The 42,802-nt window shown below is 48.6% G+C and carries 33 protein-coding genes and 5 tRNA genes; 14 read left to right on the forward strand and 24 right to left on the reverse strand.

Annotated elements, in window-relative coordinates; translation table 11 throughout:
• Positions 1-2: 2 nt before the first annotated feature.
• The 5 genes from QL223_RS24055 to QL223_RS24075 all read right to left on the reverse strand — a co-directional run bounded on the left by QL223_RS24055 (position 3) and on the right by QL223_RS24075 (position 3,017).
• Positions 3-78: transfer RNA gene (locus QL223_RS24055), tRNA-Gly, on the reverse strand.
• A gap of 4 nt (positions 79-82) precedes the next feature.
• Positions 83-156, reverse strand: a tRNA-Cys gene (locus QL223_RS24060).
• Between the two features lie 157 nt (positions 157-313).
• Complete coding sequence (locus QL223_RS24065) at positions 314-922, reverse strand: alpha-ketoglutarate-dependent dioxygenase AlkB (protein WP_281546196.1); 609 nt, start codon at positions 920-922, stop codon at positions 314-316.
• An 88-nt stretch (positions 923-1,010) separates the two neighbouring features.
• The gene (locus QL223_RS24070; protein WP_281546180.1) at positions 1,011-1,619 is read right to left on the reverse strand and encodes a 2OG-Fe(II) oxygenase; all 609 of its coding nucleotides are present in this window, start codon (positions 1,617-1,619) and stop codon (positions 1,011-1,013) included.
• Between the two features lie 114 nt (positions 1,620-1,733).
• A complete protein-coding gene (locus QL223_RS24075; RefSeq protein ID WP_281546181.1) occupies positions 1,734-3,017 on the reverse strand; it encodes an FAD-binding oxidoreductase in 1,284 nt (427 codons plus the stop codon).
• A gap of 402 nt (positions 3,018-3,419) precedes the next feature.
• On the opposite strand from QL223_RS24075, the gene QL223_RS24080 reads away from it, so the two are divergent.
• Positions 3,420-4,463, forward strand: coding sequence for a spermidine/putrescine ABC transporter substrate-binding protein (locus QL223_RS24080; RefSeq protein ID WP_281546182.1), 1,044 nt, complete (start codon positions 3,420-3,422; stop codon positions 4,461-4,463).
• Positions 4,464-4,526: 63 nt separating this feature from the next.
• On the opposite strand, the gene QL223_RS24085 is transcribed toward QL223_RS24080, so the two are convergent.
• Positions 4,527-5,258, reverse strand: a complete 732-nt coding sequence (locus QL223_RS24085) for a sulfite exporter TauE/SafE family protein (RefSeq protein ID WP_281546183.1) — start codon at positions 5,256-5,258, stop codon at positions 4,527-4,529.
• A 145-nt stretch (positions 5,259-5,403) separates the two neighbouring features.
• Between QL223_RS24085 and ltaE the strand changes: the two genes are divergently transcribed.
• The 4 genes from ltaE to QL223_RS24105 all read left to right on the forward strand — a co-directional run bounded on the left by ltaE (position 5,404) and on the right by QL223_RS24105 (position 10,824).
• A complete protein-coding gene (gene ltaE, locus QL223_RS24090; protein ID WP_281546184.1) occupies positions 5,404-6,414 on the forward strand; it encodes a low-specificity L-threonine aldolase in 1,011 nt (336 codons plus the stop codon).
• 69 nt (positions 6,415-6,483) lie between these two features.
• Positions 6,484-7,407: a DUF808 domain-containing protein gene (locus QL223_RS24095; protein WP_281546185.1), complete on the forward strand. Its 924-nt coding sequence runs from the start codon at positions 6,484-6,486 to the stop codon at positions 7,405-7,407.
• Between the two features lie 94 nt (positions 7,408-7,501).
• The gene (locus tag QL223_RS24100; protein WP_002539325.1) at positions 7,502-8,269 is read left to right on the forward strand and encodes a 3-hydroxybutyrate dehydrogenase; all 768 of its coding nucleotides are present in this window, start codon (positions 7,502-7,504) and stop codon (positions 8,267-8,269) included.
• Between the two features lie 179 nt (positions 8,270-8,448).
• Positions 8,449-10,824 (forward strand): ATP-binding protein, encoded by a 2,376-nt coding sequence (locus tag QL223_RS24105; RefSeq protein WP_002539324.1) that lies wholly within the window; start codon positions 8,449-8,451, stop codon positions 10,822-10,824.
• 88 nt (positions 10,825-10,912) lie between these two features.
• Here QL223_RS24105 and QL223_RS24110 read toward each other — a convergent pair whose 3' ends face one another.
• The 3 genes from QL223_RS24110 to QL223_RS24120 all read right to left on the reverse strand — a co-directional run bounded on the left by QL223_RS24110 (position 10,913) and on the right by QL223_RS24120 (position 13,953).
• Entirely contained in the window at positions 10,913-12,298 is a 1,386-nt protein-coding gene (locus QL223_RS24110) for a TRAP transporter large permease subunit (RefSeq protein ID WP_002539323.1), read from the reverse strand.
• A complete protein-coding gene (locus tag QL223_RS24115; protein ID WP_002539322.1) occupies positions 12,285-12,827 on the reverse strand; it encodes a TRAP transporter small permease subunit in 543 nt (180 codons plus the stop codon). The genes QL223_RS24110 and QL223_RS24115 overlap by 14 nt, the downstream gene beginning before the upstream one ends.
• Before the next feature lie 70 nt (positions 12,828-12,897).
• Positions 12,898-13,953, reverse strand: coding sequence for a TRAP transporter substrate-binding protein (locus QL223_RS24120; RefSeq protein ID WP_002539321.1), 1,056 nt, complete (start codon positions 13,951-13,953; stop codon positions 12,898-12,900).
• 232 nt (positions 13,954-14,185) lie between these two features.
• On the opposite strand from QL223_RS24120, the gene QL223_RS24125 reads away from it, so the two are divergent.
• From QL223_RS24125 to QL223_RS24140, 4 genes are all read left to right on the forward strand, one after another.
• Positions 14,186-15,556: a cache domain-containing protein gene (locus QL223_RS24125; protein WP_002539320.1), complete on the forward strand. Its 1,371-nt coding sequence runs from the start codon at positions 14,186-14,188 to the stop codon at positions 15,554-15,556.
• 301 nt (positions 15,557-15,857) lie between these two features.
• Entirely contained in the window at positions 15,858-16,508 is a 651-nt protein-coding gene (locus QL223_RS24130; protein ID WP_002539317.1) for a response regulator transcription factor, read from the forward strand.
• 182 nt (positions 16,509-16,690) lie between these two features.
• Positions 16,691-17,380, forward strand: coding sequence for a hypothetical protein (locus QL223_RS24135; RefSeq protein WP_281546186.1), 690 nt, complete (start codon positions 16,691-16,693; stop codon positions 17,378-17,380).
• Between the two features lie 32 nt (positions 17,381-17,412).
• Positions 17,413-18,153, forward strand: coding sequence for an SDR family oxidoreductase (locus tag QL223_RS24140; protein ID WP_002539314.1), 741 nt, complete (start codon positions 17,413-17,415; stop codon positions 18,151-18,153).
• 64 nt (positions 18,154-18,217) lie between these two features.
• On the opposite strand, the gene QL223_RS24145 is transcribed toward QL223_RS24140, so the two are convergent.
• On the reverse strand, positions 18,218-20,305 hold the full coding sequence (locus tag QL223_RS24145) for a VIT and VWA domain-containing protein (protein WP_281546187.1): 2,088 nt from the start codon (positions 20,303-20,305) through the stop codon (positions 18,218-18,220).
• Positions 20,306-20,425: 120 nt separating this feature from the next.
• On the reverse strand, positions 20,426-21,190 hold the full coding sequence (locus QL223_RS24150) for a helix-turn-helix transcriptional regulator (protein WP_281546188.1): 765 nt from the start codon (positions 21,188-21,190) through the stop codon (positions 20,426-20,428).
• A 235-nt stretch (positions 21,191-21,425) separates the two neighbouring features.
• Between QL223_RS24150 and QL223_RS24155 the strand changes: the two genes are divergently transcribed.
• Positions 21,426-23,654 carry a calcium-binding protein gene (locus QL223_RS24155; protein ID WP_281546197.1) on the forward strand — a complete coding sequence of 743 codons (2,229 nt, stop codon included), beginning with the start codon at positions 21,426-21,428 and terminating at the stop codon, positions 23,652-23,654.
• A gap of 43 nt (positions 23,655-23,697) precedes the next feature.
• Here the strand turns inward: QL223_RS24155 and QL223_RS24160 are convergent, their stop codons facing one another.
• On the reverse strand, positions 23,698-24,585 hold the full coding sequence (locus QL223_RS24160) for a LysR family transcriptional regulator (RefSeq protein ID WP_046305133.1): 888 nt from the start codon (positions 24,583-24,585) through the stop codon (positions 23,698-23,700).
• A 301-nt stretch (positions 24,586-24,886) separates the two neighbouring features.
• Here QL223_RS24160 and ppk2 point away from each other — a divergent pair, with 301 nt between their 5' ends.
• Positions 24,887-25,612: a polyphosphate kinase 2 gene (gene ppk2 / locus QL223_RS24165; protein WP_281546198.1), complete on the forward strand. Its 726-nt coding sequence runs from the start codon at positions 24,887-24,889 to the stop codon at positions 25,610-25,612.
• 14 nt (positions 25,613-25,626) lie between these two features.
• Complete coding sequence (locus tag QL223_RS24170) at positions 25,627-25,911, forward strand: hypothetical protein (RefSeq protein WP_046305135.1); 285 nt, start codon at positions 25,627-25,629, stop codon at positions 25,909-25,911.
• Between the two features lie 281 nt (positions 25,912-26,192).
• On the opposite strand, the gene QL223_RS24175 is transcribed toward QL223_RS24170, so the two are convergent.
• The 5 genes from QL223_RS24175 to QL223_RS24195 all read right to left on the reverse strand — a co-directional run bounded on the left by QL223_RS24175 (position 26,193) and on the right by QL223_RS24195 (position 33,830).
• Entirely contained in the window at positions 26,193-26,993 is an 801-nt protein-coding gene (locus tag QL223_RS24175; protein WP_274684975.1) for an HNH endonuclease, read from the reverse strand.
• A 164-nt stretch (positions 26,994-27,157) separates the two neighbouring features.
• Positions 27,158-27,745 (reverse strand): hypothetical protein, encoded by a 588-nt coding sequence (locus tag QL223_RS24180; protein ID WP_281546189.1) that lies wholly within the window; start codon positions 27,743-27,745, stop codon positions 27,158-27,160.
• 1,029 nt (positions 27,746-28,774) lie between these two features.
• A complete protein-coding gene (locus QL223_RS24185) occupies positions 28,775-29,818 on the reverse strand; it encodes a GMP reductase (protein ID WP_002539296.1) in 1,044 nt (347 codons plus the stop codon).
• Between the two features lie 345 nt (positions 29,819-30,163).
• Positions 30,164-31,624, reverse strand: coding sequence for a chitinase (locus tag QL223_RS24190; protein ID WP_002539294.1), 1,461 nt, complete (start codon positions 31,622-31,624; stop codon positions 30,164-30,166).
• A 430-nt stretch (positions 31,625-32,054) separates the two neighbouring features.
• A complete protein-coding gene (locus QL223_RS24195; RefSeq protein ID WP_281546190.1) occupies positions 32,055-33,830 on the reverse strand; it encodes a chitinase in 1,776 nt (591 codons plus the stop codon).
• A 387-nt stretch (positions 33,831-34,217) separates the two neighbouring features.
• Here QL223_RS24195 and QL223_RS24200 point away from each other — a divergent pair, with 387 nt between their 5' ends.
• On the forward strand, positions 34,218-34,922 hold the full coding sequence (locus tag QL223_RS24200) for a DNA alkylation repair protein (RefSeq protein WP_281546191.1): 705 nt from the start codon (positions 34,218-34,220) through the stop codon (positions 34,920-34,922).
• Here the strand turns inward: QL223_RS24200 and QL223_RS24205 are convergent, their stop codons facing one another.
• The 4 genes from QL223_RS24205 to QL223_RS24220 form a co-directional block, all read right to left on the reverse strand.
• Positions 34,923-35,156, reverse strand: coding sequence for a hypothetical protein (locus tag QL223_RS24205; RefSeq protein WP_062660923.1), 234 nt, complete (start codon positions 35,154-35,156; stop codon positions 34,923-34,925).
• Positions 35,157-35,347: 191 nt separating this feature from the next.
• Entirely contained in the window at positions 35,348-36,481 is a 1,134-nt protein-coding gene (nspC, locus tag QL223_RS24210) for a carboxynorspermidine decarboxylase (RefSeq protein WP_281546192.1), read from the reverse strand.
• A gap of 65 nt (positions 36,482-36,546) precedes the next feature.
• Positions 36,547-37,791 (reverse strand): carboxynorspermidine synthase, encoded by a 1,245-nt coding sequence (locus QL223_RS24215; protein ID WP_281546193.1) that lies wholly within the window; start codon positions 37,789-37,791, stop codon positions 36,547-36,549.
• 47 nt (positions 37,792-37,838) lie between these two features.
• Positions 37,839-40,739 carry a pyridoxal phosphate-dependent class III aminotransferase gene (locus QL223_RS24220; RefSeq protein ID WP_281546194.1) on the reverse strand — a complete coding sequence of 967 codons (2,901 nt, stop codon included), beginning with the start codon at positions 40,737-40,739 and terminating at the stop codon, positions 37,839-37,841.
• A 913-nt stretch (positions 40,740-41,652) separates the two neighbouring features.
• On the opposite strand from QL223_RS24220, the gene QL223_RS24225 reads away from it, so the two are divergent.
• Positions 41,653-42,282 carry a DUF2238 domain-containing protein gene (locus QL223_RS24225; protein ID WP_281546195.1) on the forward strand — a complete coding sequence of 210 codons (630 nt, stop codon included), beginning with the start codon at positions 41,653-41,655 and terminating at the stop codon, positions 42,280-42,282.
• 117 nt (positions 42,283-42,399) lie between these two features.
• On the opposite strand, the gene QL223_RS24230 is transcribed toward QL223_RS24225, so the two are convergent.
• The 3 genes from QL223_RS24230 to QL223_RS24240 all read right to left on the reverse strand — a co-directional run bounded on the left by QL223_RS24230 (position 42,400) and on the right by QL223_RS24240 (position 42,791).
• Positions 42,400-42,486, reverse strand: a tRNA-Leu gene (locus tag QL223_RS24230).
• A gap of 149 nt (positions 42,487-42,635) precedes the next feature.
• A tRNA-Gly gene (locus QL223_RS24235) sits at positions 42,636-42,711 on the reverse strand.
• Between the two features lie 3 nt (positions 42,712-42,714).
• Positions 42,715-42,791, reverse strand: a tRNA-Met gene (locus tag QL223_RS24240).
• Between the last annotated feature and the right edge of the window lie 11 nt (positions 42,792-42,802).

Below are 42,802 nucleotides of genomic sequence, written 5' to 3' on the forward strand. Positions count from 1 at the left end.
ATTGGAGCGACACACGAGGTTCGAACTCGTGACCTCAACCTTGGCAAGGTTGCGCTCTACCAGCTGAGCTAGTGTCGCATCATGGAGGCGCGTCCCGGAGTCGAACCGAGGTCCACGGATTTGCAATCCGCTGCATAGCCACTCTGCCAACGCGCCTTCGTTTGTTCCGCTTCAGTAAGTTGCCTTCCTCTGCGGTACGGTGCGCATTCTACGGATTCACGTGATCTAGTCAACACTAATTTTGAAAAAAAAGTTCGTTCGCTCAATTTCACGGCAAAGTCGATATAAATCGACCATATCGAGCCTTTTTTGGTCAGGATTTCGCTAAGAAGTTAATATTCCGAAAAGTGAGGTTGATTCTCGGCCCCCTCAGTTTTGCGGTTTTCGGCACTGCATGCTGCCAATAAGTTTGGGTTTTGCCCGCCATAATCAGCAGAGAACCAGAACCTAATTCAAATTCGCGTTTTTCTCCAGTTTGAAGATGCCGAAGAACAAAGCGTCGGGTTTCACCAAAACTAAGCGAAGCGATACTTGGCTCGGTACCTAGCTCCGTTTCATTGTCCTGATGCCACCCCATGTAATCTTGTCCATCACGATAAAGGTTCGCGAGCACAGAATTGTAAGCCACACCAGACGTTTGCTCACATTGCAACTTCAAGGAAAGTAATGATTCAGGCATACGTGCGGCCCTCAGGTGAAGCCCTGAATATGAGTAGGCGTCGCCAAACCACGCCTGCATTCGAGGTTGCAGCACTTCACGGCCAAACATTTTGATGGGAAGCTGCTCCCAAGGAAGAGATTGGGAGAGATGGTGAAAAATATCAGAAGCGATATTGGTGGGAATAAACTCAGGTTCCCAGAACAGTTTCCCGTCTGGAATGTCTATCCATCCTGTTTGCTGAAAAAGATCGCCCTGAAACATCTCACCGCCACTATTACCTGTGTGAGATGAAGATACCGTTTTACCTCCCAACAATCGAGAGAGATAAAACGGCATTACGAAACAATTTCTATCGAGATGGGTCGACGCGGTTGCCGCGCATGCCGTTCACTCGGAACCAGCCAGCAATGCTGTAACGCTCTCGGTTGGTCGGCAATACCTCATGAGGAAATTCTTCCGATAGGAACACCAGTAAACGTCCTGCTTTTGGCCAGAGGGTATTGAGATGATTATCGTTGATATCATAAATCACAATCTCGCCACCATCTTGATCCGCCCACTCATCATTGAGGTACATCACCGTGGTTAAACGGCGGTTGGAACGGCCTTCGAAAGTATCGAGGTGTTTTTGATAGAAATCGCCGATGTCGTAACGCGCGAAGTGCGCTTCATACTCGAACAAACCCAAAAAGAAGTGGCGGTTGACGTCGTTCTTTATCGCTTCCATTCGAGAGAGAAAATCGTCCGAGGCAGGATGCTTTCCGCGTTCCAGCCAGGAAATCTTGTCACTACGGATTTGTTTGTTGGTATGGTGCTGCAGGTGTCGTCCGATGCCAGCAGGTTTCATGCTTTCAGGAATGGCATCACGAAGTTGTTCTACTTCTTCAGCATTCAGGAAATCATCCCACACGTACCAACCTTGGGTATGAAGTGCGTCTAATAACTTATCTGTGTTCATTGTCAGCACCTCTAAATACAGGGGGTAGCGAATCTACCCCTTGTGCTAGTGCTGCTTCAAATCACAGATTTTATGGAAAGGATTTAAAAATCTAATCGTGAGATGGATGTGCCATTAGTTCGCCAGAGCGTCTTCCATTTGGGCTTTCCAGATCGCCATCGCGAGCGCAGGTTTACGCAGCACTTTCGGCGTTGGGATCCAGCCATGATCGATACGTGAGAAAACGTCAAAGCGCCCCGCCTGCCCTGCCATTGCTTCAGCAACAACGCGGCCTGCAATATTGGTCAAACCAACGCCATGACCAGTGTAGCCATGGGCTGTATAGATATCGTTACCCAAATGCGAGATTTCCGGCATGTAGCTGCGGGTCACCGCAAACAGACCACCCCAGTGATATTCCATCTTCACGTCACCCAGCTGTGGGAACACTTTCAGCATACGTTGACGCAGACGCTCCTGACTGTCTGAATACTCGCCATTGAACGGATGGTTCACACCGCCGAACAGAATGCGTCCGTCAGCAGTCGGGCGAAAATAATCCAGACAGTTATTCAGATCAGACATCGCCATCTTGTTAGTGATTGGCTGACGATCGCCAAGCTGCTCAGTCACAGCAATGTAAGAAGCCACAGGCAGCACTTTTGATTGCGCCTTGCGATGTAGGCCATCAAGGTATGCGTTACAAGCCAACAGAACCTGTTTTGCTTTCACGCTGCCCTTTGCAGTTTTTACCGTGTTAAACCCTGCGCCTTTTTCCAGTTTGACCACCGGGCTGTTTTCATAGATTTCCGCGCCAACTGAAATAGCCGCTTGCGCCAAACCCAGCGTGTAGTTCAGGGTGTGAACGTGACCACTGTTTGGGTCGAATAAGCCGCCCAAGTAACGACGGGTGTTCGCTACCTGCTCAATCTTGTCAGTGTCCCACCACTCGGCAACCGGATAGTTGTAACGACCATGCTTCAGCTCATGCCAGGACTTCAGTTCTTTCTCCTGACCTTTATTCAACGCCAGCTCGATGTAACCTTCCTGGAAGTCACAATCGATGTTGAACTCGCTGATGCGTTCACGAATGATATCGATAGATTCAACGGACAAATCCCAAAGCTGCTTACCCCATTCTGGGCCGTACTCTTCGTCAACTTCGCGAAGACCCAGACAGTAACCCACCAGCGCCTGACCACCATTACGACCTGAGCCACCAAACGCGATGCGTTGGCCTTCCAACACCACTACGCTCATGCCCTTCTTACGAAGTTCAATCGCTGCGTTCGTGCCCGTTAAACCCGCGCCGATAATACAAACGTCCGCTTGTATATCACTGGTTAACTCTGGCTGTTCAGGCAAAACATTTGCCGTTGCTTGATAGTAGCTATCGATATACCCGTGTTCTTTCGCCATTTCGCGACTAAATCCTGCTAAAAGGGTTAATTAAAAAGACGGCGAATATTCGCACTAAGCCACACGGCAAGCAAGGGATTCTTACCCCCCCAATGAGTCTCAAGAATAACTGCGTTCGTTGATGCTGTGCGTGGTGCACAAAATGTTACCTTTTCAGAGGGATTCTCATTGACAGAGGGGACAAATGTTTTGATGATGCGCGTTCATTTTTCAGCTTGGTATTTACCCAAACTACCTCAAGGCGCTTTTTCAGCAAAAAGACTGGTTTCACAAGGGGTTCTGTGGTTCCGGAGTAAATGGTTCTACTCCACACGGCACTATAAGTGAAGCACGTAGGCGAGAGGAAGGATGTCTGCCTGTGCCTTAAGGTAGTTTGGGTATGCCACTTAAGGATAAAACCAAATGAACCAATATCTTAAAGGGGTGAAAGCGGCAAGCATCGCACTTACCGCAACAGTTTCTTTCAACGTTTCTGCAAACAATGAAGTACTGAATATCTACAACTGGGCCGAGTACATGCCAATGGGTGTGATTAAGGCGTTTGAGAAGGAGTACGATGTTTCAGTTAACTATTCAACGTTTGAAAACAATGAATCCATGTATACCAAGCTGAAGTTGCTTGATGGAAAAGGCTATGACCTTGCGTTTGCATCGACATACTTTATCCAGCGCATGAGCGACGAAGGCATGTTGGCGAAAATCGATAAATCGAAAATCCCACATGTTAAGGACATTATTCCTGGTCTGATGGGTCAACCATTCGACAAAAACAATGACTACTCCCTGCCCTATATCTGGGGCGTGACGGCTATCAGTTACAACGGTGATATCGTTGATGGCAGCAATGTGACTAAATGGGCTGATCTGTGGAACGACGAGTTCGCAGGCCAAATCATGCTGCTCGACGACGTGCGCGATGTTTTCGGCATGGCACTGAAAGCCAAAGGCTACAGCATCAACACCACCAACGAAGACGAGATCAAAGAAGCGTATGAGATGCTGAAAGATCTGCGTCCAAATGTCGTGGTTTACAACTCAGATGCGCCGCACGTACCGTTTGTGACGGGTGAAGTCGGTATCGGTCAACAGTGGAACGGTAACGCCTACCTGGCACAAGCTGAGATGGAAAACATCGAGTTTGTTTACCCAGATGAAGGTTCAATCCTGTGGATGGATAACTTCATCATTCCAAAGGGCGCTGAGAAGGTCGACCTGGCACATAAGTTCATCGACTTCCTGTACCGCCCTGAAAACCAAGCAGCAATGGTCGAAGAGCTGGGTTACCCAGCACCAAGCAAGCGTGCGAAAGAAAAACTGTCTGCGGAATACACCGAGAACAACGTGATTTTCCCATCAGACGAAGATGTTGAAAAAGGCGAATTCACCAACGATGTGGGTGAAGCTGTCAGCATCTACAACCGTTACTGGCAACTGCTAAAAAGCTAATTCGCTTTTCGTGAAATAAGAAAGCCGCGGTCATTGCCGCGGCTTTCTGCTTTGTTACTGTGTTCAATTCGATTTGAAAAACAGCATATGTGCAGCACTTAGCGAAATCGCTCCCCGGACAATCATTTTCAGTTGTTCTGGCGAGATACGGGCAAAGAATTTATAGCCAAAGAACATACCAATGAACAGAGCAGGTAAGCCAACTGCGCTCCCCTGTAACGTCTCCGCATTGACTAAGCCCAAGTACACCAAGCCCACCAGCTTCATAATATTTAGTGTCATGAAGGCCCAAACACGGGTTGCCACATAAGCAGACTTCTCCATTTTCTGTTCAAGAAGAAACAATCCCATCAACGGCCCTGCCGCGTTGGCTAACACCCCAACAAAACCACATAGCATCCCAGCTACACTTGCTGCGTAACGGTTGGTAAAAATAGGAAGCGGACGATAGTCCAACCAAATCGAAAGCCCCAGCAGCGCGAAAATAAGCACCCCCAGTACTGTCATAAAGGTTCGCGCGTCAATGTTACCAAGCACAACGGTGCCTAATGCCACACCGACTGCACCAAAAGGGATTAGTCTTGCTAAAACAGACCAATTAATGTTCTTACGATAAGTCAGGACGGCGATGAAGTCGGTAAGTAGGTATAGCGGGACAATGACACCTAACGCCTCTGGACCCGGGAAAGCGAGCATCATCAACGGGAGAATAACCAGCCCTAATCCACCAACGGAGAATTTGGAAAAACCCGTGACCAGACAAGCTAAAGAGATGAACAGCCAAGACCATTCCATGGGCATAATTTCCTTGTTTTACCGTCGCCCATTCCGTGGCTCAAGATATAGACGAGTGGGATGATTCCAATGTTTTGTAATTACTTTTTCTTCAATCAGGAGTAATCTGCTTACTCGATCATAGTTGTAATCAGGACAGATAAGAATGATTGATTTTCGCTCAGACACAGTGACACAGCCGGATCAAAAAATGCGCGAAGCCATGGCTAATGCGCCCGTGGGTGATGACGTATATGGTGACGACCCAACGGTCAATGAACTGGAGCAGTGGGCTGCTGAGCGCCACGGTTTTGAGGCAGCGGTATTTACCTCATCAGGCACCCAAGCAAACTTGCTGGGTATTCTGGCACATTGTGACCGTGGTGACGAATATTTGTGCGGTCAACAAGCGCACAATTACAAGTATGAGGCAGGCGGCGCAGCAGTGCTTGGCTCAGTACAACCTCAACCCATCGAAAACAACAAAGACGGAACCCTGTGCTTTGAAAAGCTTGCGGCAGCGGTTAAACCGGATGACTCTCATTTTGCGCGCACCAAGCTCCTCAGCTTAGAAAATACTATCGGCGGGAAAGTTCTGCCTTTGGAATACCTGGCGAGAGCCCGGGATTTCGTGAATCAACATAATCTGAAACTTCACCTGGACGGCGCGCGCGTATACAACGCATCGGTAGCGCTCGGCGTAGACATCAAAGAAATCAGCCAGCACTTCGACTCCATGACCATTTGTTTGTCAAAAGGTCTGGGTGCACCAATTGGCTCGCTGTTATTGGGCGATGCTGACTACATTCAGCGTGCACGTCGACTGCGTAAAATGGTCGGTGGTGGCATGCGTCAGGCTGGTATTTTGGCAGCCGCGGGTAAGATTGCCCTGACTGAAAATGTCGAACGTCTCAAAGATGATCACGACAACGCCCGTTATCTGTCTGAAAATCTCGGTGCGATTCCGGGATTCAATACCTTCATCTACCCGGTTCAAACCAACATTGTTTACGCTGACGTTGCAACGCATATCGACATTCACGCGATTGCTTCGGCGTTGAAAGAACAGGGGATTCTGTTCTCGCCTTCTCACAAGGCGATGCGATTTGTGACTCACAAAGACGTGACAAAATCTGACATAGATACGCTGCTCGCAGCCATAGAAAAACAGCTCTAAGCGTTTTTGAATTAACGAAGAAAGAGGCGGTTTTCCGCCTCTTTTTGTATAGATAAAAGAGGAATGACCATGGCAGGAGCCAGCCTTCTTACACTGCTTGATGACATTGCCACGATTCTGGATGACGTCTCCGTCATGAGTAAAATCGCCGCGAAGAAAACTGCCGGTGTATTGGGAGATGATCTTGCCCTGAATGCCGAACAAGTTTCCGGTGTGAAAGCCGACAGGGAGTTACCCGTCGTCTGGGCCGTTGCCAAAGGGTCTTTCCTCAACAAACTCATACTCGTTCCGGCGGCCCTCGCTATCAGTGCTATTGCACCTTGGCTGATCACCCCCCTTCTTATGCTCGGCGGTCTTTTCCTTTGTTACGAAGGTGCTGAGAAAGTACTGCATACCTTCTTTCACAAAAAAGAAAACCACCCTGCCGGTGAAGCGCAGGACTTCAATACCGCTACGCTGGACGCCGCAGAATACGAAGCGCAAAAGATAAAAGGCGCGATCCGAACTGACTTTATCCTCTCTGCTGAAATCATTGTCATCACGCTAGGTGTCGTGTCAGAAGCCACCTTCCTCACTCAGGTTGTCACCTTGTTTGGCATCGCGTTTTTGATGACGATAGGCGTTTATGGTTTGGTCGCGGTGATTGTCAAAATCGATGATGCCGGACTTTATCTCAGCCAGAAAGCAGGCAGTATCAAACAAGCCGTAGGCCGCGGTCTTCTCTCTTTTGCGCCCTACCTGATGAAAGGGCTGTCAATCGTCGGCACCGTCGCCATGTTTTTGGTGGGCGGCGGTATTCTCACCCACGGCGTACATGTGCTTTCGGAACTCATTACTGACGCCGCACAAGAGACTGCGCTGATACCGACCGTCGGCACTGTAGTATCCGCGCTGGTGCCAACACTACTCAATGGTTTGATTGGATTGGTTGCAGGGCTGATTATCGTTGGACTTTTCAGTGTTGCCAGCAAATTAAAACCATCTAAATCCTGAGATTAAACACCGCAATTGCGTACTACTACGGATTGCCTGAATTTTTAACTACCCTTAACGTTGGATAAACCAGCCAACGTTAGGGAGAACGGAAATGACGGCAAAACATGTATTTATTACCGGTGGTGCAAGTGGAATTGGCTTTGGCATGGCGCAGGGTTTTGCGCAGGCGGGTCACAAGATCACCCTTTCAGATATCAATGCAGAAGCGCTGGATAACGCCGTCAGTAAATTGAAAAGCCAATTCGATGTGGATGTTCGGGGCGTAGAACTGGATGTCACTAACTCCGAACAATTGACCTCTGCGCCTTCTCGTGTTGATGCCCCTGTCGATGTTCTCGTTAACAATGCAGGCATACAATTTGTCTCTGCCCTCGAGCAATTCCCCGAGGACAAATGGCGTCTTATCATCGACATTTTGCTATGCGGCCCAGCCATGCTGACCAAAGCCTTTCTCCCTTCCATGTACGAACGCAACTTTGGGCGAATCATCAATGTTGGCTCCATTCACAGCCTTGTCGCCTCGCCGTATAAGTCCGCCTACGTGTCAGCGAAACATGGCTTGCTGGGCTTTTCCAAGACCATCGCGCTGGAAAGTGCAGAGCATGATGTCACCATCAACACACTTTGCCCTTCCTACGTAAAAACACCGCTGGTGGAAAATCAAATCACGGCACAGGCGCAGAATCACGGCATCACGGAAGAAGAAGTGATCAACACGATTATGCTTAAACCGATGCCCAAAAAAGCTTTCATTGATCTGAGTGAACTGGCCGAAACCGCCCTTTTTCTCTGCTCTCCTGCTGCGAAGAACATCACGGCACAGGCCATTACCATCGACGGCGGTTGGACAGCACACTGATTCCTCGCTCCCAAAAGCTGAACCATATCGACTACTTTTTGCGCACTTGTTCACCATAAACCAGTGAATAAAGTGCGCCAGTCCACATTGCCAACACGTCTGCGATTCTTTAGCTCAAAATCAGTAAGTTAACGGCGCTACACTGAGTTTTATGAGAAACACAGTGAAAGGAGAGCGCTATGCCACATCAGCCATTAACCAGTGACATGCTCTATCGCACTTCACAACTGACCAAACTCGACGTTTCATCTACCAAGCATCTTGAACCACTCGAAGAGATCGTGGGGCAGGATCGCGCTCGTCAGGCCGTTGAGTTTGCGATGTCAATCAAGGAAAAAGGCTACAACATTTACGCAGTCGGCCAGAACGGTCTTGGCAAGCGCACCATGGTGATGCGCTATCTCAGCCGCCATTGGCAATATACCCATCCGGTTTATGACTGGTGTTATGTCGCCAACTTCCAGGACTCCCGCGTACCGAAAGTGCTGCAAATGCCAGCTGGCCGCGGTCTCAAGCTGAAAAAAGATCTTGAGAAAATGATGGGACGTCTGGGGAAATCCCTGCAGCTCGCCTTTGACAACGAAATGTATTACTCCCGCGCTGATGCACTCAAAAACCGCCTGACAGAGATGCAGGAAGGTGCCTTGGGAGAGCTCAGTCAGGAAGCCAAACTGCAGAGTGTGAGTCTTTCCATCACCACCTCTGGCGACTATCAGTTCATTGCCCTGAATGGCGAAGAGCCGCACACCGAAGAAACCTTCGACGCTCTTTCTCAGAAAGAACAGGAGCATTTCGATCAGGCCATTCGCGATTTGGAAATCCAGCTCCGCGGATTGGTGCGTAAGCTGACCGAATGGGAAGAAACCTACGCTGAGAAACAGCAAAAGCTGGATGAAGAAATTGCTACCGAAGCCATTTCCCATCACATGGTGAAGCTGATCGAGTCCTATTCTGACCTGCCTCAGGTGAAGAAATACCTGAAAGAAATGCAGGGCGATGTGCTGGAAAACCTCGATATCTTCCTGCAGGAAAGCGAAGAGCAAGCCGCCCTCGCCTATGCCGCGCTGGATAAGAAATTGCCGCGTCGCTATCAGGTTAATGTGTTGGTCGCGCAGGAAGAAGAAGTGCCACCGGTGATCGTGGAAGATAGCCCGACGTACCACAATATTTTCGGCTACGTAGAAAACGCCACCTACAAAGGCACGGTGTTCACTGACTTCTCGCTGATCCGCCCGGGCAGCATCCATCGCGCAAACGGTGGTGTGCTGCTGATTGATGCGGTGAAAGTTCTTGAGCGCCCTTACGTTTGGGACGGATTGAAGCGCGCACTGAGCTCGCGTAAAGCTTCGCTGAGTTCACTCGAACGCGAAGTCACTCTCAGCGGCACTATCTCGCTTGAGCCAGAGCCAGTTCCATTGGATGTGAAAATCATCCTGTTTGGTGACTATCACACCTACAAACTGCTGCAACACTATGATGCAGAGTTCAGCGAGCTGTTCAGGGTAACCGCCGATTTCGAAGATGACATGCCGCGCAATGAAGATAGCGAAATGAAGTACGCCATGTTCATTTCCAGTATTTGTCATGACAACAATCTGCTGCATTGCGACCCAGGTGCCATTGGCCGGATCATTGAGCACAGCAGCCGTCAGTCCGGCGATCAGGATAAGCTTTCCCTGCACTCTGCTGACATTGCCAACCTGCTGCGTGAATCCAACTATCAGGCCAAAGTCAGCAATGCCAACATCATCCGTGCATCCCACGTCGAAAAGGCACTGGCGAGCCGCGATATGCGCGTTAGCCGATTGCGTGACCACGTGATGGAAGGCTTCACCACAGGCACCACGTTGATTGACACCAAAGGCAAAGCCGTCGGTCAGGTGAATGCATTGTCTGTGCTGGCAACCAACGACTTCAGCTTTGGAGCACCTAACAGAATCACTGCAACAACTTCGTTTGGTGATGGTGCGGTGCTGGATATCGAGCGCAGCGTTGAGCTGGGTGGCAGTATTCACTCAAAAGGTGTGATGATTCTGACTGCCTACCTGTCATCTTTGCTTGGTAAGCAAGCAAAAATCCCACTGACCACACGCATTACGTTCGAGCAGTCTTACGGTGGAGTAGATGGCGATAGCGCTTCTATGGCGGAGTTCTGTGCCATTGTGTCTGCAATTTCAGGTGTACCGCTGCGTCAGGATTTGTCTATCACGGGTTCGATGAACCAGTTTGGCCAGGCTCAGCCGATTGGTGGTGTTAACGAGAAAATCGAAGGCTTCTTCGATGTTTGTACCATCAAGGGACCGAAATCGACGCAAGGGGTGATTATCCCGCGCTCTAACGTGCATAACCTGATGCTGCGTAAAGACATCATCCATGCTGTAGAAAAAGGGAAATTCCACATCTACGCGATTGATCATGTGAGCGAAGCCATCGAACTGTTCACCGGCATATCCGCAGGTAAGCCAGACAGCAAAGGCAAGTTCAAGCCGGATACTGTAATGCATAAAGCCGCGGAAAAGCTGGATGCACTCAGAAAGAAAAGTTCAAAAGCCTAATCGCATGAGATAATGAGTAAAAAGCCGACTGAAAAGTCGGCTTTTTCTTTGTGGCAAGGATTTGTTGAACTGTGTTGGTTAGCCCAGATTAACCATAAGCAATCGACGGTAGCCAGAGCACCAGGTTCGGCCAAAACACCAGCATCACCAAAGCCAGCAGCTGAAGGATAATGAAAGGAATCACACCCTTATAGATATCCATCAGTTTCACTTCCGGTGGACATACGCCTTTCAGGTAGAACAAAGCAAATCCGACGGGTGGCGTTAAGAAGCTCGTCTGCAACGCCATCGCTACCAGCATTACAAACCAAACCAACTCTGGATTATCCAGCCCCGGATAGTCACCAATGCTCAAATCCAATCCCAACACCACAGGTGCTAACAGCGGTAGCACAATCAGGGTAATTTCAATCCAGTCGAGGAAGAAACCCAGCAGGAAAATCACCAACAGAATGAAAGCCACAATGCCGTAAGGACCAAATGGCAAGGCTTCAAAGGCACTTTCGATAAACTCGTCGCCGCCAAGTTCACGCAACACTAATGCAAAACAGGTCGCACCAATAAATATCGCGAAGATATAAGCGGTGGTTTTGTAGCTGTCGAGCAGCACTTCTTTCAGCACCGCGAACGAGAAACGTTTGTAGTAAACCGCCAGCAAAATCGCACCGAATGCACCCACACCTGAAGCTTCCGTTGGTGTCGCTATCCCCGCAAAGATAGAGCCTAACACCACAATGATCAGCATGAAGGTTGGCACAATCGCTTTGGCTACATCTTTGATGACTGCCCAATCAACGCCTTTGGCATCTTCCGGTAACGGCAAGGAATCTGACTTCGCCACGCCCATGATCAACAGGTACACAATATAAATCGCGCCCAGCATCAAGCCCGGGAACATGGCACCCATAAAGAGATCGCCCACTGAAAGCCCCAGCTGATCCGCCATTATCACCAGCATGATAGAAGGCGGCAGTAAGATCCCGAGTGTGCCTGCAGAGGCGACGGTACCCAGTGCTAATGGAAGATTATAACCCTGCTTCATCATGGCAGGCAGAGACATGGTCGCCAGCAACACCACCGATGCACCGATAATCCCTGTCGACGCAGCGAGGATGATACCAATTGCCATCACGGTAATTGCCAAACCGCCATGTACGCGGCCAAACAGCGCCTGCATCGCATGCATCAAGCGATCCGCCACACCGGATTTATCCAGCATGTTCCCCATGAAAATGAACATCGGCAAGGCCACCAATATCCAGTTGTCCATGATTTTGTAGAGGCGGTTAACCACAAGCCCAAGGGTGGTGAAATCCAACCCTGTCCAAGTGTCGAGGTAGATATCGCTGTAATAGCCAATGAAGGCAAACGCCACGCCCACACCGCCCAATACCCATGCTACTGGAATACCGATAAACAGCAGCACAATAAAACTGCCGAACATCGCCAGAATAAGAATCTCATTCGCTTCCATGCGAACCTCCTTTTCTCAGGTAAGCCACAGCACGGAGCAATCGGGCAAGGCTGGCAAAAGCCAACAAAGCCGCACTAAATGGAATCGCAGATTTGATCAACCATCGCCAAGGCAAACCGGACGGCGCATTGGAACGCTCATTCACCCGCCAAGCTTCGTACACGAAATCGAGAGAGTGAATGAAGATGACGTACATAAACGGCCAGACGAAGAACAGCACAGTGATAATTTCTATCCAGGATTTTGTCTTCTGCGAAAAGCGGTGATAGAAAATATCGACCCGGACGTGCGTTCCGGTGATCTCGGCATAAGACAAACCAAACAACACGCCGATGGCATAGAGGTGCCACTGCAACTCTTCCAGCGCAATTTGGCCATTGTTGAAAACTTTTCGAAGCACTACCTGCGTGATGATTACCAGAACCAGAACCAAATAGCTCCAAGCCAGTGTGCGTCCGACAACCCGGACGACATGCTCAATGCTGTCTGCAAGTGGTGAAGCAGGGAGTGAGTGAGAAGGCTGGGTCATAACGAACTCCTACACCCATAGAAAAAGGAAAAGTGGGCAGCATCCTGCTGCCCAAAAACCACACAGCCTATTATTGACCGCGCGGCAGGAACCCTTTCGATTCCCAGATCTGGTAGTTCTTACGGAAGTCAGACATGTCAGCCCATACTTTTGCGAAGTAAGGATCTTTCTTCTGCTCTTCCACCACTTCCAGCCAGGTAGATTCAAACAAGTTCAGCATTTCTTCATTCCAGTAGCGGAGTTCAACACCCTGCTCCTGCGCTTTTTGCATGGCTTCAAACTGCATCGCTTCACCTTCGGCAATCGAGTTCGTCATTGAAGCCAGGCACAGTGTTTCAACAGCAGATTGCTGATCTTCGTCCATCTTGTTCCAGGTGTCTTTGTTGATCAGGAGTTCAAACATGGTGGCCTGCTGGTGCCAGCCTGGGAAGTAGTTGTATTTAACGATCTTGTGGAAGCCCAAACGCTGGTCGATAGCTGGCTGGGAGAACTCACTCGCGTCAATGGCACCTTTTTCCAGCGCACCGAAGATCTCGCCACCAGGAAGTTGAACCGTGCCGACACCAAGTTTCTCCATGACCTGACCACCGAGGCCAAAGAAGCGCATCGTCAGACCTTTCAAGTCTTCAGGCTTCTCGATAGGTTTTTTGAACCAACCTGATGTTTCAGGTGAAATGATCGCACAAGGCAAGACTTTCACGTTGTAGCCCGCCTCGTCATACATGCCTTGATACAGTTTCAGGCCGTTGCCGTAGAACATCCATGCCATGTATTCCGGTGCTTCAGGGCCAAAAGGCACAGCAGAGAACAAGGCCGCTGCCGGCATTTTCCCTTGCCAGTAGCCTGCGGTCGCGTACCCAGAATTTACTTTACCGCTGGATACCGCATCAAGAATTTCCAGTGGCGCCACCAGCTTACCCGGCTCGTAGACTTTCATTTTGATGGTGTTGCCTGACACAGGCTGAATGCGTTCGGAGACCCACTTAATTGGGGTGCCAAGCGCTGGTAAGTGAGTGCCGAAAGCAATAGGCGTTTTTAGCAATACTTTGTCAGCCAGCGCTGAGCCTGAAAAACAAAGTGTTGCTAAAGCGATTGCCTTAATAGGGGTCGAGATTGACGTTTTCATTGTCCACTCCTTGGTGCGCAGCTTCACTATTTAGGATGTATAAAAATGCTGCATGTAGGGTTGAGGTTTAGAGCACATTGACGCTGTTAAAAAGTTGTTACCATCTAGACTATGCCTGCAACAAATAAAAAAATATCAGGTAGAAAACGGACTTAGCGTCCATAGCATTGCGTAATCGCTGTACGTAGTTCTACGTAGCAAAGCGATTTTTTACGAAGCTAACGGAGTGATAGTGACAAAATTATCAGGCATGACGATGCCGATCAGGATGAAATTGCTGGTGCTGGCAATGCTTCCTTTGCTCTTGATGTTTGGTCTGATTATCGGGCTGGTAGTCATTCAGTCAGATAGTCTGTCTAAGAATCAGGCTAATCTCATTCGCTCGGAAACGCTGGCGTCCAAGAAACAAGAATTGCTGAAATACGTAGAACTCGCTCGCGCATCTATTTCTCCGGTTTATGATGCCGCTGGCGAAAATGATGAAGATGCTAAACAGCAAGTCATCGATATTTTGAATAACCTCACATACGGCGAGGATGGCTATTTCTTCGCATACACCTACGATGGCACTAACCTTGTGCTTCCCTATCAACCCGAACTCGTCGGCCAAAACATATGGGAAGTAGAAGACGCTCGAGGCTTTAAACTCCTTCAGGCACTGATCCACACTGCCCAACAAGGTGGTGGCTTTGTGGATTACTACTGGCACAAACCTTCCCGTAAAGAGCAAGTTAAAAAGCTCAGCTACGCCATTGGGCTCGATAAGTGGGGCTGGATGGTGGGAACCGGTGTGTATATCGATGACATCGAGATTCAGGTCGAATCTGTTCACAGCAAAATTGACGAAACCATCAGCAAAACCTTTATCGGTCTGGGGATTGCGTTGGTGATCACCATTGGCATCATGGCAAGCCTTGCCACCAGCATCCACATCAATGCCCGAGAACTGGCCGACCAAAAGCTGCAAGCTCTTAACCGTCAGTTGATTGAATCACAGGAAGAAGAACGCACCCGTGTCGCCAGGGAACTGCATGATGGTATTAACCAGATTCTGGTGTCAGTGAAATACCGCCTCGATAACATCAAAGAAGCCAGAACCGACAAAGAACGGGAAGAGAACATCGCATTAGGCCAATCGACTCTCAACGAAGCCGTTCGCGAGCTTCGTCGAATATCCAAAGACCTGCGCCCTGCATTGCTTGATGACTTGGGGCTATTGGTGGCATTGGAAGATCTCGCCAAAGAAGTCTCGCAGCGCTCTGGTATGACAGTGTTGTTTGAGCATCATCTGGACATGAGAAACGTGTCGAAATCGGCTGAAATCACCTTGTTCCGTGTTGCTCAGGAAGCGCTTCACAACGCAGAAAAACACGCCAAAGCGAAAGCGGTAGACATGATTTTACAGGAAGAAGAAGGTGAAATCGTGCTCACCGTCGCTGATGACGGCATCGGATTCGAAGAACATAGAGTGTCGAACACCAGCCAGTCGATGGGCTTAAAGAATATGAGAGAACGCATCGAGAACCTTGATGGCACCTTCTCTATCAGCAGCTTGCAAGACCAAGGAACGGAAGTGCGGGCCATTGTTCCGATTGCAGTCTAAAGCGGAATATTTCTAGGGGCTGTTGACCTTTGGTGATGATTTTTGCAGCAGTTTGTGGGGGTTTTGTGCAAGGCAGAGGCTTCGATGTGTAGCTAGCCTACATGAGAAGCCGATAACGCAGCAAAAATTCCCCACAAACGCTGCCCGAAGGGTTCTGCCTTAAGCGTTTTATGCTTTGTTGAGGTGTATTTGCTTAGAATAACTAGGCGGCACACACCTCGCCGCGCCTAAAACGCTTATGGCTAGAACAAAATTTAACCACCAAAGGCCAACAGCCCCTAAGAGTGACAAGGAGAAACTCATGACCACGTTATTACTTGCCGACGATCATGTCCTGCTGCAGGACGGATTGATGGAGCGCTTATCCAAGCAGCCCCAGTTCACCATTATTGGTGCCGCAAGTGATGGTGAATCCGCTATCGAGCAATCTTTGGCATTAAGACCGGACATCCTGCTCACCGATATCTCCATGCCAAAGAAAACAGGTCTTGAAGTCCTAAGTGAATTGCGGGAGAAAGCACCGGAAATCAAGGTTGTGATCCTCAGCATGCACAATAACAAAGAGTACATTGTCTCTGCCATGCGTGGCGGCGCTAAAGGTTATGTCCTGAAAGACGTCTCATCACAAGAGCTGGTACAGGCGCTCGACATCATTGCTGGCGGCGGTTCGTATTTCAGTGCAGGCGTTTCTGAAACGCTCATGGAAAGCATGAGCCAAATGGAAAACAGAGAACACGAAGACAACGTCCCTACCCCACGGGAAAAAGATGTGTTGGTGCTCATCGCCAATGGCGCTTGCAATAAAACCATCGCCCGAGAATTAAACATCAGTGTCCGCACTGTAGAAACCCACCGACTGCGGGTGAAGAAGAAGCTGGGCGTAACCTCAACGGCAGGCCTAGTGAAATACGCTATCGAGCAAGGCTGGGTCAAAGGAGAAACCGAGCATTAATCATTCAGGAAGCCAATCCAAGCAACCCTTGGAATAGGCACTCAAAATATCCGAGCCAGTTGCTAATAACGCGCGGATTCTTTGATGGTTTTTCCTCTCACTTTTTGACTAAAGCTAACGAATTTCCTGCCGAAAAAAGTAATCTATAGAAACTTATTGAACTGAATGATGGAGGGTTGTTAATGGACCAAGAACAATTCCCTATCCCTGAATATCCCAAACTCGGTTTCGAAGGGGTGTCGTTTCAGTCTCTTAATCAACAAGCGCCAAGTTATGTCACCACCGCAAAATGGTACGCGAGACTTATGATCTCTACGGCTTTTATGTTGTTTGCGGTGATCACGACCCTTTCCTGTTACTACTTCGGTCTCACCACCGACGTATTCTTCATCGCAACCCTGATTGGCACCCTGTTTATCTATATGGTTTCAATGCCAGTACTGACGAAGGCGTATGTCACGTCGGAACGGGTCATGAAGAAAATGAAGAGGAAGAAACGTCAGTTTTACCTGCGGTCGCTAGCGAATACCCCTATCAATGACCGCCTTGAGGTCGCCAATGGCATTTGGGATGCATTACGCAGTGAAGAGTGGTCATTGTGCGTCAGTTACGCGCACACGGCAGACCGCACAAGAACCGTTTATTGTTGCCAACAGATCGGAAAAATCGCCTCGGATTTGACCCATACAGCGCCAGATGTTTTTAGCGATGCTATGCTTAAAACAATGAATAATCAAAGAGGTAGCGTACGGTATTTCTTTGACATTCTCATCATGCTTGGCGAACAGCAGTTCCATGAAGAACATGAAGCGGAAAAACATGTTCGCACCACACAGCGGATAATGGTGGACGATATTTTCACGCACCGCTAGCCAGGCAACACCCACGCAGAACCGGAGCGCGCATGAAAATAGTCCTCGTCACTGGCGGCAGCAGCGGTATTGGTCTTCAAACAGTTCTTTCCTACCATCAGTCGGGCTACAAGGTTATTACCTGTTCCAGAAACGAAGAAAAATGGAATCAGGCACTGGCAAAGTATCCGGAACTCTCTGCGGTCGATTACCTGCCTTTAGATTTAAAAGACGTTCACCAAGTTGACCGGTTTTTCAGCTACATTCGCGAGAACTATGGCCATATTGATATCGCTGTTAACAACGCCTCTCCAGTGATTGAATCGCGTGGAGACTATGCCAGTCTGCCGATTGATTCACTCTACAGCACTATGATCAGCGATTATTGGGTGCCTGCGCTTTGCTTGCGTTACGAACTTCCTCTGATGCGGGAAGGTGCCTGCATCATCAATGTCAGTTCAGTGAACGGCATTCGCCCCACGCCAAATGCCGCCATGTATTCCGGCACCAAGCATGGCCTTGAAGGGATGACACGTTCTGTTGCGGTGGAGGCAATCCGCAAAGGGATTCGCGTCAACAGTGTCGCGCCGGGCGTCACCTGGACGCCTCGCTGGGAGCAAAAGCAGCAAGAAATGGGAACCTCTCTAAAAGAGACTGTCGAGAGTCAGGTGCCATGCCAGCGCTTTGCCGAACCTCAAGAAATTGCCGATGCGATCATCTGGCTAAGTTCAGACAAAGCGAAATACATTGTGGGACACACTCTGGTTATCGACGGCGGATTGAGCCTGACTTAAACGTCGAAGAACGAAATAAAGAGGCTGCACAATGCAGCCTCTTTTCGTTTCATTAGCTCTGCTTTTATTGGCTCGTTTTTCTTACCATCACCAAACGGCCGACACCTAACAGGACCATGCTCAACAAGACCAAGATGTTCATACTACCGCCACTGCTGCCACCGCCGGAATGGGTCGGTGCCGGTTGGGTAAACATGGGCTGATTATTATCCGCTCGGGTTGGTTCGACGGGTTTATTCTTTTTCACCTCACGGGCACTTTGCTCTTTGAGGACTCGCGTCTGGTTCTTACGTTCTATGCCCAGTTGTTGGAAGACCTCTTCTTCCACAACCAGCAGCGAGGTGTAATCAGTCAGCAAACCATATTCCAATGCGATATCTTCAATGGCCTGCTCTTTGTCACCGTCTTTTTGCTCCAGATAATCCATTTGTTCCTGCAAGTCTCGAATCGCTGAAAATGCCCACATTCTCTCAAGCTCAGGATGCACAGTTGCAGAATCAGGTAACTTCACTTTGGTGCGGTATTCGCGGGACTCACCGGCAATATCCATGGTGAGCTTGATATCAGCTTCACCGCCTTTGAAGTAATGACCAAACACTGTCAGTTGTTCCCCGCGATACAGGCTGCTGATTTGCTCCGGCGTCAGGTCTTTAATTTTTACCCCATCAATATCGAGTTGGATGTTTCGATACGCCTGATGCTTTAACTTACTGGTGATGTTCATCAAGTGGCCGATAATGTCATCCGCGTTAGATACTGACGTTGCCACGCCGTTCGACAACTTGGTCATCGGCACCAGCAACGGTGTGTTAGCGCTATTTCCCATGATGAAGGTAAACAGTCGCACATCGTGTTTCTCCATCAAATCGAAGAAACTGCGCTTTTCGGTCACACCTACGTTTGCCACCCCGTCGGTGACCAATACGATCCCGGTCGGACGATCGTCGTCCAGTTTACGGATTGCAGCCGACATGCCTTCATAGAGATTGGTGCCATTGCTTGGTTCAACCTGCTCAACGGACTGTAGTGCTTTGTTCACATTCGCAGGGTTAGCCGCCACAAAGCCACCAGTGAGATCATAGGTATTACTGTCAAACATCACGACGCGGAACCTGTCTTCAGACGGCAACTTCCCTAATCCCTGGCGGACACCTTCCACCAGTGTGGAATACTTGCCGGACATGGAGCCTGACTTATCCAGAACGAACACCCAATCACGTCCTTGCGTTACACGGGTCAGGTCGTCACCTGGCGTGAATGTCAGCTTCACAGTACCGCGTTTCGAGTTTTCTGGGTCGCGGTAGGCCACCATATCAACATGGCCGGGTAAACCATCCTGCAAGCGCCAGTAGAAAACCATATCCTGATCCAGTCGCATTGAAGTATTTACCGCTTGCTGTGTCTCCCCTTCTTGCACCGAATTGGCAATATGATTGCTGATATTTGCCTTCCACGTAGTGTGTTCACCATCCGCTTCTTGCGTGATCACCGCTGACGGATGCGCTGGCAACCGGACACCATCAACAGGATATGACGAACGCAGTGTCACATTGAACGAAAAGTCCTGCTCCACTTTGTCATTGCGCGTCCAAAAGCTGCTTTTGGCTTCATCCACACCCCCTTCTTCCAACGGATAAACATAGCGCCCGATACCGTGATCCAACAATGCGTCCTGCATATATACCAGCTTCACTTTTACACTCTGCTGAGGCTGCACCGGGTAGACCCTCATATCGAAGGTTCTGTATTCGTCTTTTTCCGTCAGCGCAGTGGCATTGCCTTGCGCTTTTTGGTCATCGTAAATCTTGCGGGCTTTCTCTTTAGAGACCGCTTCTGCAATCACCAGCGAACCGTTAATCCAATAGATAAACTCCCCAACTACCGCCTTTTGCGGCACAGGAAAGGAATACAGGGCTTCCAGCTCAACATTGTTTGGGTTGTAGAACGTCTGTTCTATCGAGGTGGTGGCGTAGCCATCCTGAATGGCAACATCAACATGGTGGGATTCAATTTGGAGATCTTGATATTGACTGTTGACGGGTTTAAGCAGCCCTGCAGCCAACACTTTTGATGAAAACGCTGCGACGAGCGCGGTGACAACAAACATGCCCCAGACGGCAATGCGTGAAATTAGTTTCGGTCGGTTCAGCATGATAGCCTCCTTTACCTTCTGTCATCGGAGAGTCGTTCTCCCGTTGCTCAGTAGGTTGCATGAAGGTATCGGTGCCACCAAGCATGGCAGGCAAAGTGGCAGATTGTGGTACGTGGGGTATTACCCCGCGCTACTTTTTCCTGAACCGTCTTCGTTTTCATATTCATCGAAAAGCGGAAATGTCCATCGGCGCATCGCAATCACCATGGAAGTACCATGGCGTTCCTGCATAGATAAATCACTGTCGCTGTTGCACGACTCATAGAACTCTTTCACCAAACGCTGAATGCGCTGCTGGAATTTGTAATTGGTCGGCAGAGACATCAATCCAGTAGACATCACCAGCTTTTCATCGTCTTTGGAAAAGTGAGTGCGGAAAAAGGTTTTAATCACCTGTTGCTGGAAGAACTGCTGAATCGGACCACCCGCAATCCAGGAGAAGGAGGGAGATATCTTAAGCTTGATGCGATTTCCCGGCATCAGCTCAATCACCTTGATGCGATCAAGGTGCGCCAGCTTTTGGATCAACTGAGGTTCGTTCAGGTTGTATTGGCTCAAGATCTGCTCGAAACGGTAACCATTGGTAATACAAACAGCCACCAGTAACAGGGCTTTGTCCGCCACTAGCTGCTCTTCCTGTTCCCAAGTCAGCGAAGAAAGGTTCTGGCTTTCCTCTTCCGCAAGTTTAAATAACGCGGTCATTTCTAAATCAATCAAATTGCACACCGCGGACAAACGTTCAAGGCTCATGCTGCCGCCGTTGGAAAAAAGACGTTTTACTGACCCTTCACTCAGGCCGAGCGCTTTGGCGACATCCTGATAGTTCACACCCCGTGATTTTAATTGTTTTTTAAGCGCTTGAATGACCTGATCACACTCTGACATTGTTTCCTCCTTGATGACTCAACAACGTTAAGCGGATTCAAGGTAAAAGCCAAGCGCATGTCCACTTGGGGGGGCAAAGAAATTCCCATAAAAGAGAAGATTTTCTGTATATAAGCATATGCAACTTTAAGATTTTCTAATTTTCATACTAATTTCATCCTTACTGTTTTTGCCTGAGCCGCTTCTATTGCCGAACAAAGAAGAAACTGCGTAACCTTGAAAAGCGCCAACCCAGATCCCCTTCTTTCTCTACGGTGAAGAAGGGAATGACCGTTTAGAAGGCAACGAAGGTGATGATGTGCTGTATGGCGGTAACGGGAACGATTTCCTTTATAGTCAGGAAGGCAGCGATATCTTGCACGGTGAAAACGGTGATGACCGCCTGTTCGGTGGTGATAGCAATGATGTGCTTTATGGCGGTGCAGACAACGACATTCTGTTCGGTGACGCGGGTGACGATGAACTCAACGGCGGCACAGGGAACGACGTCCTTTGGGGGGGTGACGGCCACGACCTTCAACGCGGCGGAGAAGGTGATGACCAACTCTGGGGCGACAGCGGCAACGACACCCAATGGGCAGGCGCAGGCAACGACTTACTGGCTGGTGGTGATGGTGACGATGCTATGTATGGTGGTGATGGCGATGACATGTTGTTTGGTCAGGCTGGTAATGACTACATGCACGGCGGAGAAGGCAACGACAAGCTGGAAGGCTTTACAGGCGATGACACCCTCATCGGCGGTAATGGCGACGATGATCTTTGGGCAGGTGATGACAACGACACCATCGAAGGTGGCAACGGCAACGATGTGATTTCCGGTGGTTGCGACGACGATACCATTAATGGCGGCGCAGGCCATGATGTGATTTATGGCGACACCATTAACCTGTTGGTGAACGGTGACTTCGAAGCTTGGGGAGATAACGTCGGCAACGAGTTTGAACGAGTCAGCAACAGCGAACTCGTTGGCTGGCAAGCTGTAGGCGCTAATGCGGTTGAAATGCAACAAGGCCAACTTACAGGAGCATCTGTTAATGCCCAGACTAATACGGTCATGGAACTCGACCTCGCGGAAGGAAAAACTGTCGAGCAAACGGTTAACGTAAGTTATCTCACGGGCTCAAACGGTATTGAAGTGGCCTTCTCATTTGATTATGCCAACCGCATCAAGGGCGACGACTACCAAACCAGTGGCTTCACCGTCAACATCACCGATCAAGAAGGTGTGGTTGTATATACCAAAACTATCGCAAACGAAATCCAGAACGGCATCTACCAATCTCTCGATACCACTTTCACCGTGCCACAGGGCACCAGCGAACTCACAGTAAGCTTTGGTGGCTTGGGAGAAGCCGATGGGTACGGCGCGCTGATTGACAACGTGGTGCTTAACCATGTCAGCGACTGCGACGGTGATGATGTGATCAATGGCGGTTATGGTGCCGACGAAATCTATGGCAATGGCGGCAACGACACCATTAACGGCGAAGTGGGCGCTGACTACATTGATGGCGGTCTGGGTAATGACACCATCAGCGGTGGCGACCATAACGACTACATCCACGGTAATGCAGGCGATGACACCATCAATGGTGATAACGGCAATGACGTTATCTTCGGCGACAGCGGAAACGACATGCTGCTCGGCGGTGAGGGTAATGACGTTATTCACGGCGGCGCAGACAACGACATCATCAAAGGTGATGGCGGTGACGACCAAATCCAGGGTGGCTCAGGTGACGATGGCATCTGGGGTGGTGACGGCAACGACTACATCCAAGGTGGTTATGGTAACGATTACGGCGACGGTGGTTGGGGTGATGACTACTTCCACGGTGGTGCTGGCGATGACAACTTTGGCGGCGCGCGCGGTAACGACTGGATTATCGGCGGTGAAGGTAACGACACCTTGCGCGGAAGCCTGGGCGATGACCGCATCTTTGGTGGCACTGGCGACGACATCATTGATGGTGGCGCAGATAATGACGAAATTGATGGTGGTGAAGGTGCTGATAACATTAAAGGCGGCACTGGCGACGACATCATTCGCGGTCAGAACGGCAATGACTATTTAGGTGGTAATGACGGAAACGACACCATCTGGGCGGGTGCTGGGCATGACATCCTAATGGGCGGTCTTGGTCACGATAAACTCGCTGGTCAGGACGGTAACGACCGCATCATGGGTCACAATGGTGATGACTACCTGATTGGTGGCTTGGGCAAGGATGTCTTCGTCTTCCGCAATAATGACGGTCACGACACCATTCAAGACTTTAACCGTTTCCAAGACACCATTGAGATCGACAGTTCTCTGGTCACACGCTTCAGTCAAATCAATACGGAACAGGTCGGTGCATCCACAGTGATCACCTTCGATGGCGATAACACCGTCATCACACTGAAGCAGTTTGATGCGAATCATGTCACCGTAGACATGTTCGATTTCACCACCATCTAACTGTGTCAAAAACGCCTAAGAAAGCCGCATCATGCGGCTTTCTTTATCCTCTCGAAAAGGCCAAAAGCCGTTCAACAAACAGGTTAACAGGCGCGCTTCCCTTTCTTCCCGCTAACCGGATCACAGAGATCGGACGCCTTGTGTCTTCCACATTCAACTTGATGCGTTTCAACGTGCCTCTTTCCACTTCTTCACCCACAGTTGCTGACGGCACAATCGCCACGCCGACTTCTGCTTCCACGGCTTTTTTCAGCGTGTAGATATTATTGTGTGTCATGCGAATATCCACATTGACCTTGTTATTCCCTAACAACGCATCTATCGCCACCCGGGTCGGGATCCCTTCCCCAAAGGCAATAAAAGGCTCTTGCTCAAGTTGGGATAAAGAAATGGACTTTTTATGGGAGAGCCGGTGTTTATTTCCGGTAATTAAAACCAATTGATCTTCAGAAAAAGGAATTGCCTCGATGGTGGGTCTATTTTGCGGATAGGCAACAATGCCAACATCGATTTTTTCTTTTTGAATATCTTCATATATTTCTTCACTGTGTCGATATTCAAGGTGTACCCGAATATTGGGAAACGCCTTCATAAATGAAGCGAGGAAATCCCCCAATTCGTACATACCTACACTGTGTATTGCCGCCACACGAACATGTCCTTCCATCACGCCTTGATGATAATTAGACCGAACCTTGATGTTCTCGCACAGCCGCAGGATCTCTTTCACGTCTTCCAGAATCAGCAAGCCTTCCGGCGTCAACTGCGTGGTTTGCGAGGTACGTGAAAGCAACTGCTGGCCAAGCGCATGCTCCAGTTTCTTGATATGCACACTGACAGCAGGCTGACTGATGTGATTGAGCTTCGCCACTTTCACAAAGCTCAACTCCCGCGCTAATTCATTGAAAAGCTTCAGTTGGGTTAAGTTCATGGCAATAATTTTTCGTTATTAAAGTCATAGATTAATAACATTTAATTTACACCAAGCCGTCATGCATAATTAACCTAACTGACATATTTATCAATATATAGACAAAAGGAGTTGCTGGCGATTTCAGCAACAAACCCAAGAAGGAGTGGAAAATATGACGCAGCATCAAAACGTGCCTCAAACCCATCATGCCAGCCCCGGTATCGAAGTGAATAACAGCCACTCTTTCCAATACGACTTGAATAAAAAAATGAAAAACCTTGCATGGAATGCCGACGGCAAATACCCCTACAGCAAAAAAATGAACGTGGTGGAGTATGAGAAAAATAAGCATGAACTTCAGATAGAACTGCTGAAAATGCAGGGCTGGGTAAAAGACACCAACCAGCGCATTGTCATCGTGTTTGAAGGCCGCGACGCAGCGGGCAAAGGCGGCACCATCAAACGTTTTATGGAGCACCTCAACCCCCGCGGGGCGCATGTGATTGCATTGGAAAAACCCAATGCACGAGAACGCAACCAATGGTACTTCCAACGCTACATCAAACACCTCCCAACCAAGGGCGAAATCATCTTGTTTGACCGCTCTTGGTATAACCGCGCCGGCGTTGAAAAGGTGATGGGTTTTTGTGACGACAACGAGTACCTCGAATTTCTACGACAGGCTCCAGAGCTAGAGCGCATGCTCACCAACAGTGGTATCAAGCTATTCAAGTATTGGTTCTCCGTGAGTCAGGAAGAACAGTTCCGCCGATTCAAATCACGCAAAAACGATCCACTCAAACAGTGGAAATTAAGTCCAGTGGACTTGGCCTCACTCTCCAAGTGGAATGACTACAGCAAAGCCAAAGACACCATGATGTTCCATACCCACACCAAAGACGCTCCGTGGACAGTGGTTCTTTCCGATGACAAGAAACGTGGACGCCTCAACTGTATGCGTCATTTCCTCAGCCAGCTCGATTACCCCGGCAAAGATATGGATGTCGTGAATCGTTTGGATTCGCAAATTGTTAAAGCGCCTTAAGAAAGGGAATAAAGATGAGTAAAAAAGTCAGTGTCGCCAAATTAAAGCTCAAGGTTCAGCAACGCTCAGAAGAAGCCAAACAGGCATCTGAAGCGACATCCGCCGCACAAGCTGCAGTGAAACACGCGGTAGAAAATCTTCATGCAGCGGAAAAAAGCGAAAGCAGAACAGGGAAAAAACTGAAAGAGGCCAAAAAGGCGTTAAAAGCCGCCCAATCGCTGGAAGTTGCCCAAAAGCAGGCTTCTAAAAAATCCGCGATTAAAAAAGCTAAGAAGATCAGCAAAAAGAAAAAAGGCTAACGCCAACTTCAAAGTAAAACGCCACTTCATCATAAGTGGCGTTTTTGGTTTTGGGCTCTTCGACAAATTTTTGGCTTTGAACTTTCGGGGTTTGGCTTTTAGCTCTGGTGCTTTTTTGGACAGAAACGTGTTAGGTCTAATGCTCTAAAGTGTCTACCTCGGATAACATCAGCTTGGTGAAAATGAAGTAGATGACTATGTTGTTCGAGAGCATTGGCTGCTGGCGCAGCCAAAAGAATGCTATTGCCTATTGACCGGAGAAGGGCTCATATGTGTTATGTTTATTCTCCCCACTCGTGTAAACGGTTATGGACAGCTATAAATTCACTTGAAGGTCTATTTTTAATCTTATGTGGAAGGTTGATAGTTTTTCCATGCAGCTTAGTTGACATTAAGCGATCAAGTTTAGAATAATCGCCGTCGCTGCCATTTGGATCGTGATAGCGAATTTTATATTCGCTGGATAGTGTTATAAGGCCAGCATCAAATAGACGATGATGAAAGCTATTTAACAAAATGCCATTTCTCACATCCATTCTTTGTGCGTCTGTTGCATGCTTCCAAGGTATTATATGGGCGGCTTCGAGCCCTTGCACAAATGAAAGTCCTGTAAACGCACATTGATGAGAATACGCTTTGAGTAGAGCTTGTCTAAATAACATTTGCTTGATACCACGGGATTTTACTTTACTGTAAATTTCCTCTGACGAGTCAGGGTTATCAACCAATGACTTAATAATATTTGGATAAGAGAGCCCTTCTAGTGAAAAACCAAATGGGTTGCCATGTTTTTCCCACTTAAAGTCATATACCTCTTCTAGACCATCTCCAAAGTTTCTTAAGTCATATGCAATAAAGCCATCTCCAGGCTTTCCTGTAGAGTTAATTATCAGAATAGTTAAAGGCGGGATTTTTTCTGCCAAGCAATAGTCTTGTATTACACCTAAGACGAACCTTATGGCTCGATGATGGACGCCTATAGCATCGCCTAACTCTTTGTATGTAATCGTTTTACGAGCTTTAGCTCTTTGAGCCAATATAGGCCAAGCTTTATAGGCTCGCTCTACTTGGTTAATTGTCATATTGATACATCCTCATAAACATAACGTTCGAATAACGGGCGTTTACTAGCCCAAACTGATTGAAGCACCTGAATCACAGCGTTTCTATGAAAAAATGCGCCACGAGTAAACGTCCCATGTTCTTTCGCTTGTTATATGCTTGTCACTGTATCTACTGTCAACATTCATACTCTATGGATATCAACTAGGCAGTTTGCTTTTTCATGTAAGTGACTTGTAACTTCAGTTTTATAATAACCAAGCATGACATTTAATCCGACCAAAGGAGAGAATAACTTATCAAAGCTCCCTCGATAGCACCTTGGTTTGTAAAAATCCTGATTCACCTTCCAATTTAACTCTCTGAAGATTAACACTTCACCACCAACATTCAGGTAATGAACACGCCAAAGCTGGCCGGGTTTATCTTTTTCAAATATATTACCTTCCCATATTTCATCAACATAGTGATATCCTTGAACCCATCCGGAAACATGTATAACGCTTTCATAATTACCCAAATTCTTATAGTTTACATATTCGTATTTTCGGCTTTGAAATTCATTAGGAATTGGAATGAACATAGCAACAGCAAAAACAAAAATGGTTGGCAACTGAAAGTGTCTCTTATTTACCTTCCCTTCTAAATATCTACCGTGAAAAAAATTCAAGAACACATAGAAAGCAAGAATAATCAGGACTCTCACGCTAATTATGTCATATAGCTCTTGCAAAAAGTTGAAGGTATGAGCTGGTGAGTAAATCACTTCCATCCTTGAAGCCTCTCTTGAATCCATCTTGCCATATAACGTCGGCTTAAGGGGCTGAAAACACACGATTCACGCGAAACAGCTACCTTAAGCGCCGAAATTTTAAAAGACTAAAATTGACCGAGTGTTTTTAGTCCCCTTTAAGCCCTTGTTATAACGTCAACTTAGAGCCGAAATGACACCCGCATCATTAATGGGGTCATTCATAAAGCTTGCCTCATAACCTTAAGAAAAGAGCCAAGCACCTATCAGCACTAGAACAAAACAAATGCCCGCAGTACTTATTGACACTCTCAATACTGAAAATAACCAACGCCTATTTTTCGGATACATGTCGGGAACGTGAGAGTTAAACACATAGCTTATAAATAGTGCTGGAGAAACTGTTATATAAAGTATGTATAGATTCTCATAGCCGCTCGAATCATAACGTTTCATCAACATTCCCATGTACAAAGAAAGAACCAAAGAAGTAAATAAGCAGAATGCACTTATAAGAAAAATCAAGAAAAAAACCAGTTTTTCCAATTCGATCATACCTTTTGTTCATGGTTGACGCTTTATTGAATCCTATACACCGACTTGCTCAACGCTCGACAACCTGAAACGTTATAACAGTGTATTAGATGACAAAATGTCGCAATCAAACACGACATTTTGTCCAACAATAACAAGCCACCTTACTTTAAAAGTGACTATCCAATTGTTTCTATAGCCTTTTCTCAAAGTGCAAAAATTGGCCTTGTGAAAATACCCCAAAACGGAGTTACGTCGATATTATGCGACACCTTCTCTAGTTCTGTATGCAACAACAGTAGAAAAGTGAGGTTCGGATTATAAAAAGTATCGTAAATACAGATTTAGTAATGACGCGCTGGAAAGGAGCCAGCCTCGAAAAGGGGTCATTCCAAACCAGCATAAACTCCAAAATACAAAAACGCCTCTTTTGGCTTGCCTTTCATTCGAAGGCGTGGCTCAAAAAGAGGCGTTTTCAAATTATGCTTGTTTTAGCGGTTTCGCTATGCGAACAACTTACTCTTTACCGAATACGTTGTTTTCTTGTTCCTGTACGCGGATGAAAGTCGTGCGCTTAGTCAGTTCTTTCAGTTGCGCCGCACCTACGTAAGTACAGGTTGAACGCACGCCACCCAGGATATCTGCAATGGTGTTGTGAACTGAACCACGGAAAGGAAGCATAACAGTCTTACCCTCTGCTGCACGGTACTTAGCCACGCCGCCAGAGTGCTTGTCCATCGCTGATTGTGAAGACATGCCGTAGAACTTCATGAACGACTTGCCGTCTTGTTCAATCACTTCGCCGCCGCTTTCTTCGTGGCCTGCCAGCATACCGCCCAGCATCACGAAATCTGCACCGCCACCGAACGCTTTTGCAACGTCACCAGCACAGGCACAACCGCCGTCACCGACGATACGGCCGCCAAGACCGTGCGCAGCATCTGCACACTCAATGATGGCTGACAGTTGCGGGTAGCCTACACCGGTTTTCACTCGGGTTGTACACACAGAACCTGGGCCGATACCTACTTTCACGATATCTGCGCCAGCAAGGATAAGCTCTTCAACCATGTCACCGGTCACTACGTTACCTGCGCTGATCACTTTGTCTGGGAACTCAGCACGCACTTTCTCAACGTACTCAACCAGGTGCTCAGAGTATCCGTTAGCGATGTCGATACAGATGAAAATCAGCTCATCTGACAGCGCCATGATTTCCTGGGTTTTTACGAAGTCGGCTTCAGACGTACCGGTAGATACCATCACATTGTTCAGCACTTTCGCATCTGCACCAGCGACAAACGCCGCCCAGTCTTCAACCGTGTAGTGTTTGTGAACCGCTGTCATACAGCCATGTTCAGCCAGTGCTTTCGCCATATCAAATGAACCTACAGAGTCCATGTTTGCAGCGATAACAGGAACACCAGACCATTGACGGCCACTGTGCTTGAAGGTAAACTCGCGGGTTAATTCAACTTGAGAACGGCTTTTTAGGGTAGAACGTTTCGGGCGAAACAGCACATCTTTGAAACCCAACTTCAAGTCTTGTTCGATACGCATTTGTCTTTCCTTACATCATTTAGACAATGTGCCCTTTCGGACAGATTGCTTTCCCACGTATGAATCAATTGGCAGATTGTTCATTACGTGACCAGAAAGCAGGCACAAAAAAACCGGAGCGTTGGCAGACGCTCCGGTTTTCAGCATTATAGGCACAGAAATTTTTCAGGCAAGTCTGATATTTATAATTTTTTTGTGATACCTTTTGACAGATTACAACCTCAAAAAACCGCTTTTCTCCTCTTTCGCATCAAGCCAGATTTTTAATCTATCTTACTGATATAAAAAGAAAAACCGCGCATTCCTTATCGAAACACGCGGCTGATTTTTAAGACTTATTCGCCCTTAAAGTACCTTTTTCCAAGGTCCCCACGCTTCACTCAGCAGTGGATCATCACCTTGTGTCCAGTATACCGCTTCATAAGTCACACCACCAACGACCACGCGATCGCCTGTGTTGTAAACCTTACCTGCATCCCATGCATTCGGGTCTACTGGCTCACCGCCGCCACCTGGAGTACCGGTAGAAGGCTTGTCTGCATCAGCGACAACACGTACGGTTGGCCAGTTAGCGTGTGAACCATAGAAGTTAGTTACACACTTCTCGTAGTCACCCGGTACCAACGCAGAGTACGCGGTTTGGAAGCCCACCAGCTCACACTCGAACGAGAAGCCGCCTGGACGATCCGGGTAGTATTTCCAGTTACCATCCCAGTTGGTGTAAAGCACATCGGTAGCGCCTTGCAGGTTCAGGCTGCCGAATGGCGTTTGCTGCCAACAGGTGTTTTTCTCGTCAGCTTCAATAGGGATTTGGTAGTGCGCTGCCAAGCCTTCCCAGTAACGGATACGGTTAACTGGCTGGCCTTTGGTTTTATTTTGCTCGCCACACTCGATACCACCATTGATGATGTTGATTGTGGTACCAAAGCCGTAACCGATACCTGCATCAATTTCACGTTGTGAAGGTTTCCAGGTACGGTCGATAACGTGCAGCATCGCTGGTTTCGGTGCCTGCGGCGTGAGGAAGAACCAAATTGCCGAAGCCAGGTTTAACCAAGAGTCTGCCACCAGTGCTGGGTCATTCAGCAGGCGCGTGGCATCTCCGTCAAACATCACTTCAGAGAACATGCCGTAGTTAAAGTGGTAGGAAAGCTGTTTTGCACCACGACCAAAGTATCCCTGACCTGTTGCACAAGGCCAACGACGGTTTTGCCAGTCATCCTGACCACAACCTGTGGTGTAACCTTCCTGCCCTTCTGCCCAGCCCATTTCGCGAACATGCACGAGAGCCTGTTGCCATTCTTCAAGCGCCAGCGGGTTGTCAGACACGTTGTCTTTTGCAATATGGCCGCCAGTTTCCTGCGCGAAGTGCGCAAATGCGGTGATGATAGATTTCTTACAGATGGCATCTGCATCACGACCGTCGGTGTAGTCACCACAGAAAGCCGGGAACTTACCTATCGCTTTTAGGAAGCGGGTGTAAGTGTATTCCGGTGCGGCCATTTGGGTCAGGAAGTTCCAGTCCGTTTCTGGGAAAACGCGCTCTACACGCTTCACGTTTTCTGGGTTGGTTGCTGCTCCAGGTAAAATCGCATCAACCACAGAGTTTGGCTGAGTACGCAGTGCCTGTGACCAGGTGTCGTACATTGGGTCCAACGTTAACGCATCTTCCGCTGCCTTAATTTCAGACTGGGAAACAACAAACCCGTTCACGTTATTTGGGTCTTGTACAGGGTCCATGGTCACTGCGCTGTGAGCGAAGAAGCTCGCGCCGAACATGGCAGTAAATAAAGCCGTTCGTTTCATCTTAAATTCCTTATCAAAACTTTTTCTGCAACCGTCTTTACGACGTGCCTGCTTCGCGCTTTTTTACTCTTTGTGCGTTACCGTTCAGCGCTGATTTTCTCAGCGATTCGCTGTAACCCGTGGCGATTTAGAGATCTTTTATTGATAGCGCGGACAATACGACTATATGCATGCATGAATACACAAGACGACAACTATTGAGGGCAGGAATGTCAGAATGAATGGTGCGCCGACGAAAAGTGAGACGCGTACATTTGTTGTGCATTGATTTTTTGACCACGAACCTTGTATCAACAAGAAAACACAACACAATGCACTAAATTTTTGGCAATTAAGATTAGGTTTGTTCTGCGAGGCAGGTCATTTAAAACAGGATAATTCTTCTCGACAAGCCGCGTCCTGCTGGACGCGGCTTGGTTACAGAGTACGTTTAAATCTTTTTCCAAGGTCCCCATTGCGCACCGGAAGCTGGGTCATCACCCTGTGTCCAGTAACGCGCTTGGTAGGTGACGCCGTTAACCAGCACCTGATCCCCACCAAAGTAAACTGTGCTCGCACTCCAAGTGGTTTCACCCTGATCTGGCGTGGTGCCCGTATCAGGATTTGAACCGCCGGTATCGCCGCCAGTGCCTGCATCACCACCCGTTCCGGTGTCACCACCTGTGTCTGTACCAGAGCCACTCCCTGCATCTGGGTTGGTACCCGTGTCTGGGTTAGTTGATGTGCCACCACCAGTCGTATCACCTGCAACTACCTTCCAAGCGCCCCACTGACCTGCTGTTTCTGGGTTCACACCCTGATTCCAGTATTTGGCTTCGTATGTCACACCGTTAATCGTTACGCGGTCACCAGTTAGGTAAACGGCTTTTTCATCCCAAGTGTTATCCGATGGAGTACCGCCATCCCCTGGGTTTGAACCATCACCCGGATTGGTATCAATGGTTTCAACAACACGAACCACAGGCCAACCCGCATGGGATTCATAGAAGTTGCTGACACATTTCTCGTAGTCGCCTTCTACCAACGCTGAGTATGCGGTTTGGTAACCTACCAGTTCACACTCGAACGAATAACCGCCCGGACGGTTAGCATAGTATTTCCAGTTACCATCCCAGTTGGTGTAAAGCACATCGGTTGCGCCTTGCAGGTTCAGGCTTCCGTAAGGCAGTTGTTGCCAACAGGTGTTGGTATCATCTGCTTCAATCGGAATATTGAAATGTTTCGCTAGCCCTTCCCAGTAACGGATACGGTTAACCGGCTGGCCTTTATCTTTATTCTGTTCACCACACTCAATACCACCGTTGATGATGTTAATCGTGGTACCAAAGCCGTAGCCAATACCTGCATCCAACTCTCGCTGTGAAGGTACCCAGGTTCGGTCAATCACATGCAGCATCGCTGGTTTCGGCGCTTGTGGCGTGAGGAAGAACCAAATTGCCGAAGCCAGGTTCAGCCAGGAATCCGCCACCAGACCGGGCTCGTTAAGCAGCTTGGTTGCGTCGCCACCGTACATGACTTCAGAAAATGCACCGTAGTTAAAATGGTAAGAAAGCTGCTTCGCACCACGGCCGAAATAGCCTTGCCCTGCCGCACATGGCCAGCGCTTATTTTGCCAGTCATTCTGTCCGCAACCCGTGGTGTAGCCTGCCTGCCCTTCTGACCAACCCATTTCGCGGACATGCACCAGCGCCTGCTGCCACTCTTCGAGACCAAGTGGGTTGTCCCAGTAATTGTCTTTGGCTATATGGCCACCAGTTTCCTGAGCAAAGTGCGCAAAGGCAGTCACAATGGATTTTTTACAAATCGCATCAGAATCACGCCTATCCGTGTACTCACCACAAAATGCGGGGAACTTACCAATCGCTCGGAGAAAACGGGTGTAGGTGTATTCTGGTGCTGCCATTTGGGTCAGGAAATCCCAATCAGATTCTGGGAAAACACGCTCGACACGTTTGACGTTTTCAGGGTTACTGGCTGCGCCCGGCAATATCGCTTCCACCACATCATTGGTGCGTGTGCGCAATGCCTGCGCCCAAATGGTGTACATCGGGTCTTGGGTTTGTGCGGCCTCTGCGGCTTGCACTTCTGCCCGGGTGACAACATAACCTTCTGGGTTTTGCGGATCAGGCTGCGGATTCATTGCCATCGCACTTGGCGCAGCAACGGTTGCAGCGATCATCGCGCTTAGAAAAGCGGTCTGTTTCATCTTCTAAAGTCCTTATCAAAATAAATGGTTGGCAGGTTATTTCGCTTCTACTTCTTTGGGGCTGTTGACCTTTGGTATTTAGCGATTTCCTCGCTCCGCAACATGTTTGCGGAAAGCGAAATTCTTCTGCCACATCAACTATATGCATCAAGCATGATAAGACTCGACAAGTATCCAGCAGAGAAATGTCAGACTGGATGCAACCTGACTAAATCTTGATAATTCATGGTGCGTTGTAGGGTTATTTTTTGAAGTAAAGCAAGTTAATCACTGTACGGTGAGGGCTATCACAAACTGAATCCATGTCATCTTTTTCAGACGAAATTATCCAATTTATCAGTAGGCTAGCGTATTGGGCATTATAATGTCCCTGCTGGAGGGAAGGACATGACTGACGCACATCAAATCATTAAAGAAGCCAAACAACTCGGTGACGAAAAGATCGCTGAACACTCAGGTCGATTTTTCAAATCCGGGCCGGGAGAATATGCAGAAGGTGATAAGTTCATCGGGATCCGTGTGCCGGTTGTCAGGGCATTAGCCAAACGCCATATGGCTGCCTCGCTCAAAACCATCTCTGTACTGCTTGAAAGTGAATGGCATGAAATCAGACTGCTGGCGCTGGTGATGCTTTCCGAGCAATTCAAAAAAGCGGATCCTGACTTCCAAAAAGTCATTTTTGATTTCTACCTGTCCCGCACCCACCTAATCAATAACTGGGATTTGGTAGACAGCTCTGCACACCATATTGTCGGGGGCTATCTGGTCGATAAAAAGCGCGACATTCTCTATTCACTGGCAGAATCAAACAGCCTTTGGGAAAGGCGCATCGCCATGATGGCGACCTTCCCTTTTATTCGGCTGAATCAGTTTGATGACACCATCAAGCTGGCGGAAACGCTGCTGCACGATAAAGAGGATTTAATACACAAAATGTGCGGATGGATGTTGCGGGAACTAGGGAAAAGAGACTTGCCTTTGCTTCGCACGTTTCTGGATAAGCATGCTTCTGTTATGCCCAGAACCATGCTGCGCTATGCCATTGAAAAAATGACCGCGGAAGAAAGGCAACACTACATGGCAATGAAGTAATTAAAGTGCGCGGATCTTTTTGTCCAGCTCGTACCCTTGATCAGTCACCAGCTTTTCAAGTACTTCAATGCGGTTTTTAAGCGCATCAATTTCAGCGACTAACTCCCCTGATCCCTCTGCGACTTTGTTCGCTTCAAATTCGCGCACCTGTGCCCGGTAGGCAAAGTAGCTTTTCAGTGTCCGTGTTCCAACAACCAGCGCAACAATGATGATGACAAATAGCAGTGCGTCCATTTTTGCTCCTCCTGAGCCAACACGCCAATAACTCAGCGTGTTCCGATAAATCCCCGTGATGGTCGGATCATTAGTCAGTTTCAGTGCAATTTCCAAGTAATAAAAGCTGACACTCTGACACGATTCATAAAATCAGAAGAAACGAGTATTAAAAAAGGAGCCGAAGCTCCCTGACATGTGTGATTGCAAAATCACTTCACTGACCATTGCGACAGCGTGCGTTTGAAATCCTGATAGTCAAACTCGTTTAAAAGCTGGATGTCGCCGCTACTGCGCTGACAATAAACTGATGGCATACGAAGGCCGTTAAACCAATTCAGTTTCACCATGGTGTAGCCTGCACTGTCTAGGATGTGCAGACGTTGACCGACTTTCAGTGGTTCATCAAAGTTCGCCACGCAGAACTGATCACCCGCCAAGCAAGAACAGCTGCCAATCACGTAGGTATGCTCGCCGTTCTCACTTGCTTCACCAATGGAAGCAGGTTCGTTGTAGATCAGCGTGTCCAGTCGGTGCGCTTCGGTCGCGCTATCAACAATCGCGGTTTTCTTCTCGTTTTCGACGATATCCACCACGGTAACAACCAGGTCAGTCGTTTTGGTAATAATGGCTTCGCCCGGCTCCAGATATAGCTGCACACCATGGCGTTCACCGAACGCTTTCAGTGCAGCTGCCAGTTTTTCGATATCGTAACCCGGCCAGGTAAAGAAGACACCACCACCTAGGCTTACCCACTCAAGCTTATCGAGGTAGCTGCCGAATTTCTCTGAAATGGCATCAAGCAGGCCGACAAACGCATCCACATCCTTGTTTTCACAGTTCATATGGAACATCACGCCATTGAGTGACGCAAAAATCTCAGGATCGATCTGATCGAAGTGGACACCCAGGCGAGAGAACTTACGGGCTGGGTTCGCCAGATCCTGACCTGCGTAGCTGACACCCGGGTTCAAGCGAAGGCCAATCGAGGCTTTGCCTTCCACCAAATGGCGATACGCCGTCAGTTGAGATTGGCTGTTGAAGATCATTTTGTCGCAGATATCCGCGACTTCACGCACGTCATCTTCGCTGTAACCAACACTGTAGGCATGGGTTTCGCCACCAAAGGTTTCGTAGCCCAATTTCACCTCAAAAGGACCACTGCTGGTGGTGCCATCAAGGTAAGGCTTGATGATGTCGAACACGCCCCAAGTAGAGAAGCATTTCAATGCAAGTACCAGCTTAACGCCAGAGAGTTCTTTCAGGCGTTTCGCTTTCTCGAGGTTTGCAATCAGCTTATCTTCTTCAATCAGAAAATAAGGGGTTTTCAATTCTGTCGGATTCATGGTCTTTCTCTACAGAAAAGCCTGCACAACAGATTCTGTTGTGCAGGCATTCGTTAACGCTGGGCTTATTTCAGGATGTTGATAACTGGCTCGCTTGGTGACAGTTCTTCAACGCCCCAGTCCAGACCAATTGATGGCATCAGCTCCAGGAATGGGTCCGGGTCCAACTGTTCCATGTTGAATACGCCTTTGCCATTCCACTCGCCTTTGAAGTAAAGCAGCGCTGCAGTAATCGCCGGAACACCCGTAGTGTATGCAATTGCCTGATGCTCAACATCTTTGTAGGCCACTTCGTGGTCCGCATTGTTATAGACGAACACACTGCGCTGCTTGCCATCTTTTTTGCCCTGAACCCAAGTACCGATACAGGTTTTACCTGTGTAACCCGGCGCCAGAGATGTAGGATCAGGCAGTAATGCTTTCAGGACTTTCAATGGCTCAACTACAGTGCCATCACCCAGAGTGACTGGGTTTGGGCTCAGCAGGCCAATGTCGCGCATGCAGTTGAAGTAGTTCAGGTAACGGTCACCAAAGCCCATCCAGAATTCGATACGCTTAGCAGGAATGAACTCTTGCAGTGAACGTACTTCGTCATGCGCCATAGAGTACACTTTGTGGCTGCCGACCAGAGGGAAATCAAATTCCATCATACGGGTATGACAACCGACTTGTTTCCATTCGCCGTCTTCCCAGTAGAAAGAATCACCCTGGATTTCCAGCATGTTGGTTTCTGGGTCAAAGTTGGTCGCGAATTTCTTACCGTGGTCACCGGCATTCACGTCCATCACGTCGATAGTGTCGATTTCATCGAACAGGTGCTTGTTAGCGTATGCAGCAAAAACGCTAACAACGCCCGGATCGAAGCCTGCACCCAGAATGCCTGTGATGCCTGCTTGTTCGAATTTCTCGCGATACCCCCACTGCCAATCATAAGCTTGTGGCACCTGCTGGCCTTCAGAGCACAGGTCAACCGCGACAGAGGTGTCGAGATAAGACGTTTTGGTTTGGTAGCATGCTTCCATAATAGTCATGTTGACCCATGGAGGACCGGCGTTAATCACCAGATCCGGTTTCACGTCGTTGATTAACGCAACCAACGCTTCCACATCATCGGCGTCAACCGCACGGGCTTCCAGCTTGTGGCTGGTATCTTTCTGATTGTTGCGGCCTTTGATTGACTCAATGATCGCTTCACACTTCCCTACTGTGCGGGATGCAATGGTGTAGTCACCGAACACATCGTTGTTTTGCGCTGCTTTATGCGCAACAACCCAACCAACACCACCTGCACCAATTTGTAGAACTGCCATGTTAAATTCCTTTCAAAAAACAGCTGGGCAAATCCCCCAGCAAAAAATTAGAGAGATTGCTTGGCGATTTCGCCGCCCAGCGTTTCAAGTTCGTTGAGTAGTTGCTCAAAGTCGTTCAAAGACAGACAAGGGTTGAGCAGCGTGAATTTCAGCGCAATGTCACCATCGACTACGGTTTCGCCCACAACGGCGCGTCCTTGAACCAAAGCATCCAAACGGATTTGCTTGTTGAGAGAATCCAAATCCATCCCTTTGTTCGATCCGGTGTAGCGGAACAGAACGGTAGACAGACAAGGCACAGCCAAGAGTTCAAAGTCTGGGCGCTGATTCACCAAATCGGCAACCTGTTGCGTCTGGTTGAGCAGGTGATCGACCATGGAGCCCAACGCTTGCGGGCCGACGTTTTGCAGCGTCATCCATACTTTCAGCGCATCAAAACGGCGGGTTGTCGCGATAGACTTGTCCACCAGGTTCGGCAGCACGTCTTCTTCGCGGTTCAGGTAATCTGCGTGGTGACGGATATAGCCAAAGTGCGCTTTGTCTTTAAGCAGCACAGCGCCACAGCTGATTGGTTGGAAGAACATTTTGTGGAAGTCGACAGTCACGGAATCTGCACGTTCGATACCTTCGAGACGTGCATGGTGGCGACTCAGGATCAACGCACCGCCGTATGCCGCATCGACGTGCATCCACAGACCGTGTTTTTCAGCCAGATCCGCCACATCATCCAGATCATCGATAGAACCGTTATCCGTGGTGCCCGCGGTGCCAGTGATCACAAACGGGATCAGGCCTTCAGCTTTCAGAGATGTCACCGCTTCTTCTGCTGATTCGATGCTGATGGTGCCATCGGTGTAGGTATCGACGCAGACCACCGCATTTTCACCCAGACCCAGCAATGACGCTGATTTCTGCATGGTGAAGTGGGAGTTCTTCGAGCAAATCACGCGAAGCTTGTCTGCGTATTCCGGCAAACCATCTTTCTGCACATCATGACCGCTGGTTTGCTTAATGATGTGGTCGCGCGCCATCAGGAGACCCATCAGGTTGCTTTGGGTGCCACCGCTGGTGAAAACACCGTCTGATTGCTCATCAAAGCCGAAACGCTTGCAAAGCCAGTCAGTGACTTCTTGCTCTACGAAGGTCGCTGCACTTGCCTGATCCCAGGAGTCCATAGACTGGTTAAGCGCAGTGATAAAGGCTTCTGCAGCCACAGCAGGCAGCATTGGTGGCGTATGTAGGTGCGCGATGCAATGAGGATGCTGAACAATGATGGAGTTCTTACCGATCAAGTCCGTCGTCTCATCAATCACATCCGTCAGCGACTGAGGGTTTTCGCCCAATTGCGCGCGGCGGATTTGAGATTGCAGCACCATAGGGTCGAGGCCACTGTATGGCGAGTCTGTGGTTTCAAACAGTTTCTTCAGTGCCAAGGTGCTTTGATTCATTGCCGACTCAAAGCCGTCAGCGCCGTTTTTACCAACATGAATGAAGTGCTCGCGCCAGCTTTGCTGGATGCTGTCCATTGGCTGCGAAACAGGTTTTGGTTCAACCAGCGAGTCAATCGCCTCTTCCAGCGCTTTCAGCGCGAAGTCGATTTGCTCGAAAGTGATGATGATTGGCGGCAGGAAGCGCAGCACTGAGCCGTCGCGTCCACCTTTTTCGATGATTAACCCACGCTCAAGTGCTGCACGTTGAATCGCAACAGTAAGTTCTGGCGCTGACTGAGGTTCACCAAAGTTGTTCTTAGTACCTTCTGGGTCACAGATTTCTACACCCAGCATCAAGCCTTTGCCACGAACTTCCGCGATACACGTCGTTTTCTCAGCAATCTTTTCCAGACCACGGCGCAGATATTCACCCGTCACTGCCGCTTGGTTTGCGAGGTTGTCGCGACGGATGATTTCCATCGCTTTCGCACCAGAGACCATGGCCAGCTGGTTGCCGCGGAAAGTACCTGTGTGTTCACCTGGACGCCAGGTGTCGATTTCTTTATCGAACACCAGCAGCGACATAGGCAAACCGCCACCGACAGCTTTTGAAAGACAAAGAATGTCTGGTGTGATGCCTGAATCTTCAAACGCGAAGTGAGAGCCAGTTTTACCGATACCACATTGGATTTCATCGAAAATCAGCAGAATGCCATGCTCTTGGGTAATACGGCGCAGTTCTTTCAACCAGAACGCTGGCGCTGGAATCACCCCGCCCTCGCCTTGTACCGGCTCGACGATAATGGCAGCAGGTTTTTGCACACCACTTTCGTCATCAGCCAGCATACGTTCAATGTAACGCAAGCCCTGACGCGCACCTTGTTCGCCATGCAAGCCATAAGGACAGCGCAGGTCGTATGGGAATGGCAGGAAGTGAACATCTGCCATCAAACCTTGACGGCGCGCTTTGGTGCCGAGGTTGCCCATCAGCGCCATGGTGCCGTTAGTCATGCCATGGTAAGCACCATGGAACGCGGCAATCGTGTTACGGCCAGTGGTTTGTTTAGCGAGTTTGATTGCCGCTTCAACGGCATCAGCACCGGAAGGGCCACAGAATTGAACTTTGGCGTTTTCTGCAAAGTCCTGTGGAAGGAAAGCCATCAGTTCACGAATGAATGCATCTTTCGCTGGTGTTGTAATATCCAACGTTTGATAGGGAATACCCGCGTGAAGCTGTTCAATCAAAGCTTGATTGATTTCAGGATGGTTGTAGCCAAGCACCAAGGTGCCAGCACCCGCCAAGCAATCCAGGTAAACCTGACCACGGCTGTCTTCCACCAACACACCATTTGCCTTAGCAATGGCGACCGGTAGACGGCGAGGATAAGAACGAACCTCAGATTCGTAGTGTTCCTGACTCAGTAGCAACTCATCTGGAGTCAGGTCGTGAAGGCCTTGCAAAACAGGAACCGGGCTAGCTGCCAACTTATCCTGAGTTTCAGTGGGAAAGTTAATCATTATTCTTGATCTTCCATGTTCACCACTACGTCACTGCCGAAATTGCGTGTAGCAACCCTTAACACCAAATTGGCGTTATGGAGAAATCAGCAGATAAGTCGTGGAGCACACCCCCGAGTCATCGGGAAATACCCGTCGAATCACCTCGTGTGATATCGGCGGAAACCATAGTGTGTTCGAGTGCGCTAAAACAAGTACGGCAAAGCATCACGATCAAGTCGTGGGGGAACAGCTTTAAAACGTATGAAAAGCGTCTCTGATGATCGGATTGATCAAGGCTCAGTAATAATACTGCAGTTTGGTAAAACGAAGCTGAAGTGGAGGTAATACATAATCACTGTTGGGTTCCTCAATATGCCCCGACTTCGTTGAAGCCAGACAGCTCTATTAATGCCCTTCTACTAGGAAACCATTTCCTAGTACCTACGGTGCGACGACAACTTCTTCAACATTGCGCCGCGTATGTCTCGAAAAGCTCTATGTTCGAGATTGTCGCGAAAGGTAACATAGCCACTTTTTTGAACTCAAGCGTTTTTTTCCATTCAGTTAAAATTCGATTAATTCGGTTACATCTGTTACCAATTATGGCTATTAAGCCTTACCGAGGTAGTCTAGAAAGCTATTCAACTCCACTGTAATGGCAACTGGCAAAACATTGGGGGAAAGCAATCTCGATTCTGACGTTAATTAGAAGCTTTTTGGGGATGCCATTCTTTTGGGAGAGATAAACCAGGTATTGGCTTTTGTGTCATTCAGCCCAACGCCAAGAGTCCTCTTGTGACATATCAGGTGGTTACATCAATCTCAGGTCAAAGTCATCAGACTTACCAATACTTTGCGCACACTACGCGAATAGCCTAAGCTAGCTGACACGTGTAGGTAAGTGACTGTTATTAAAACATTAGGTATCTAAATGAACAAAGCAAACTCAACAATCTGGCTTGCTATCTTCTTTGCCGTTTTTATTTGGTCGGCAATCAACCCAAAAGATCAGTTCACCTGGTTCCTTGAAGTGGCGCCAGCGCTTATTGCACTTGTCGCTCTAGCGATGACCCGAAAGTCTTTTCCGCTCACGCAAGTCACTTACTTCTTTATTCTGGTTCATTGCGCGATTTTGATGGTTGGTGGGCATTACACATATGCAGAAGTCCCGCTATTTGATTACATCAAAGAGATAACCAATACCGCACGCAATAACTACGACAAAGTGGGTCACTTTGCGCAGGGGTTCATTCCGGCCTTGGTGGCACGCGAGATACTGATTCGAAACTCAGTGATACCCTCACCACGCTGGCGCAATTTCTTTATCGTATCGTTCTGTTTGGCTTTCAGTGCGTTCTATGAGCTTATCGAGTGGTGGGTTGCGGTTATGTCTGGAGAGTCTGCTGAAGCTTTCCTTGGCACGCAGGGCTACGTTTGGGACACGCAATCCGATATGTTCCTGGCGATGATTGGTGCGATCTCATCGCTAGTTCTATTGGGTAAGACACATGACAAGCAACTCGCGAAGCTTAACACGCGTGAGCCCATCAGCCGTCAGTGACCGGGAAGTAGGTGGCAACTGCGAGTGAAAATCGGAGCTAGCCCCCTTCACTTTCACGCCGAGAAATGACCAAAAGAAAAAGGCCTACAAGCTTGTGCTTGTAGGCCTTAATTTAAATGGTGCCCCGGGCCGGACTTGAACCGGCACAACGCGAACGTCGAGGGATTTTAAATCCCTTGTGTCTACCAATTCCACCACCAGGGCACGCAATTCTGTGATTGCGATGATAGGCACCATCTGCAAATAATTTGTAGCGACACACGAGGTTCCCGATCTTCAAGGCTTAGGCGTGACCTCAAGCTTGGCAAGGTTCCTTGCATATCAAACTTCCGATAAATCGAAAGCTTCGAATTTGGAGCGACACACGAGGTTCGAACTCGTGACCTCAACCTTGGCAAGGTTGCGCTCTACCAGCTGAGCTAGTGTCGCAATTGGTTGCGGGAGCCGGATTTGAACCGACGACCTTCGGGTTATGAGCCCGACGAGCTACCAGGCTGCTCCATCCCGCGTCCGTATTTCA

It is taken from the genome of Grimontia sp. SpTr1 (genome assembly GCF_947387585.1).
Classification (GTDB): Bacteria; Pseudomonadota; Gammaproteobacteria; order Enterobacterales; family Vibrionaceae; genus Enterovibrio; species Enterovibrio indicus.

What these genes read in the sequence shown, in the direction of transcription:
- QL223_RS24205 (WP_062660923.1), bottom strand. Translation starts at nt 35,156, where the DNA reads ATGGACGCACTGCTATTTGTCATCATCATTGTTGCGCTGGTTGTTGGA.
- QL223_RS24220 (WP_281546194.1), bottom strand. Translation starts at nt 40,739, where the DNA reads ATGATTAACTTTCCCACTGAAACTCAGGATAAGTTGGCAGCTAGCCCG.
- QL223_RS24195 (WP_281546190.1), bottom strand. Translation starts at nt 33,830, where the DNA reads ATGAAACAGACCGCTTTTCTAAGCGCGATGATCGCTGCAACCGTTGCT.
- QL223_RS24095 (WP_281546185.1), top strand. Translation starts at nt 6,484, where the DNA reads ATGGCAGGAGCCAGCCTTCTTACACTGCTTGATGACATTGCCACGATT.
- QL223_RS24100 (WP_002539325.1), top strand. Translation starts at nt 7,502, where the DNA reads ATGACGGCAAAACATGTATTTATTACCGGTGGTGCAAGTGGAATTGGC.
- QL223_RS24150 (WP_281546188.1), bottom strand. Translation starts at nt 21,190, where the DNA reads ATGTCAGAGTGTGATCAGGTCATTCAAGCGCTTAAAAAACAATTAAAA.
- QL223_RS24080 (WP_281546182.1), top strand. Translation starts at nt 3,420, where the DNA reads ATGAACCAATATCTTAAAGGGGTGAAAGCGGCAAGCATCGCACTTACC.
- QL223_RS24135 (WP_281546186.1), top strand. Translation starts at nt 16,691, where the DNA reads ATGGACCAAGAACAATTCCCTATCCCTGAATATCCCAAACTCGGTTTC.
- QL223_RS24105 (WP_002539324.1), top strand. Translation starts at nt 8,449, where the DNA reads ATGCCACATCAGCCATTAACCAGTGACATGCTCTATCGCACTTCACAA.
- ltaE (WP_281546184.1), top strand. Translation starts at nt 5,404, where the DNA reads ATGATTGATTTTCGCTCAGACACAGTGACACAGCCGGATCAAAAAATG.
- QL223_RS24185 (WP_002539296.1), bottom strand. Translation starts at nt 29,818, where the DNA reads ATGCGTATCGAACAAGACTTGAAGTTGGGTTTCAAAGATGTGCTGTTT.
- QL223_RS24160 (WP_046305133.1), bottom strand. Translation starts at nt 24,585, where the DNA reads ATGAACTTAACCCAACTGAAGCTTTTCAATGAATTAGCGCGGGAGTTG.
- QL223_RS24215 (WP_281546193.1), bottom strand. Translation starts at nt 37,791, where the DNA reads ATGGCAGTTCTACAAATTGGTGCAGGTGGTGTTGGTTGGGTTGTTGCG.
- QL223_RS24075 (WP_281546181.1), bottom strand. Translation starts at nt 3,017, where the DNA reads ATGGCGAAAGAACACGGGTATATCGATAGCTACTATCAAGCAACGGCA.
- QL223_RS24070 (WP_281546180.1), bottom strand. Translation starts at nt 1,619, where the DNA reads ATGAACACAGATAAGTTATTAGACGCACTTCATACCCAAGGTTGGTAC.
- QL223_RS24180 (WP_281546189.1), bottom strand. Translation starts at nt 27,745, where the DNA reads ATGGAAGTGATTTACTCACCAGCTCATACCTTCAACTTTTTGCAAGAG.
- QL223_RS24175 (WP_274684975.1), bottom strand. Translation starts at nt 26,993, where the DNA reads ATGACAATTAACCAAGTAGAGCGAGCCTATAAAGCTTGGCCTATATTG.
- QL223_RS24130 (WP_002539317.1), top strand. Translation starts at nt 15,858, where the DNA reads ATGACCACGTTATTACTTGCCGACGATCATGTCCTGCTGCAGGACGGA.
- QL223_RS24110 (WP_002539323.1), bottom strand. Translation starts at nt 12,298, where the DNA reads ATGGAAGCGAATGAGATTCTTATTCTGGCGATGTTCGGCAGTTTTATT.
- QL223_RS24145 (WP_281546187.1), bottom strand. Translation starts at nt 20,305, where the DNA reads ATGCTGAACCGACCGAAACTAATTTCACGCATTGCCGTCTGGGGCATG.
- nspC (WP_281546192.1), bottom strand. Translation starts at nt 36,481, where the DNA reads ATGAATCCGACAGAATTGAAAACCCCTTATTTTCTGATTGAAGAAGAT.
- QL223_RS24115 (WP_002539322.1), bottom strand. Translation starts at nt 12,827, where the DNA reads ATGACCCAGCCTTCTCACTCACTCCCTGCTTCACCACTTGCAGACAGC.
- ppk2 (WP_281546198.1), top strand. Translation starts at nt 24,887, where the DNA reads ATGAACGTGGTGGAGTATGAGAAAAATAAGCATGAACTTCAGATAGAA.
- QL223_RS24140 (WP_002539314.1), top strand. Translation starts at nt 17,413, where the DNA reads ATGAAAATAGTCCTCGTCACTGGCGGCAGCAGCGGTATTGGTCTTCAA.
- QL223_RS24170 (WP_046305135.1), top strand. Translation starts at nt 25,627, where the DNA reads ATGAGTAAAAAAGTCAGTGTCGCCAAATTAAAGCTCAAGGTTCAGCAA.
- QL223_RS24200 (WP_281546191.1), top strand. Translation starts at nt 34,218, where the DNA reads ATGACTGACGCACATCAAATCATTAAAGAAGCCAAACAACTCGGTGAC.
- QL223_RS24065 (WP_281546196.1), bottom strand. Translation starts at nt 922, where the DNA reads ATGTTTCAGGGCGATCTTTTTCAGCAAACAGGATGGATAGACATTCCA.
- QL223_RS24190 (WP_002539294.1), bottom strand. Translation starts at nt 31,624, where the DNA reads ATGAAACGAACGGCTTTATTTACTGCCATGTTCGGCGCGAGCTTCTTC.
- QL223_RS24120 (WP_002539321.1), bottom strand. Translation starts at nt 13,953, where the DNA reads ATGAAAACGTCAATCTCGACCCCTATTAAGGCAATCGCTTTAGCAACA.
- QL223_RS24085 (WP_281546183.1), bottom strand. Translation starts at nt 5,258, where the DNA reads ATGGAATGGTCTTGGCTGTTCATCTCTTTAGCTTGTCTGGTCACGGGT.
- QL223_RS24225 (WP_281546195.1), top strand. Translation starts at nt 41,653, where the DNA reads ATGAACAAAGCAAACTCAACAATCTGGCTTGCTATCTTCTTTGCCGTT.